Source organism: Patulibacter defluvii (assembly GCF_034096925.1).
GTDB lineage: Bacteria > Actinomycetota > Thermoleophilia > Solirubrobacterales > Solirubrobacteraceae > Patulibacter > Patulibacter defluvii.
The window spans coordinates 1-56,270 of record NZ_JAWZSQ010000006.1 but is presented as its reverse complement, the minus strand read 5'-3'; the positions used below and the strand labels follow the sequence as shown (position 1 = coordinate 56,270).

Annotated in this window: 51 protein-coding genes (1 of these 51 running past the window's edge); 25 read left to right on the top strand and 26 right to left on the bottom strand. The window is 75.4% G+C overall.

Translation table 11 applies throughout. The annotated features are described in order from the left end of the window. The 4 genes from SH587_RS08260 to SH587_RS08245 all read left to right on the top strand — a co-directional run. A protein-coding gene (locus tag SH587_RS08260; RefSeq protein ID WP_320670114.1) for a DUF3556 domain-containing protein crosses the window boundary here: on the top strand, positions 1–1,755 show its 3' portion. 90 nt of this gene lie to the left of the window's left edge; the window shows 1,755 of its 1,845 coding nt (coding positions 91–1,845); the start codon falls outside the window, past its left edge; the stop codon is at positions 1,753–1,755. Beyond that, positions 1,752–3,185: a phytoene desaturase family protein gene (locus SH587_RS08255; RefSeq protein WP_320670113.1), complete on the top strand. Its 1,434-nt coding sequence runs from the start codon at positions 1,752–1,754 to the stop codon at positions 3,183–3,185. The genes SH587_RS08260 and SH587_RS08255 overlap by 4 nt, the downstream gene beginning before the upstream one ends. A 261-nt stretch (positions 3,186–3,446) precedes the next feature. Next, a complete protein-coding gene (locus tag SH587_RS08250; protein ID WP_320670112.1) occupies positions 3,447–5,510 on the top strand; it encodes a winged helix-turn-helix domain-containing protein in 2,064 nt (687 codons plus the stop codon). An 85-nt stretch (positions 5,511–5,595) separates the two neighbouring features. Then, positions 5,596–6,366, top strand: coding sequence for a hypothetical protein (locus tag SH587_RS08245; protein WP_320670111.1), 771 nt, complete (start codon positions 5,596–5,598; stop codon positions 6,364–6,366). A 20-nt stretch (positions 6,367–6,386) separates the two neighbouring features. Here SH587_RS08245 and SH587_RS08240 read toward each other — a convergent pair whose 3' ends face one another. The 3 genes from SH587_RS08240 to SH587_RS08230 form a co-directional block, all read right to left on the bottom strand. After that, on the bottom strand, positions 6,387–6,920 hold the full coding sequence (locus SH587_RS08240; RefSeq protein ID WP_320670110.1) for a hypothetical protein: 534 nt from the start codon (positions 6,918–6,920) through the stop codon (positions 6,387–6,389). Positions 6,921–7,002: 82 nt separating this feature from the next. Continuing rightward, positions 7,003–7,935 (bottom strand): LysR family transcriptional regulator, encoded by a 933-nt coding sequence (locus SH587_RS08235; RefSeq protein WP_320670109.1) that lies wholly within the window; start codon positions 7,933–7,935, stop codon positions 7,003–7,005. A 45-nt stretch (positions 7,936–7,980) separates the two neighbouring features. Further along, a complete protein-coding gene (locus tag SH587_RS08230) occupies positions 7,981–8,904 on the bottom strand; it encodes a LysR family transcriptional regulator (protein WP_320670108.1) in 924 nt (307 codons plus the stop codon). 111 nt (positions 8,905–9,015) lie between these two features. Here SH587_RS08230 and SH587_RS08225 point away from each other — a divergent pair, with 111 nt between their 5' ends. Next, on the top strand, positions 9,016–10,425 hold the full coding sequence (locus SH587_RS08225; RefSeq protein ID WP_320670107.1) for an alpha/beta hydrolase: 1,410 nt from the start codon (positions 9,016–9,018) through the stop codon (positions 10,423–10,425). 9 nt (positions 10,426–10,434) lie between these two features. Continuing rightward, entirely contained in the window at positions 10,435–11,310 is an 876-nt protein-coding gene (locus SH587_RS08220) for a sulfurtransferase (RefSeq protein ID WP_320670106.1), read from the top strand. Positions 11,311–11,409: 99 nt separating this feature from the next. Here SH587_RS08220 and SH587_RS08215 read toward each other — a convergent pair whose 3' ends face one another. Next, entirely contained in the window at positions 11,410–12,294 is an 885-nt protein-coding gene (locus SH587_RS08215; protein WP_320670105.1) for a LysR family transcriptional regulator, read from the bottom strand. Between the two features lie 80 nt (positions 12,295–12,374). On the opposite strand from SH587_RS08215, the gene SH587_RS08210 reads away from it, so the two are divergent. The 3 genes from SH587_RS08210 (at position 12,375) to SH587_RS08200 (ending at position 16,940) form a co-directional block, all read left to right on the top strand. Beyond that, positions 12,375–14,294 carry an acetoacetate--CoA ligase gene (locus SH587_RS08210; protein WP_320670104.1) on the top strand — a complete coding sequence of 640 codons (1,920 nt, stop codon included), beginning with the start codon at positions 12,375–12,377 and terminating at the stop codon, positions 14,292–14,294. Between the two features lie 90 nt (positions 14,295–14,384). Then, a complete protein-coding gene (locus SH587_RS08205; protein WP_320670103.1) occupies positions 14,385–15,140 on the top strand; it encodes a L,D-transpeptidase in 756 nt (251 codons plus the stop codon). A 39-nt stretch (positions 15,141–15,179) separates the two neighbouring features. Then, a complete protein-coding gene (locus tag SH587_RS08200; RefSeq protein ID WP_320670102.1) occupies positions 15,180–16,940 on the top strand; it encodes a CocE/NonD family hydrolase in 1,761 nt (586 codons plus the stop codon). Between the two features lie 18 nt (positions 16,941–16,958). Here the strand turns inward: SH587_RS08200 and SH587_RS08195 are convergent, their stop codons facing one another. Together SH587_RS08195 and SH587_RS08190 are read right to left on the bottom strand one after the other, a co-directional pair. Continuing rightward, positions 16,959–17,363 carry a hypothetical protein gene (locus tag SH587_RS08195; RefSeq protein WP_320670101.1) on the bottom strand — a complete coding sequence of 135 codons (405 nt, stop codon included), beginning with the start codon at positions 17,361–17,363 and terminating at the stop codon, positions 16,959–16,961. Next, positions 17,360–18,328, bottom strand: a complete 969-nt coding sequence (locus tag SH587_RS08190) for a carbon-nitrogen hydrolase family protein (RefSeq protein WP_375341745.1) — start codon at positions 18,326–18,328, stop codon at positions 17,360–17,362. The genes SH587_RS08195 and SH587_RS08190 overlap by 4 nt, the downstream gene beginning before the upstream one ends. 55 nt (positions 18,329–18,383) lie before the next feature. Between SH587_RS08190 and SH587_RS08185 the strand changes: the two genes are divergently transcribed. Further along, on the top strand, positions 18,384–19,013 hold the full coding sequence (locus SH587_RS08185; RefSeq protein ID WP_320670099.1) for a TetR family transcriptional regulator: 630 nt from the start codon (positions 18,384–18,386) through the stop codon (positions 19,011–19,013). Between the two features lie 47 nt (positions 19,014–19,060). Here the strand turns inward: SH587_RS08185 and SH587_RS08180 are convergent, their stop codons facing one another. From SH587_RS08180 to SH587_RS08135, 10 genes are all read right to left on the bottom strand, one after another. Continuing rightward, positions 19,061–20,332, bottom strand: coding sequence for an ABC transporter substrate-binding protein (locus SH587_RS08180; RefSeq protein WP_320670098.1), 1,272 nt, complete (start codon positions 20,330–20,332; stop codon positions 19,061–19,063). A 34-nt stretch (positions 20,333–20,366) separates the two neighbouring features. Then, a complete protein-coding gene (locus SH587_RS08175; protein ID WP_320670097.1) occupies positions 20,367–21,416 on the bottom strand; it encodes a branched-chain amino acid ABC transporter permease in 1,050 nt (349 codons plus the stop codon). Beyond that, positions 21,413–22,294, bottom strand: a complete 882-nt coding sequence (locus SH587_RS08170; protein ID WP_320670096.1) for a branched-chain amino acid ABC transporter permease — start codon at positions 22,292–22,294, stop codon at positions 21,413–21,415. The genes SH587_RS08175 and SH587_RS08170 overlap by 4 nt, the downstream gene beginning before the upstream one ends. Beyond that, positions 22,291–23,004 carry an ABC transporter ATP-binding protein gene (locus tag SH587_RS08165; protein ID WP_320670095.1) on the bottom strand — a complete coding sequence of 238 codons (714 nt, stop codon included), beginning with the start codon at positions 23,002–23,004 and terminating at the stop codon, positions 22,291–22,293. Before SH587_RS08165 ends, SH587_RS08170 begins: the two co-directional genes overlap by 4 nt. Then, positions 23,001–23,786, bottom strand: coding sequence for an ABC transporter ATP-binding protein (locus SH587_RS08160; RefSeq protein ID WP_320670094.1), 786 nt, complete (start codon positions 23,784–23,786; stop codon positions 23,001–23,003). Before SH587_RS08160 ends, SH587_RS08165 begins: the two co-directional genes overlap by 4 nt. Before the next feature lie 453 nt (positions 23,787–24,239). Then, positions 24,240–24,947 carry a FadR/GntR family transcriptional regulator gene (locus SH587_RS08155; RefSeq protein WP_320670093.1) on the bottom strand — a complete coding sequence of 236 codons (708 nt, stop codon included), beginning with the start codon at positions 24,945–24,947 and terminating at the stop codon, positions 24,240–24,242. Positions 24,948–25,086: 139 nt separating this feature from the next. Next, a complete protein-coding gene (gene tcuA / locus SH587_RS08150) occupies positions 25,087–26,595 on the bottom strand; it encodes an FAD-dependent tricarballylate dehydrogenase TcuA (RefSeq protein WP_320670092.1) in 1,509 nt (502 codons plus the stop codon). Between the two features lie 116 nt (positions 26,596–26,711). Then, positions 26,712–28,175: an aldehyde dehydrogenase gene (locus tag SH587_RS08145; protein ID WP_375341744.1), complete on the bottom strand. Its 1,464-nt coding sequence runs from the start codon at positions 28,173–28,175 to the stop codon at positions 26,712–26,714. A gap of 115 nt (positions 28,176–28,290) precedes the next feature. After that, entirely contained in the window at positions 28,291–29,943 is a 1,653-nt protein-coding gene (locus SH587_RS08140; RefSeq protein WP_320670090.1) for a GMC family oxidoreductase, read from the bottom strand. 51 nt (positions 29,944–29,994) lie between these two features. After that, positions 29,995–30,546: a gluconate 2-dehydrogenase subunit 3 family protein gene (locus SH587_RS08135; RefSeq protein ID WP_320670089.1), complete on the bottom strand. Its 552-nt coding sequence runs from the start codon at positions 30,544–30,546 to the stop codon at positions 29,995–29,997. Between the two features lie 279 nt (positions 30,547–30,825). On the opposite strand from SH587_RS08135, the gene SH587_RS08130 reads away from it, so the two are divergent. The 3 genes from SH587_RS08130 to SH587_RS08120 are packed head-to-tail and all read left to right on the top strand — an operon-like array spanning position 30,826 to position 33,828. Continuing rightward, positions 30,826–31,305 carry a MaoC family dehydratase gene (locus SH587_RS08130; RefSeq protein ID WP_320670088.1) on the top strand — a complete coding sequence of 160 codons (480 nt, stop codon included), beginning with the start codon at positions 30,826–30,828 and terminating at the stop codon, positions 31,303–31,305. Beyond that, the gene (locus SH587_RS08125) at positions 31,305–33,011 is read left to right on the top strand and encodes a PHA/PHB synthase family protein (protein ID WP_320670087.1); all 1,707 of its coding nucleotides are present in this window, start codon (positions 31,305–31,307) and stop codon (positions 33,009–33,011) included. Before SH587_RS08130 ends, SH587_RS08125 begins: the two co-directional genes overlap by 1 nt. Continuing rightward, positions 32,995–33,828, top strand: coding sequence for an esterase/lipase family protein (locus SH587_RS08120; protein ID WP_320670086.1), 834 nt, complete (start codon positions 32,995–32,997; stop codon positions 33,826–33,828). The genes SH587_RS08125 and SH587_RS08120 overlap by 17 nt, the downstream gene beginning before the upstream one ends. On the opposite strand, the gene SH587_RS08115 is transcribed toward SH587_RS08120, so the two are convergent. Continuing rightward, the gene (locus SH587_RS08115) at positions 33,773–34,810 is read right to left on the bottom strand and encodes an NAD(P)H-dependent flavin oxidoreductase (protein ID WP_320670085.1); all 1,038 of its coding nucleotides are present in this window, start codon (positions 34,808–34,810) and stop codon (positions 33,773–33,775) included. The two genes, SH587_RS08120 and SH587_RS08115, sit on opposite strands and share 56 nt — an antisense overlap. 44 nt (positions 34,811–34,854) lie before the next feature. Next, positions 34,855–35,475 (bottom strand): GTP cyclohydrolase I, encoded by a 621-nt coding sequence (gene folE / locus SH587_RS08110; RefSeq protein WP_320670084.1) that lies wholly within the window; start codon positions 35,473–35,475, stop codon positions 34,855–34,857. A gap of 63 nt (positions 35,476–35,538) precedes the next feature. Here folE and SH587_RS08105 point away from each other — a divergent pair, with 63 nt between their 5' ends. Next, on the top strand, positions 35,539–36,228 hold the full coding sequence (locus SH587_RS08105) for a helix-turn-helix transcriptional regulator (RefSeq protein ID WP_320670083.1): 690 nt from the start codon (positions 35,539–35,541) through the stop codon (positions 36,226–36,228). 48 nt (positions 36,229–36,276) lie between these two features. Beyond that, positions 36,277–36,732, top strand: coding sequence for a GNAT family N-acetyltransferase (locus SH587_RS08100; RefSeq protein WP_320670082.1), 456 nt, complete (start codon positions 36,277–36,279; stop codon positions 36,730–36,732). Here SH587_RS08100 and SH587_RS08095 read toward each other — a convergent pair. After that, positions 36,705–38,129, bottom strand: coding sequence for an MFS transporter (locus SH587_RS08095; RefSeq protein ID WP_320670081.1), 1,425 nt, complete (start codon positions 38,127–38,129; stop codon positions 36,705–36,707). The two genes, SH587_RS08100 and SH587_RS08095, sit on opposite strands and share 28 nt — an antisense overlap. Positions 38,130–38,220: 91 nt before the next feature. Here SH587_RS08095 and SH587_RS08090 point away from each other — a divergent pair, with 91 nt between their 5' ends. The 3 genes from SH587_RS08090 to SH587_RS08080 all read left to right on the top strand — a co-directional run bounded on the left by SH587_RS08090 (position 38,221) and on the right by SH587_RS08080 (position 40,468). Beyond that, on the top strand, positions 38,221–38,733 hold the full coding sequence (locus tag SH587_RS08090) for a winged helix-turn-helix transcriptional regulator (protein WP_320670080.1): 513 nt from the start codon (positions 38,221–38,223) through the stop codon (positions 38,731–38,733). Between the two features lie 54 nt (positions 38,734–38,787). Next, entirely contained in the window at positions 38,788–39,444 is a 657-nt protein-coding gene (locus tag SH587_RS08085) for a TetR/AcrR family transcriptional regulator (protein WP_320670079.1), read from the top strand. A gap of 130 nt (positions 39,445–39,574) precedes the next feature. Beyond that, positions 39,575–40,468 carry a lipase family protein gene (locus SH587_RS08080; RefSeq protein ID WP_320670078.1) on the top strand — a complete coding sequence of 298 codons (894 nt, stop codon included), beginning with the start codon at positions 39,575–39,577 and terminating at the stop codon, positions 40,466–40,468. A gap of 44 nt (positions 40,469–40,512) precedes the next feature. Here SH587_RS08080 and cls read toward each other — a convergent pair whose 3' ends face one another. Continuing rightward, positions 40,513–41,976, bottom strand: a complete 1,464-nt coding sequence (cls, locus tag SH587_RS08075) for a cardiolipin synthase (RefSeq protein WP_320670077.1) — start codon at positions 41,974–41,976, stop codon at positions 40,513–40,515. Positions 41,977–41,985: 9 nt separating this feature from the next. Next, on the bottom strand, positions 41,986–42,675 hold the full coding sequence (locus SH587_RS08070) for a TetR/AcrR family transcriptional regulator (RefSeq protein WP_320670076.1): 690 nt from the start codon (positions 42,673–42,675) through the stop codon (positions 41,986–41,988). Positions 42,676–42,813: 138 nt separating this feature from the next. Here SH587_RS08070 and SH587_RS08065 point away from each other — a divergent pair, with 138 nt between their 5' ends. Then, positions 42,814–45,144 (top strand): CocE/NonD family hydrolase, encoded by a 2,331-nt coding sequence (locus tag SH587_RS08065; protein WP_320670075.1) that lies wholly within the window; start codon positions 42,814–42,816, stop codon positions 45,142–45,144. Between the two features lie 19 nt (positions 45,145–45,163). After that, positions 45,164–46,039: a DUF5718 family protein gene (locus SH587_RS08060; protein ID WP_320670074.1), complete on the top strand. Its 876-nt coding sequence runs from the start codon at positions 45,164–45,166 to the stop codon at positions 46,037–46,039. Here the strand turns inward: SH587_RS08060 and SH587_RS08055 are convergent. After that, positions 46,036–46,794: a TetR/AcrR family transcriptional regulator gene (locus SH587_RS08055; RefSeq protein ID WP_320670073.1), complete on the bottom strand. Its 759-nt coding sequence runs from the start codon at positions 46,792–46,794 to the stop codon at positions 46,036–46,038. The two genes, SH587_RS08060 and SH587_RS08055, sit on opposite strands and share 4 nt — an antisense overlap. A 48-nt stretch (positions 46,795–46,842) precedes the next feature. On the opposite strand from SH587_RS08055, the gene SH587_RS08050 reads away from it, so the two are divergent. Both SH587_RS08050 and SH587_RS08045 read left to right on the top strand, forming a co-directional pair. Then, positions 46,843–48,366, top strand: coding sequence for an NAD(P)/FAD-dependent oxidoreductase (locus SH587_RS08050; RefSeq protein WP_320670072.1), 1,524 nt, complete (start codon positions 46,843–46,845; stop codon positions 48,364–48,366). Beyond that, complete coding sequence (locus tag SH587_RS08045; RefSeq protein WP_320670071.1) at positions 48,363–49,406, top strand: carbon-nitrogen hydrolase family protein; 1,044 nt, start codon at positions 48,363–48,365, stop codon at positions 49,404–49,406. The genes SH587_RS08050 and SH587_RS08045 overlap by 4 nt, the downstream gene beginning before the upstream one ends. Positions 49,407–49,436: 30 nt before the next feature. On the opposite strand, the gene SH587_RS08040 is transcribed toward SH587_RS08045, so the two are convergent. Beyond that, a complete protein-coding gene (locus tag SH587_RS08040; RefSeq protein WP_320670070.1) occupies positions 49,437–50,675 on the bottom strand; it encodes a glycoside hydrolase family 3 N-terminal domain-containing protein in 1,239 nt (412 codons plus the stop codon). Between the two features lie 120 nt (positions 50,676–50,795). Here SH587_RS08040 and SH587_RS08035 point away from each other — a divergent pair, with 120 nt between their 5' ends. Further along, positions 50,796–52,106 carry a response regulator transcription factor gene (locus SH587_RS08035; protein ID WP_320670069.1) on the top strand — a complete coding sequence of 437 codons (1,311 nt, stop codon included), beginning with the start codon at positions 50,796–50,798 and terminating at the stop codon, positions 52,104–52,106. A 67-nt stretch (positions 52,107–52,173) separates the two neighbouring features. After that, positions 52,174–52,659: a hypothetical protein gene (locus tag SH587_RS08030; protein WP_320670068.1), complete on the top strand. Its 486-nt coding sequence runs from the start codon at positions 52,174–52,176 to the stop codon at positions 52,657–52,659. A 6-nt stretch (positions 52,660–52,665) separates the two neighbouring features. Here the strand turns inward: SH587_RS08030 and SH587_RS08025 are convergent, their stop codons facing one another. Next, positions 52,666–53,844, bottom strand: a complete 1,179-nt coding sequence (locus SH587_RS08025; RefSeq protein WP_320670067.1) for a saccharopine dehydrogenase family protein — start codon at positions 53,842–53,844, stop codon at positions 52,666–52,668. 75 nt (positions 53,845–53,919) lie between these two features. Here SH587_RS08025 and SH587_RS08020 point away from each other — a divergent pair, with 75 nt between their 5' ends. Continuing rightward, a complete protein-coding gene (locus tag SH587_RS08020; protein WP_320670066.1) occupies positions 53,920–54,468 on the top strand; it encodes a hypothetical protein in 549 nt (182 codons plus the stop codon). Here SH587_RS08020 and SH587_RS08015 read toward each other — a convergent pair. Beyond that, the gene (locus SH587_RS08015; RefSeq protein ID WP_320670065.1) at positions 54,465–55,829 is read right to left on the bottom strand and encodes a patatin-like phospholipase family protein; all 1,365 of its coding nucleotides are present in this window, start codon (positions 55,827–55,829) and stop codon (positions 54,465–54,467) included. The two genes, SH587_RS08020 and SH587_RS08015, sit on opposite strands and share 4 nt — an antisense overlap. A gap of 183 nt (positions 55,830–56,012) precedes the next feature. Further along, positions 56,013–56,270: hypothetical protein (locus SH587_RS08010; RefSeq protein ID WP_320670064.1), on the bottom strand; the 258-nt coding region annotated here is incomplete at its 5' end.

Genomic DNA, 56,270 nt, shown 5'->3' with positions numbered 1-56,270 from the left:
CACTGGGCGGAGTACGGCTTCGGCGCGCCGAAGATCACGATGTTCATCTACCTGTTCCGGATGATCTTCTTCACCGCCGGCTGCGGCGTGCTCGCGGCGACGCTGACCTCCGGCGTCGACCCGCTCGAGCCGTCGGTCTGGATCGGCGAGGCGGTCGTCTGGCAGAAGCTGATCATCTGGATGCTGCTGATCGAGTCGCTCGGCATGGGCGGTTCGTGGGGCCCGCTGTCGGGCCACTTCAAGCCCTTCACCGCCGGCTTCCGCCACTACTTCCGGGTCGGCACGATCCGGCTCCCGCCGTGGCCGACGAAGGTGCCCGGCACCGCCGGTCACACCCGCGAGCCGATCGACGTCGCGGTCTACACGCTGCTGATCATCAGCTACATCGTGGCGATCGCCCTGCCCGGCCAGGACGACGCCGGCCTGACCGCCGCCGTCGGCGTCGGCAACGAGGGGCTGGTGCCGATGGCGGCGCTGGTGCCGATGATCGTGCTGCTGTGCGTGATCGGCCTCCGCGACCGGACGGTCTTCCTGGCCGCCCGCTCGGAGCAGTACCTGCCGGCGCTGATCTTCTTCGCGTTCTTCCCGTTCGTCGACATGGTGATCGCGGCCAAGATCCTGATCGTGGCCGTCTGGGCCTGGGCCGGCTTCTCGAAGCTGACCAAGCACTTCCCGTACGTGATCCCGCCGATGGTGTCGAACACGCCGTGGCTGACCTCGCGCAAGATCAAGCGGATGCATTACGCGGACTTCCCGAACGACCTGCGGCCGTCGAAGAAGGCGCGGTTCGTGGCGGAGATCCCGGGCACCGCGTTCGAGATCGTGGTGCCGATCGTGCTGCTGCTGTCGACCAACGACACGATCACGACGATCGCCGCGATCATCATGCTCGGCTACTGCGTCTTCATCATCAGCTGCTTCCCGCTGGCGACGCCGATCGAGTGGAACGTCATGTTCATGTACCTGATCGGCTTCCTCTTCCTGAAGCACCAGGGCAGCGAGGGGTACGCGCTGTGGGACATGGACCCGGCGCTGCTGATCCTGACGCTCGGCGCGATGTGCGTGTTCCCCATCTGGGGCAACATGCGGCCGGACCAGATCTCGTTCCTGCCGGCCCTGCGCCAGTACGCGGGCAACTGGGCGTCGGCGATGTGGGCGCTGGCCCCGGGCGCGGAGCAGAAGCTCAACGACCACGTCAAGAAGGCGTCGCTGATGCAGCGCGATCAGCTCGAGGAGATGTACGGCTTCCACGAGGCGGAGGTCGTCCTCCACCAGCTGCTCGGCTGGCGCTCGCTGCACAGCCAGGGCCGCGGCCTCAACTCGGTGATGTGGAACACCCTCGGCAAGGACCTCGACCACTACACGCTGCGCGAGGCGGAGTTCTCCTGCAACGCGGTGATCGGCTGGAACTTCGGCGAGGGCCACCTCCACGACGACCGCCTGATCACCGCCCTCCAGGAGCGCTGCAACTTCGCGCCGGGCGAGTTCATCGTGGTCTGGGTCGAGTCGGAGCCCTACGGCAACGGCCGCCAGCAGTACCACGTGATCGACGCCGCGGTCGGCGTGATCGAGCGCGGCAGCTGGTCGGTCCAGGAGTGCGTCGACGCCCAGCCGTGGCTGCCCGACGGCCCGGTCTCGACCGAGGTCACCTGGCGCCGGGAGGGCTACCAGCGGGTCAGCTACCCGCCGGCGCAGGCCGAGGCCGCGCCGCAGCCGGCCTCCCCGGCCGCCCCGCAGCCCCAGGTCGCCACGTGACCAAGGCCGTCATCGTCGGCAGCGGGCCCAACGGGCTCGCTGCCGGCCTGACGCTCGCCGCCGAGGGGATCGAGGTCACGGTCCTCGAGGCGGCGAGTCGCCCGGGCGGCGGCACCCGCACCAGCGAGCTGACCCTGCCGGGCCTGCTCCACGACGAGTGCTCCGCCGCCCACCCGCTGGCGGTCGACAACCCCTTCAGCCGCCGCTTCGACCTGGCCGGCCACGGCCTCACCTGGCGCTGGGCGGAGATCGAGTACGCCCACCCGCTCGACGGCGGCGGCGGGGCGGTCGCCCACCGCTCGGTCGAGCGGACCGCCGAGGAGCTGGGCCGCGACGGCGCGGCCTGGCGGTCGGTCTTCGGCCCGCTCGACGAGCGCTTCGGCGCGATCGCCGAGGAGATCACGCAGCCGATGCTGCGGATCCCCGACCACCCGCTGGCGATGGCCCGCTTCGGGCTCTGGTCGGGCCTGCCGGCGGCGCTGGTCGCCCGCCGCTGGCGCGGGGCCGAGGCCCAGGCGCTCTGGGCCGGCGTCGCCGCCCACAGCTTCCGCCCCTTCACCAGCCCGGTCTCGTCGGCGATCGGCGTCGCGCTCGGGACCGCCGCCCACCACTTCGGCTGGCCGGTCGCCGAGGGCGGCTCGCGCGCGATCACCGACGCGATGGCGTCGCTGCTGCGCGAGCACGGGGGCACGATCGAGACCGGCGTCGAGGTGACCTCGCTGGCCGAGCTCGGCGACCCGGAGATCGTGATGCTCGACGTCGCGCCGACCGCCGCCGCGCGGATCGCCGGCGACCGGATCCCCGGGCGGGTCGCGCGGGCGCTGCGCCGCTACCGCCAGGCCCCCGGCACCTTCAAGGTCGAGTTCGCCGTCCAGGACGGGATCCCGTGGACCTACGAGCCGACCCGGCGGGCCGGCACCGTCCACGTCTGCGGCGACCTGCGCGAGATCGCCGCCGCCGAGCGGATGACCTGCCGCGGCCAGATGCCGGAGCGGCCGTTCGTGCTGCTCTGCCAGCAGTACCTGGCCGACCCGACGCGCTCGAACGGCGACGTCCACCCGATCTACGCCTACGCCCACGTGCCGTCCGGCTACACCGGCGACGCGAGCGGCCCGATCGAGGCCCAGATCGAGCGCTTCGCCCCCGGCTTCCGCGACCGGATCCTGGCCCGCCACGTGCGGACCACGACCGAGACCGCGGCCCACAACGCCAACCTGGTCGGCGGCGACATCGTCGGCGGCGCCAACGACGCGCTGCAGATGGTCTTCCGCCCGCGCCCCGCCCGCGACCCCTACGGGCTCGGCGCGCCGGGGCTGTTCCTCTGCTCGGCGTCGACGCCGCCCGGGGCGGGGGCCCACGGGATGTGCGGCCACAACGCCGCCAACGCGGCGCTGCGGCAGCTGCGACAGGGGACCGCCGGCGGCTGGTGAGCGCGACGCGGCGTTCACACCTTCCGGAAACCAACCGGAAAGGGCGGCGAGCACTATGCTGCCGCCGCCCGACGCCGAACCTGTCGCAAATCACTGTTCCAAATTCGCCAAACGCACACGGTCGACCAACTATCGGCTGACCGTGGCGCGCCGCCCGTCCTGCGGGCGAAGATCCGCCGCCCGGCCGCCCGGCCCGAGGCGATCGCCCGCCCGGCGCTCGACGCCGCGCTCGCCCGTGCCTCCACGCACCCGCTGACGCTGGTGGTGGCGCCGGCCGGCTACGGCAAGACGACGGCGGTCGCCCAGTGGGTCGAGGGCCAGCCGGCGCCGCACGCGTGGATCTCGCTCGACCGCCGCGACGACGACCCCAGCCGGCTCACCGCCCACCTGCTGGCGGCGACCGCGCGGGCGCTGCCGAACCCCTCGACTGTCCCCCGCGAGGCGCTCGACGCCGGCGCCGACCCGGCCGACGTGGTGGTCCCGCTGCTGGTCGGCGACCTCGAGCGGCGGCTCGACGGCGACGGCCTGGTGCTGGTCCTCGACGACGGCCACGCCGTCCGCTCCGCCGCCAGCCACGACCTGCTCGAGCAGCTGCTGGCCGCGCTCCCGGAGGGGGTCCGGACCGTGATCGTCGGCCGGCCGCCGCTGCCGATCTCGCTCGCCCGCCGGCGGGCCGCCGGGACGGTGGCGGAGATCGGCCCGGCCGCGCTGCGGTTCACGCTGCCCGAGGTCGAGGCGTTCGTCAACGGCGCGCTCGGGCTGAGCCAGAGCGACGAGCAGTTGCGACGGCTGACGCGGGCGACCGACGGCTGGCCGGCGGCGCTCTCGCTGGCGGTCGCCTCGCGGTCGGCCGACCCGGCGGCGCTGGTGCCGGCCGCGGCGACCACCGGCGAGATCGCCGAGTACCTGCTGCAGGAGGTGCTGACCTGCGCCGGCGAGCCGATGCGGCGGTTCCTGCGGCGGACGTCGATCCTGAGCCGGCTCGAGGACGACCTCTGCGTCGCCGTCGCCGACGATCCCGAGGCCGGCGAGCACCTGCGGACCGCCTGGCGCGCCAGCCTGCTGATCGCGCGCGACGACGACGACGCCGCGCTCCGCTACCACCACCTGCTGACCACCCTGCTGCAGGCCGAGCTGCGCCGCAGCGAGCCGCAGCTGATCCCCGAGCTGCACCGCCGCGCCGCCGCCTGGCACCGCCGCCGCGGCGACCACGAGCAGGCGGCCGAGCACGCGATCCGGGCCGGCGACCCGCAGCTGGCCGCCGCCATCCTCAGCGAGGCGTGGTTCCCGTGGCTGTTCGTCGACCGGCGGCCGCGGGCGGTGCTGGCGCTGCTCGACCGGCTGCCCGGCGACCCCGGCCCCTGGCGGACCTTCGTCGAGGCCCTGCGGCTGGCCTGCGAGGCGCTGGAGCTGGGGGTCGGACGGCCGGAGCGGCGGCGGCTGGCCGAGCTGTCGGCGCGCCCGCCCCGACCCGAACGGGCGTCGACGGCGGTCCTCGACGCGCTCCGCCGCTCCCCGCTCTTCGGCGACGTTCGCGGCGCCCTCGCCGCCTGCGCGGCCGATCCCGCGCTTCCGCCGCCCGACCGCCGCACCCGCCACGCGCTCGGCATCCAGCGGGCGCTGGTCGGCTGGTTCGCCGGCGACCGCACGGCGCTGGCGTGGCTGGAGCAGGAGCCGCCGCCCGACGGCGGCCTGACGATGCGGGTCTGGCGGCTGGCGCTGCTGACCCTGTTCGCGCTCGACGGCGACGACATCGACGCGGCCGTCCGCCACGGCCGGGCCGCGGTCGCCGAGGTCGACGCGGTCGGCGACGACGACCTGGCCTGCTCGATCCCGGCCTACCAGGCCTGCGCCGCGGCGCTCGGCCGGGCCGGCGACCTGGACGCCGCCGAGGCGATGCTGGCGCGGGCGTGGACGGTGACCGCGCGGCTGCCGACCGGCGTCGACCACCTGCTGACGCTGACGATCGCCGCCGGGCTGGCGCTCGGCCGCAACCAGCACGACCGCGCCCGGGCCCACGCCCAGGCGGCGCGGGCGATCGTCGACGACTGCGCCGACCTCGGCGCCCTCGCTCGCAAGCTGGAGCAGATCGAGCGCGCGATCGGCGACGCCTTCGCCCACCCCCTGACCGGCACGCCGCTGTCGCGGGCCGAGCAGCGGATCCTCGCGCTGCTGCCGGGGCCGGCGAGCGCGGCCGAGATCGCCGGCGACCTGCACCTGTCGCCGAACACCGTCCGGACCCACGTCCGGCGGATCTACCGCCGGCTGGGGGTCTCGTCGCGCGGGCAGGCGGTGGCGGCCGCGCGGGCCCGCGGGCTGTTGTGAGCCGGGGTGGCCACGACCGCTGAACGGTGTACACGAAATATCGCCACCCCACACCACCACGAATCACCCCCCGCCTGCCATCGTCATGACCCTCCCGGATCACCGAGCCGTCCGACCGCGAGGAGCCACCCCGATCGCCACCACCGAGCGCGCCGACGGCCCCCAGGGCTCACCGCGGGACGCCGACGCGGTCCTGGTCGCGACCGGGGTCGCCGCCGCCCGCCGCCACTCGGCCGACGTCAACCGCGCCGTCGAGCCGCTGCTGCGGGCCGCGATGGCGACCCTCGTCCGCCGCGGCATCGATCCCGCCGCCCCCGGCCGCCGTTGGCCGCGGCGGCGCGGCCGGCCGCCCGAGCGCCGCGGCTGGACCCTCGACCTGGCGCCGGTCGTCGACGCGGTGCTGGCGATCGACCGCGAGCACGAGCAGTGGTCCCTGCACGGCACCGGCGGCGGCCGTCCGCGCTGGCGGCCGCTCGGCCCCTCCCCCAGCCCGCTGCCCGGCTTCCGGATCGACGAGTCGGCCGGCTCGTTCGTCGAGCTCGACCTCGATGGCATCGGCCGGCCGGTGCTCGTCCGCTGCGCCCGCACGACCGGCTTCCTGGAGCAGCGGCTGCCGCTCGGCGCCCGCCAGCGCGAGCTGTGGCGGATCGGGACCGCGGTCGACTCGCCGGTGCGGGTGGTCGAGAGCGAGGCCCGCGGCTACGGGTCGGAGCTGGTGGTGCGGGAGATCCCGCTCGACGGCATCTCGCTCCACGAGGCGCTGGTGGCCGGGATCCGCGCCCAGCAGCCGCGGCCGGACCGGCGCCACCGACGGCGGCGCCCGGCCCCGCCGCCCCCGGGCGACCGCCGCCGCTGAGCCGCCGCGCGGCCCGCGGCTCACGGCAGCCGCGGCGGCGCCGTCAGGCGCCAGTGCCCGTCGACCAGGGCGACCGAGAACTCGACCTCGGCCCAGACCGCCGGCGCCGGGGTGCCGGGCACGACCCGGAAGCGCGACGGGCCCGCGGCCACCGCCTCGAAGCGGGCCGCCCGCAGCTGCTCCTGCGCCTGCGCCAGCCGGATGCCCCAGCGAGCCTCGGCGAAGCCCGTCGCCAGCACGCCGATCGCGTCCTCGCAGGTGGCCCGCGCGGCCAGCTCGCCGCGCCAGACCGCGGCGTCGACCAGCGTCCGCCGGGCCGCCGGCGCGAGCACGTGGCAGGCGGCCGCGCGCTGGTCGCCGATCACCGCCATCGCGTAGTGGCGGGCGACGCCGACCGCGTCGCGGCGGTCGTCGGTCGCCGCCGCGCGGTTGGCGAAGAGCGCCATCGGGATCGCCACGACGGCCGCGGCCGCCACCGTCAACGCCAGCATCCGTCGTAGTTGGGGCCCCGTGCGCCGCAGCTCTCCCATCATCATGTTCACCAAGGAATTCATCACCTTGGTCTTGGGTCGAACGCGCTGGGGTTCCTGGGAGCGTTCACGAAATGTGGGCGGGCGTTCAGCCCCGTCCACACATCTACATCTCGACCAACTGTCCAGCCGGCTTGCGGGTCGACAACCCATCGTGCACCCGGGTGGTCTCCGGGTCCCACGCGAAGGCCGCCTCGACGCCGGCGCCGAGCTCGCCGGCCAGCGGCCGCACGACCACGCCGTCGCGCGGGGCGCGGCCCTCGGCGACGATCGCCACCGCCTGCGCCACCTCGACCCGGAAGAGCGCGTCGGTCCGCCGCCGGTAGGGCTGGGCGTGGGCGGCGACGCGGCCCAACGCGGCCGGCGGCGCGACCGCCCACGAGGCCGGCGCGAGCAGCCGCGGCTCCTCCGCCAGCGCCCCCGGCTCGACCTCGTCGACGGTCGCCATCCAGTGCTCGACCGGGACCGCCACCTGGTAGGCGACCGTGCCCGCGGACCTCGATGCGAAGGGGCGATCGACCGTCTCGCCGACCACCACGCCGAGGTCGTACTCGCCGCTGCGGAGCCCCGTCATCACGCCCTCGCAGGTGCCGGCGTCGAGCGGGTCGAGGGTGTCCTCCGGAAACCACCGGACCAACCGCTCCCACTGCCGCCGGAGGACCGCGGAGGTCTCGTCGGCGTAGCCGATCCGGAGCGACGCGCGCTGGCCGGCGCCGGTCGCGCGGACCTCGCGCGAGAGCGCCTCGGCGCAGCCGATCAGCCGCCGCGCCGACGGCAGCAGCCGCTCGCCCTCGTCGGTCAGCGTGACCCCCCGCGGGCCGCGCCGGAAGAGCACGATCCCCCACTCCCGCTCGAGGGTTCGTAGTTGTTGGCTCAAGGCTGATTGAGACAGGTAGAGACGGCGCGCCGTCTGGCGCACGCTCCGCTCCTCTGCCAGCGCGACGAAGGATGAGACGCGCGTCACACTTACTCGTTGGCCACTCACAGCCCGCACCGCCGTTTCGCAAAGAGGATCGACAGTACATGCCAGAGGCCACATTTCCGGTTTCCGGGCAGGGTTCACCTGGGTGACCCGCCAGCGGCCTCAGCCGGCCGGCGGCGCGGCGGCCGGCACCAGCGCCAGCTGCTCGCCGGCGACGGCCACCGCCGCCTCGACGAAGCGGTGGACCAGCGGCGACCGCTCGCGGGCCCGGCGAGCGATCGCCAGCGGCGACGGCGGCAGGTCGGGGCTGACCACGGCCTGCAGCCCGAGCCGCTGGTAGAAGCGCGTCCAGCCGACCGGGGCGAGCGCGAACGCCCGCCCGGCGGCGACCAGCTCGAAGGCCGACTCCAGCGTCGTGACCGGGATCGAGCGGACCGGGTCGGCGCCGGCCGACCAGAAATCGTTCCAGGTCTCGTCGGGCCCGGCCGGACGGGCCGCGGTGTGAGCGGCCAGGTCGGCCATCGCCACCTCACCGCGCTCGGCCAGCGGGTGGCCGGCGCCGACGATCACCACCCGCGGCTCGACCAGCAGCGGGGTCAGGACCAGGTCCTCGTCCTGGAGCGGCGGGCGCAGGAAGGCGACGTCGGTGCTGCCCGACCGCAGGCCGGCGCTCGGGTCGTCGTAGAGGTGCGGCTCCAGCTCGACGCTGGCGTCCGGCTCGAGCGCGGCGAAGGCGGCCAGGATCGGCTCGGTCAGCTCCAGCGCGGCGCCGGCCATCGCCCCGACCCGCAGCACGCTGCGGTCGAGCCGCTCGCGGCGGTGGGCGGCGGCGACCGCCGAGTCCCAGGCGGCGACGATCGCCCGCGCCTGCTCGGCGAAGGCCGCACCGACGGCGGTCGGGCCGTAGGAGCGGGTGGTCCGCTCCATCAGCCGCACGTGCAGCTCCTCCTCCAGCTTGGCGACCGCGGCGCTGACCGCCTGCTGGGTCAGGTGCAGGTGCTCGGCGGCGGCGGTGAAGCCCCCGCGGTCGACGACGGCGAGGAAGACCCGCAGCCGCGAGGTGTGCACGTCGGAGACGTTCGACACGGCGTCACGCTAGCGGACGTCGAGGCCGCCGATTCACAAGCGTCCGCTTGTGAATCGACGACGAGCTTCTGTTTCCCCGGTTCGCGGAGCGGGCCTAGGGTGAGGGCCCTGATGCGCCGTCGCACGCTGCTCCTCGCGCCGCTGGTCGCGGCCCTCTCGCTGCCCCTCTCCGCCGCCTCGGCCGACGCGGTCCCGCGGCTGCGGGTCGACGGCGGCAGCAGCGCGCGGGCGACCGCCTGCGGCACGTCGACGACGGTCCGGCGGGTGGCGACCGGGGGCGCGCTGCGGGTGACGGTGCCGGCGGCCCGGACCGGCTGGTCGCGGGCCAAGCGGCGCGGCGCGGCGGTGGTGGTCGAGCGCTGCCGCGACGGCCGCTGGCGGCCCGACCGGTCGCTGCCGCTGGCCCGCGGCGGCCGGCCGCTGGAGCAGGCGCTGCCGACCACCGGCGCGGCCGCCGACGGCGACCTGCGGATCCGCAGCCGCGACCGCGACGGTCGCCTGGGCCGGCCGGCCTACGTGCGGGTCGGGGTCGGCGAGATCGTCGACCTGCCGATCAGCTTCCGGGTCGTCAACCGCAACCGGACGGCGATCCCCTGCCTGGCCGCGCCCGACGGCCGCGGCTACGTGGTCCACGCCAACCTGGTCGCGCCGCGGTCGGTGCTCGACGCCGGCGCCCCGGCGGTCACGCTCTACCTGCACGGGCTCGGCTACTCGGGCGAGCTGTTCTTCCGCTTCCGCGACGTCCCGGGCTACGACTACGGGATGCAGCAGGCCCAGGCGGGCCACGCGTCGGTGATCCTCGACCGGCTCGGCAACCCCGCTCACGACGAGCTCCGCGACGGCAACGCCACCTGCATCCCGGCCCAGGCCGACATGGCCGACCAAGTGATCCGGGCCCTGCGCGACGGCCGGGTCGACGGGCTGCCGGGCGCCCCGCGCTTCCGGCGGGTGCTGCTGGCCGGGCACTCGCTCGGCGGCTTCATCACCCAGATCACCCAGTACTCGTTCAACAGCGCCGACGCGATCGCGGTGATCGGCTACACCGACGTGCCCTCGGTGCTGGCGCTGGGGACGTTCGCCAACGCCGCGCTCGACTGCACGCTGGCGCCGCGCAAGGCCCACGGCGGGACCGGTGCCCCGAACTACGCGCCCTTCGGTCGGACCGCCGCCGACTTCGCGTCCGGGCACTTCCACGACATCGACCCGGCGGTCGCCCAGGCGGTGCTGGCGCGGCGCAACCTCGACGCCTGTGGCGACCTGATGTCGGCGCTGCAGTCGCTGGTCGTCGACCACCTCGGCACCCGGCTCGGGATCAGCTCGCCGGTGCTGGTGATCTCGGGCGCGAACGACGCGCTGTTCCCGCCCCCGACCAACGGGCTGCAGGCGCTGACCGGGTACCTGCGCTCGCCCGACGTCTCGCTGGTCGAGCTGCCCAGCACCGGCCACGCGGTCACGCTCGGGCGCACGCACGAGGCGTTCCGCGCGGCGATCGATCGCTGGCTGCGGGCTCACGGGGCGTAGCCTGGGGGCATGCCCCGCCTGCCGCTGCTCGTCGACCCAGTCGCCCTCCACGAGCAGCGGGAGGACGACCGTCTGCGGATCTTCGACGCCACGGTCACCCTCGACCGGCCGGCGGGCGGCGGGCCCTACGCGATCCGCGACGAGCGGGCGGCCTACGAGCGCGAGCACCTGCCGGGGGCGGCCTACGTCGACATCCCGCGCGAGCTGTCGGACCCGGACGGCCGCTACCCCTTCGCCTGGCCGTCGGCCGAGCGGTTCGCGGCGGCGGCCGGCGCGCTCGGGATCGGCGAGGGCACGCACGTGGTGGTCTACTCGGCCGGCGCGCCGATGTGGGCGACGCGGCTGTGGTTCCTGCTGCGCGGGTTCGGCTTCGACGACGTCAGCGTGCTCGACGGCGGGCTCGCCGCCTGGCGGGCGGCCGGGCTGCCGCTGGAGGCGGGAACGGTGACCCATCCTCCGGCCACGTTCGTCCCGCGGCCGCGGCCGGAGCTGCTGGCCGACCGCGCCGACGTCGAGGCGATCGCCGGCGGCGACGGCGCCACCTGCCTGCTGAACGCGCTGCCGCCGGCCGCCTTCCACGGCACCGCGCCCTCGTCCTACAGCCGCCCGGGACGGATCCCCCGCAGCACCAGCCTGCCGGTCGCCGAGCTGCTCGACCCGGAGAGCGGCCGCTTCCGCCCGACCGCCGAGCTGGAGCAGCGGCTGCGCGCGGCGGGCGCGCTCGGCCAGCAGCCGGTGGTGGCCTACTGCGGAGGCGGGATCTCGGCCACGGTCGACCTCTTCGCGCTGGCGCTGGTCGGCCGCGACGACGCCCGCCTCTACGACGGCTCGCTGACCGAGTGGAGCGCCGACCCGGCGCTGCCGCTCGAAGTCGACCCGGCCTGACCGCCGCCCCCGCGCTCGCGTGGCGGATCGGCCCCACGCGCCGGGGGTCAACCGCCACGCGAGGGGGGGTTCGGGGGTTCGGGGGGGGGGCGGGCGGGGTCAGCGGTGGCGGTCGAGGGCGATCCGGCGCATCGCGTGGGCGGCCGGCGAGGGGCGGCGGCCGTGGCGCTGGGCCACGTGGACCTCGTGCACGAAGGCCTGATCGGCTAGCGGGACGACCGCCACCGCCGGGCCGGGCGCGGTCGCGTCGCCGTGCGGCAGCACCGCGACCGCCAGGCCGCGGGCGACCAGCGCGCGGGCGCGGGCGCCGCCGCCGACCTCGAAGGCGACCGGCAGCACCAGGCCGGCCGCCGCCGCCCGCCGCTCCAGCAGCTCGCGGATCGTCGCCCTGCGCGGGAAGGCGACCAGCCGCTCGCCGGCCAGGTCGGCGAGCGCGACCGACCCCTGCTCGGCCAGCCGGTGGCCGGTCGGGACCGCGGCCACCAGTGGCTCGGCCGCCAATCGGGTCGTCTCCAGCTGGGCGCGGTCGCTCGCCGCGAGGGTGGTGACGAAGGCCAGGTCGAGCGCGTCGCCCCGCAGCTGCGCCGCCAGCTCGACGCTCAGCCCCTCGCGGACGTCCAGCTCGACCTCCGGGTGGGCGGCGTGGAAGGCGGCCAGCAGCCCCGGCAGGTCGAGCGGTCCCGGCGTCGGCGTGATCCCGACCGTCAACCGCCCCGCCCGGACCCCCGCCAGGTCGGCCAGCTCGGCGCGGGCGGCGTCGACCTCGGCCAGCACCGTGCGGGCGCGGGCCAGCAGTGCCTGGCCGGCCGCGGTCAGCGCCACCCGGTGGGTCGAGCGGTCGACCAGCGCCACCCCGACCGCGTCCTCCAGCCGCCGGATCTGCTGCGAGAGCGCCGGCTGGGCGATGTGCAGGCGGGCCGCGGCGCGGGTGAAGTGCAGCTCCTCGGCGAGCGTGGCGAAGTAGCGCAGCTGCCGAACCTCCATAAGCTCAGCCTATAACCAATGGCGCGAGTGGGTCTTGGACGACTGACCGTCGCGGGCGCGAGGATGGGACCCGAGCAGCCATGAGCACGATCCCGCCGGTCATCTGGACGCCCACCCCCGAGCAGGTCGAGCAGGCCGCGCTGACGCGGTTCGCCGCCGCCGTCGGCCGGCCGGGCGCCGACTACGGGGCCCTCTGGCGCTGGTCGGTCGACGACCTCGACGGCTTCTGGACCGCGATCTGGCGCCAGTTCGGCGTCGCCGGCGAGCCCGGTCCCGCGCTCGGCCGGCGGACGATGCCCGGCGCCGAGTGGTTCCCCCAGGCGACCGTCAACTACGCCGAGCACCTGCTGCGGGCCGACGGCCGCGGCGACGAGCAGATCGCCCTCCACCACGCCTCCGAGCTGGGCGAGCCCGGGACCTGGACCTGGGGCGCGCTGCGCGAGCGGACGGCCCGGATCCGCGCCGGCCTGGTCCGCCACGGCGTCGGCCGCGGCGACCGGGTGGCGGCCTACCTGCCGAACCTGCCCGACACGATCGCCGCGATGCTGGCCACCGCCGCGCTCGGGGCGATCTGGACCTGCGCCGCGCCCGAGTTCGGCAGCTCGGCGGTGATCGACCGCTTCGCCCAGGTCGAGCCGACGGTGCTGCTGGCCGTCGACGGCTACCGCTACGGCGGCAAGGACGTCGGCCGCGAGGACGAGGCCGCGGCGATCGCCGACGCGATCGGCGCCCGGCTGGTCCGCTTCGGCCACCTCGACGGGCAGGGCTGGGAGGCGGGCTTCCTGGGCCCCGCCGACAGCCCGCTGGCGTTCGAGCCGCTGCCCTTCGCCCACCCGCTGTGGATCCTCTACAGCTCGGGCACGACCGGGCTGCCGAAGCCGATCGTCCACGGCCACGGCGGGATCCTGCTGGAGCAGCTGAAGATCTGCCGGCTGCACACCGACCTCGGCCCCGACGACCGGATGCTGTGGTTCACCACCACCGGCTGGATGATGTGGAACCACCTGGTCGGGATGCTGCTGGGCGAGGGCCGGATCGTGCTCTACGACGGCTCGCCGGCCGGCGCCGCGCTGTGGGACCTCTGCGACCGCACCGGGGTGACCGTCTTCGGCACCAGCGCGGCCTTCGTCGACGCCGCCCGCAAGAGCGGCATCCGCCCCCGCGAGGGTCGCGAGCTGCGAATCCGGGCCGTCGGCTCGACCGGCTCGCCGCTGGCCCCCGAGGGCTTCGCCTGGCTGCGCGACGAGCTGGGCGACGACACTTGGATCTTCTCGATCAGCGGCGGCACCGACGTCTGCACCGCGTTCGTCGGCGGCATCCCGACGCTGCCGGTCCACCTGGGCGAGCTGCAGGGGCCGGCGCTCGGGGCCAAGGTCGAGGCCTGGGATCCGGACGGGCGGCCGCTGATCGGCGAGGTCGGCGAGCTGGTGGTGACCGAGCCGATGCCGTCGATGCCGGTCGCCTTCTGGGACGACGAGGACGGCTCGCGGCTGCGCGAGGCGTACTTCGACGTCTACCCCGGGATCTGGCGCCACGGCGACTGGATCGAGATCAGCGACCGCGGGACCTCGGTGATCCACGGCCGCAGCGACGCGACGATCAACCGCGGCGGGGTCCGGATGGGGACCGCCGAGATCTACCGCGCGGTGCTGACCGCCGACGAGGTGGTCGACGCGCTGGTGCTCGACGTGCCGCGGCCGGACGGCAGCCTCTGGATGCCGCTGTTCATGGTCCTGCGGCCGGGCGCGACGCTCGACGACGAGCTGCGCGCGGCGGTCCGGCGGCTGGTCCGCGAGCGCTGCTCGCCGCGCCACGTGCCGGACGCGGTGATCGCGATCGAGGCGGTCCCGCGGACGCTCTCGGGCAAGGCGCTGGAGCTGCCGATCAAGCGGATCCTGGCCGGCGCCGACCCGGATGCGGTGGTCAAGCGCGACGCGCTGGCCAACCCCGACGCGCTCGACGCGGTGGTGGCCGCCGCCCGCGCGGCGCTGCCCGCCTGATCGTCCCCGGGACCGGCGTCCAGCGGCCGCGCTGGACGAACGGGCCACGGCCCGCCGACGCGCTGGCGGGCGCCCGCTACGCTGCGCGCCATGCGGCGGTCGCTCCCCCTGCTGCTGGGCCTGGCGGCGGCGCTGCTGCTCGCCGCGGGGCTCGTCGGCCGCGGCACCACGCCGCGGCTGGAGGCGGCCGTGCCGACGATCGCCGAGCGGCCGTTCCTGCCCCGGACCGCCGCCCGCGAGCCGGCGCGGCGCTGGCGCCATCCGACCGCGGCGATCGTCCGCCCGACCGCGCTGCGGGCCGTGCCCGGCGGTCGCCGGCTGGCGCGGATCGGCCGCCGGACCGAGTTCGGCTCGCCGACGGTGCTGGCCGTCGTCGGCCGCCGCCCGGGCTGGCTGGCCGTCCAGAGCCCGGCGCTGCGCAACGGCGCCCGCGGGTGGATCCGGGCCGCCCACGCGACCCTCGGCGGCAGCGACTACGAGATCGTCGTCGACCGCTCGCGGCGGACGGCGCGGCTGCGGCGCGGCGACCGCACGGTCCTGCGCTTCCGGGTCGCGGTCGGGCGGCCCGGCAACGAGACCCCGCTCGGCCGCTTCGCCGTCACCGACGCGCTGCGGACCAGCGACCCCCGCTCGCCCTACGGCTGCTGCGCGCTGGCCCTCACCGGCCACCAGCCGAAGCTGGCGCCGGGCTGGTCCGGCGGCGACCGGCTGGCGATCCACGGCACCCCGTCGCCGGGGACGATCGGCCGCGCGGCGTCGCTCGGCTGCCTGCGGGCGGGACGCTCGCCGCTGCGGCGGCTGCTGCGGACGGTTCCGCTGGGGACCCCGGTCGTGATCCGCGCCTGAATTTGCGAACAACGCTGTTCGTGGACTACCCTGCTCGCCATGGGACGAGGGAGCACGGGTGGGGAGCCGCGGCCACGCCGCGGGAGGACGCGACGGGCGCTGACCGCGCTGGCGGTCGCCGCGACCGTCGGCGCGGTCGCCGCCGCGCCGGCCCGCGCCGGCACCGTCAGCCAGAACCAGCGCTTCACCGTCTCCGACGGCGTCTCGCTCCAGGCGACCGTCTCCGGCGAGGCGCCGCTGCAGGCGCGGCCGACGATCGTCGAGTTCAGCCCCTACGGGCGCGGCACCACGACCAGCGCCCCGGTCCCCGGCTTCAACAGCCTGCTGGTCCAGATCCGCGGCACCGGCGACAGCGACGGACGCTTCGACGCGCTCGGCCCGCGGACCCAGCGCGACGTCGCCGAGGCGCTGCAGTGGGCCTGCCAGCAGCCGTGGAGCGACGGCCGGCTGGGCATCAACGGCTTCTCCGCCAGCGCGATCACGATCTACAACTCGCTGCACCTGCCGCTGCCCTGCGTCAAGGCGGCGGTGCTGAAGTCCGGCACCCTCGAGCTCTATCGCGACCTGCTGGTGCCGGGCGGGATCAACAACCTGATCCCCGGCGCCGGCGTGCTGGCGATGATCGGCGCCCCGGCGCTGATCCAGGGCCCGGAGCGGCTGCTGCGCAACCCGCTCTCGACGGTCGACACGATCCTCGGCCTGGCCGAGAGCGGCTTCGGCGAGATCCTGCGGCCCGACCTCGACGGCTGGTGGCGCGAGCGCGGCTTCCGCGGCGACGTCAACCACCTGCCGATCCTGATGATCAACGGCTTCTTCGACGTCGAGTCGCGGGGGGCGTTCCAGGCCTACCAGGCGCTCCGCGACGACGGCGCCCACCTGGTGGTGGCCGGCGCCCACGACGGCGTCCCCAAGGGCAGCGACGGCGGTGCCGGTGACGCCCGCAAGTGGTTCGAGCACTACGTGGCCGGGGCCGACAACGGGATCGAGGACGAGCCGCGGGTGAAGCTGTGGATGGCCGACGGCGACCGCGAGAAGCTGCTCGACGGCCGCGCGGTCCGGACCGACGCCAGCGACTGGCCGGTCCCCGGCACCAGCTGGGCGTCGCTGGCGCTCGACGCCGCCCCGGCCGGCGGCGGCCACAGCAGCAACGACGGCTCGCTGACCACCGGGCCGCGCAAGCAGGAGGGCCGCCAGTCGTTCGTCGCGCTGCCGTCGCTGTTCACCGCCAGCGACCCGCCGAACGCGGGGATCGTCGGCGCGGCCGGGGTCAACGACCTGACCCGCCACCTGCCGTTCCTGACCGACATGACGCTGGCCGAGGGCTTCGGCCTCTCGTACACCACCCGTCCGCTGCGCGAGCCGGTGCTGTCGGCCGGTCCCGGCACGCTCGAGCTGCGGCTGTCGAGCAGCATGCCGACGACCGGGATCTGGGTGGTCGTCTCCGACGTCGGACCGGACGGCAAGGCCCACCCGGTCGCCTCGGGCCGACTCAACAGCGACTTCCCCGAGATCGACGAGGCGCGGTCGCTGAAGGACGAGCACGGCACGATCGTCCAGCCCTACGGCCGCTTCGACCGGCGGCGGCCCGCGGCCCCCGGCCAGGAGCGCGTCTACCGGGTCGAGCTGTGGCCGATCGGCAACCGCTTCAAGGCCGGCCACCGGATCCGCGTCCACGTGCTGGGGACGTCGATCGCGTCGATGCCGATGCTGCCGGCGGTCAACACGGTCGACGTGGCGGCGTCGCGGCTGCTGCTGCCGGTGCTGCCGGGCAGCGACCTGCGGCGGGCGCTCGGGGAGTAACGCCCGCCGGGCGGTCGATCAGTCGCGGCGGCCGCGCCGGCGGCCGCCGATCGCCATCCCGCAGAAGCCGACGGTGGTGGCGACGAACGAGCCGGTGACCGCGGCCATGAACGCCGGGTGACGGTCGAGGTCGGGCCGGAAGGCGAGCGGCAGGAAGGCCATCGCGTTGGTCCAGGCGCCGATCCGCAGCGCCCGCTCGGCCAACGGCGGCGGGTCGGGCACCGCCTGCCCGACTGCGACGCTGGCCGTGCCGAGCGCGGCCAGGTCGAGGTGCCACTGGCGGATCCGGGCCGGGCTCTGGATGCCGAGCTTGCGGGCCGTCTCCGGCTGGGTGCGGCAGAGCGTGTAGACCCAGCCGGAGAGCGCGCTGGCGGCGAGCTCGGTCAGCCCCGAGCGGACCAGCGGGGCGAGCGGGGCGCTCACGACGCCGCTCCGGCCAGCGCCGCGCGGTCGAGCCGCCGGCGGTGCTCGCGCCAGTAGCGGGACCGTCCCCAGGGGTTCTGGTACGCCCAGGCCGCCGCGGCGACCGCGCCCCGCGGCTGGAGCCAGAAGCCCTCGGGCAGCGGCCGCGGCTCGCGGCGGCCGGGGACGACGTCGGCGATCGCGACCCCGGGGCCCTCGTCGCGGCGGCGCAGGGCCAGCGGCCGGCCGTCGGTGTCGTAGATCCCGGCGCCGCCGGCGTAGTGGCCGTGGTAGACCGCGCCGACCAACGGCCAGGGGCAGTTCAGCGCTCCGGCGTGGGCGGCATGGACGACCGGCGCGCCGACGTAGGGCGCGAAGCGGGCCGGGGCGTCGACCGCCCGCCGGTGGTTGGCCCGCTCGAGCCGACCGGAGAGCCCCCGCGGCGGCCACAGCGGGATGCTCCACCAGCCCGACCCGCCGACGACCAGGTCGACCCGGCCGGCCAGCCGCGCGGCGGTCTGGGTCCGCATCAGCTCCCAGCAGAGGGCGACGCCGGCGGTCAGCCCGTCGGCCTCGATCCGGCCGGGGTCGCCGCCGCCGACGTAGAGCGCGTTCTCCCACATCGTCGGCAGGTCCTTGTCGTGGCGGCCGCGCAGCTCGCCGTCGGGCCCGGCCAGCAGGAACGCGTTGCGCACGTGGCCGTCGCGGTCGCGGACCAGGGTCGAGCCGCCGAGGTGGACCCCGTGGCGGGCGGCCCGCTCGCGCAGCAGCGCGGTCGGGGCGCCGTCGGCGAGCGGCGCGGCGTCGCGCAGCTCGGGCCGGTTGGCGACCCCGGTCGAGAAGAACTCGGGCAGCACGATCCAGCTCGCACCGGCCGCCGCCGCCTCGTCGACCAGCGCCGCGGCCATCTCCAGGTTGGCGTCGACGTTGCCGACCTCGGCCTCCATCTGGATCGCCGCGGCCCGGATCGTCGTCCCGTCGCTCATCGCGCCCCGCTCCTTGTAGTAGTCCTCGAAACTGAGGCCTACTATAATCATGGCCGTGAGCGAGTCGACTCCGAACCGCGGGCAGCGCCGTAAGGCCCGCACCGCGCGGGCGATCCTGGCCGCCGCCAGCGAGCTGTTCTTCGCCCACGGGATGGCCCGCACCACGATCGACGAGATCGCCGCCCGCGCCGACGTCTCGGTCGGCTCGGTCTACTTCCACTTCCGCTCGAAGGAGGGCGTCTACCTGGCCCTCGTCGAGGAGGCGCTCGACGTCAACGCCCGCTACATGGCCGACGTGCCCGGATCGCCGTCGCCGCTCCAGCGGGTGCTCGACGCGGGCGACGCCTACCTCCGCTTCCACCTGGAGCGGCCGGACGCCTTCCGGCTGGTGGCGCTGCGGATCCTGGAGCCGAGCGTCGACGCCGGCCTGCGCGAGGTCGAGGAGCGGATCGCCGACCGCGTCGAACGGCTGGTCGGGGCGGTCGGGGCCGACCTCCAGCTGGCGATCGACGCGGGCGAGATCCGGCCGCTCTCGGCCGCCGACGGGATGCGCTTCCTGTGGGGCGCCTGGAACGGCGTGATCGCCCTCAGCCTGCGCCAGGACCGGCTGCGGCTGAGCGACGACGAGGTCCGCGCCGCGCTCGCCGAGGGCCGCGACATCGTCCGCCGCGGGCTGGCGCCGTAGGCCGCGGGCGAGCCGGCGCCGAGCCGGTCCGCCCGCGACCGCCGCGGCTACTTCTCGTGGACCTTCGGGGTCTTGCCCTCGAGGTCGACCGGCTCGTCCTCGACCACCCAGCGCTTGCCGTCGAACTGCTCCAGGTAGAGCGACTCGATCGGGAACGCGTCGTCGGGACCGGTGTTGACCTCGATCCCCGGCAGCACCATGCTCAGCTGCAGGCCCCGCAGGTTCCGGACGCTGTCCATGAACGACCGGCGGGTCGGCTGCGCCTGCTCCAGCGCCCGCACCACGACCTCGCCCTGGACGTAGCCCTGGACGCTGATCATGTCGTCGGCGCTCAGGTTCTGGCCGTACTTCCGCAGCACCCCGCGGTACTTCGGGACCTCCGGATCGTCCTTCCACTTGGGGTCGTTCGGGTCCTTCAGCCAGGCTACGCTGTAGACGCCCTTGGCCTTGTCGAGGCCGGCCGGCTTCAGCGTCGCCTCGATCGAGTTCGACTGCGACGGCAGGTAGTGGCGCGGCGTCCAGCCCAGCTCGTGGGTGCGCTTGATCGCCTGGGCGGCGAACTTCGGCGGCGCGAGGTCGAAGAAGACCTTCGAGCCGGTCCGCTGGAGCGCCGCGATCTGCGGGTTGACCGTCGGATCGGACTCCTGGAAGCTCTCGCTCTTCGCCAGCCGGACCGGGCCGTCGCCGAGCGCGGCCTGCAGCCCCGACAGGTGGTTCTTGCCGCCGGCGTCGTTGGGGAAGATCGCCACCGCGTCGCCGCTGATGCCGTGCTTCCGGAGGTCGCCGGCGAAGACGCCGGACTCGCTGGCGATCGTCGGCATGAAGCCGATCGACCACGGGTGCTTGGCCGCGTCGACGCCGAAGTTCGTGCTCTGGGTGACCACGAACGCCTGCGGCACCTCGCGCTTGTTCAGGTAGTCCATCATCGCGACGCTGGGGTCGGTGCCGAGTGTGCCGACGAGGCCGAAGACCTCGTCCTGCTCGACCAGCCGGCGGGCGTTGGCGGTCGCGCGCGCCGGGTCGAAGCCGTCGTCGTAGGCGGTGAACTCGATCTTCCGACGCTTGCCGTCGGCCATCTTCACCCCGCCCTCGTCCTCGTTGACGTGCTTGAAGTACGCCTCCATGCTGCGGGTGAGGGTGGCGTACGCCGCCACCGGGCCCGAGTAGGACGCGCTCGATCCGAGCTTGATGGTGGTGTCGGTGACGCCGGGCGATCCCCCGCTCGATCCGCCGCCGTCCTCCGACCGCGATCCGCAGGCGCTCAGGCCGGCGGTCGCGACGACGGCCAGCAGGCCGCCGGTGACGCTTCTCCAGGACACTGGTGCTCTCTCCTCGTTCGGTTTCGCCGCGCGCCTAGGAGCGCGCGGCCTCCACGACGGGGTCCTCCCCGGACCCGTCGCTCCCACGACTGCGGGCGCCGGCGCCGCGAACCGCGCGGCGGGCCGACGCCCGATCGGCGACGCTGCGCCCGAGCCCGACCAGGCCCAGCGGCATCGCCAGCATCGCCACGATCAGGAAGACCCCGTAGGCCATCCCGCTCAGCGCCTGGTCGACCTCGCCGGCGGCGATCGGCAGCAGCTGGATGAAGACCGCCCCCAGCAGCGGTCCCAGCAGCGTGCCCATCCCGCCCGCCACCACGGCGACCAGCAGGTTGATGCCGAGGAAGATCCCGAACGCGTTCGGCGAGACGTAGCCGACGACCATCGCGTACATCGCCCCGGCCAGGCCGGCCAGCATCGCGCTGATCGCGAACGCCAGCTGCTTGTGGCGGGCGACGTCGATCCCCTGGGCGGCGGCGACGGTCTCGTTCTCCCGGATCGCGACCAGCGAGCGGCCGAGCTCGCCGCGGGCCAGCCGCCGCGCCAGCAGCGCGGTGCCGACCAGCATCAGCAGGCAGAGCAGGTAGACGTACTGGTCGGGGGCGGCGCTCAGCCACGAGGGCGCCTCGGGCTGGGTGACGTTGCGGCCGGTGACGCCGCCGGTCAGGCCCTCCATCCGCTTCAGGACCGGCAGCACGCCGACCCCGAGCGCCAGCGTCAGCATCGCCAGGTACAGGCCCCGCAGCCGCAGCGCCGGGGTGCCGACCGCGTAGCCGGCGACCAGCGTCGCGACCGCGGCGATCGCCAGCACCACGGCCAGCGGCAGGCCCTGGTCCTCGACCCCCCAGATCAGCAGGTAGGCGCCGGCGGCGAAGAACGCCCCGTGGCCGAGCGAGATCTGGCCCAGGTAGCCGGTGACCAGGTTGAGGCCGTAGGCGGCGATCGCCCAGACGAAGATCATCGACAGCTGGTAGTTCCAGTACGTCGAGCTGTAGAAGGGCACGACCAGCGCGACGACGAGCGCCGCGGCGAGGCCGGCCAGGGTCAGCGCCGTGCGACGCTCGAGGACGAACGGACGCGTCATACGCGGGTCACCGCCTTGGTGCCGAAGAGCCCGTTCGGCCGAACGAGCAGGATGCCGACGATCAGGGTCAGCGGGACGAGGATCTTCAGGTCGCTGCCGATCGCCCCGACGTAGTTGCCGGCCAGGTTCTCGGTCACGCCGACGATCAGGCCGCCGACGACCGCCCCGCCGGGACTGTCGATCCCACCGAGGACCGCGGCGGCGAACGAGTAGATGAGGACGCCGAACATGAAGTTCGGCTCCAGGAAGACCTGTGGCGCGATCAGCAGCCCGGCGATCGCGCCGAGGACCGCGGCGAAGCCCCAGCCGACGACGAGGATCCGGCGGACGTCGACCCCGGTCAGGCTCGCGTTCTCGCCCGACTCGGCGACGGCCCGCATCGCCAGCCCCAGCTTCGTGAACTGGAAGAGGCCGTAGAGCACGACCACCTCGATCACGAGCACGGCGACGATCCCGACGCTGGTGCCGGAGAGCCGGACCCCGCCGACGTCCCAGGTGGCGTCGGGCAGGACGCTGGGGACGGTCTTGATCAGCCCGCCCCAGACCCAGACCGCGACCGCGTTGAGGGTCAGGAAGAGCCCGATCGTGAGGATCACGACGGCCAGCTCCGAGGTCCCCTCCAGCGGCCGGATCAGGACCCGTTCGACGGCGGCGCCGGTGAAGAGCGCGGCGGCCAGCGTGACCAGCACGGTGACGGCCAGCGGCACGCCCCAGGCGGTCAGCTGCCAGGCGACGTAGGTGGAGAACATCGCCATCTCGCCCTGGGCGAAGTTGACGATGTTGGTGGCGCGGTAGATCAGCACCAGCGCGAGCGCCAGCGAGGCGTAGATCGCCCCGTTCGCGAGCCCGTCGACGAGCGTCTGCGCGAACTCGGTCATGCGTGGCCTCCGAGGTAGATCCGGGCCAGCCGGTCGTCGGTCCGCAGCGCGCTCGGCGAACCGGAGAAGACGATGCTGCCGGCGTCCATCACCAGCGCGTGGTCGGCCAGGTCGAGCCCGAGGCCGGCGTTCTGCTCGACCATCAGCATCGCCGTCTCGCTGTCGGCCTTCAGCTCGCCGAGGGCGGCGAAGATCCCCTGGACGACGAGCGGCGCCAGCCCCTGCGAGGGCTCGTCGAGCAGCAGCACCTTCGGCCGCGACATCAGCGCCCGGCCGATCGCCAGCATCTGCTGCTCGCCGCCGCTGAGGGTGCCGGCCTTCTGCCGCCGGCGCTCGCCGAGCCGCGGGAAGAAGCCGTACCAGCGCTCGACGTCGGCGGCGACCTCGCCGTCGCGGCGGCGGTAGGCGCCCAGCCGCAGGTTCTCCTCGACCGTCAGCGTGGCCAGCGTGCCGCGGTCCTGGGGCACGTGGGCGACGCCCTGCGCGACGATCCGGTGGACCGACCAGCCGCGGACGTCGGTGCCGTCGACCGCGACCCGGCCGTCGCAGGGCAGCAGGCCACTGATCGCCCGCAGGGTCGTCGTCTTGCCGGCGCCGTTGGCGCCCAGCAGCAGCGTGACCGCGCCCGGGGCGACGTCGAAGCCGACGTCGTGGAGGACCCGCACCCGGCCGTAGCCGGCGTCGAGCCCGCGAATCTCGAGCGCGTTCATGCCGGCGCTCCCAGGTAGGCCTCGATCACGCGCGGGTCGGCGCTGACCTCGTCGACGCTGCCCTCGGCGATCACGCGGCCGGCGTCGAGCACGTAGGAGCGGTCGGCGACCGCCCGCACCAGGCCCATGTTGTGCTCGACCACCAGCACGCTGAGGTCGTGGCGGCGGCGGATCTCGAGGATCAGCTGCGCCAGCCCCTCGACCTCGGCGTGGTTGAGGCCGCAGGCGGGCTCGTCGAGCAGCAGCAGCTTCGGCCGCGAGACCAGCGCCCGCGCCAGCTCGACCCGCTTCAGCGAGCCGAACGGCAGCTCGTCGGGGCGGGCGCCGGCGACGGTCGCCAGGCCCAGCCGGTCGAGCGCCTCGAGCGCCGTCGTCCGCACCTGGCGCTCGCGGCGGCGGGTCCGGCCGACCTGGACCAGGGTCCGCCAGAAGCCCAGGTGGCCCTGGGCGCAGGCGCCGAGCATCACGTTCTCCAGCACGCTCAGCGACGGGATCAGGGCGATGTTCTGGAAGGTCCGGGCGACCCCGTGGGCCACGATCCGGTGGGCGGAGGCGCGCTCGATCGCGCGGCCGCCGAAGCGGACCCGGCCCTCGTCCGGCCGGACCAGGCCCGAGACGCAGTTGAAGAGCGTCGTCTTGCCGGCGCCGTTGGGCCCGATCAGCGCGCAGACCGTGCCGTCCTCGACCGCGATCGAGACGTCGTCGAGCGCCGTCACCCCGCCGAACCGCAACGTCACCCCGGAGACCTGCAGCAGGCTGCCGGCGTCGGCCGCGCCGCTCATCGTTCCGGTCCCGTCCGCGTGCCGGGGCCGACCCCGCGCCCGGCCCCAGCCGCGCGCCCGGCCTCGACATCGCCCCCGACCCCGGTCGACCTCAGACGGCTGACGTCTGATGTCTCACCGAGGACGCACGCCTGCTCGTGCCACCGTTCCATGCCACTCCCTCTCCGTCGTCCTCCGAAACGACCGACATCCATAGGACGTCAGATGTTCTGATGGTATGGCGGTGCGCGCGCCGCCGTCAAGTCGAGTCGCGACGGGCGGTCCGCAGGCCCTGGGGGAGCGAGCTGGCGCGACGCCGCTCGCGGCGCGCCGGCGGCCCCGTGGGGGCGAACGTCGCGCGCCGACCCCGCGCCCCGCCGGCGTGCGACGTTCGCCACCGCCGGCGACGGTCGACGTCGCGCGCCGGCGGGCGGCCGCGCGGCGTGTGACGTTGGCCCCCCGGGGACGGCGGGCCTAGTCGACCGGCTTGCCGCGACGGCGCTTGCCGAGGACGCCGGTCAGGCGCTCGGCGGCGTGCTTCAGCAGCTCCTCCATCGCGGCCACGGCGGCGTCGGCGTCACGCTGCTCGATCGCGTCGTAGAGCCGCTCGTGCAGCGACTGGCCCTCCTCGCGGATGCCGGGCAGGCGCGCGGACTGGCTGAGCGCCTCGCGGAGGGCGTCGAAGAAGGTGCCGTAGAGCTCGGCCAGGACCTCGTTGCGGGTCGCGCGCGAGATCGTCAGATGGAACTCGAGGTCGGCGCGCAGGAACTCGTCGAGGTCGGCGACGTGCTCCTCGCGGGCCCGGAGGCTGGCCTTCAGCTTGCGCAGGTCGGCGGCGGTCCGGCGCTCGGCGGCCAGCCGAACCGTCTCCAGCTCGAGCGCCCGCCGGACCTCGTAGACCTCCTGCACGCGGGCGCGCTGGAGCCGCTTGACCAGCGGCTCGGCCGGCGGCGTCCGCTCGAGCACGAAGGTGCCGTTGCCGGGGCGGACCTCCAGCAGGCCCTCGTGGCCGAGGATCCGGACCGCCTCGCGGACGGTCGAGCGGCCGACGCCGAAGATCTCCTGCAGCTCGGGCTCCGCCGGCAGCTTGCTCCCGACCGGATAGGTGCCCGACGCGATGTGCTCGAGGAGCCGCTCGCGAACCTGCTCGACGAGCGGCCGCCGCGGGATCGTGTCCTTCACGGATTGCTTCCTTGGGCGAGTGACTGGCGCGGGAGCGACAGACACGTGCGAGCGTCTGGTCGCGCCGCGAGTATAGCCATCTGACGAGCAGACGACAGCCGACCCTCCGCGCCGGACCGGCGCGGAGGGTCGAGGGTCCTCAGGAGGCCGCCGGCGCCGCGGCCGAGGCCGCGTCGACCCCCGCCGCCGCCGCGTGCCAGCCGGCCGCCCGGCCGGTCAGCGCGCCGCAGAGCAGGCCGCTGCCCGCCGGGTACTGGTAGTAGAAGAAGCCGCCGGTGGTCTCGCCCGCGGCGTAGAGGCCGGGGATCGGCCGCTCCGACATGTCGAGCACCTGGGCGTCGCGGTTGACCTTCAGTCCGCCGAAGGTGAAGGTGATCCCCGTCACCACCTCGTAGGCCACGAACGGCGGCTGGTCGACGGTCACCGCCCAGTTGCTCTTCGGCGGGTGGATCCCGCTGGTCGCGCGGCCGTCGAGCCGCGAGGGATCGAAGTCGGGGCCGTCGGCCGGCACCGCCGCGTTGTACTCCGCGACCGTCTCCGCCAGCCGGGTCGGGTCGATCCCCAGCCGCCGGGCCAGCTCGTCGAGCGACTCGGCGACGACCGCCGCCTTCGGGTCGTAGCGCTGGTCGACCAGGTCGGAGGTCTTGGCGTCGAAGAGCTGGAAGGCGCGGCCGTAGGGCTGCTCCGAGACCGCCTTGCCCATCGAGACGTACATCTTGGTGTTCCAGTCGGCGCCCTCGTCGATGAACCGCTCGCCGTCGAGGTTGACCGAGATGCTCTGGCTGAAGGAGAGCTTGTTGGTCTCGTCGCTGCTCTCCAGCGTGCCCATCTCCGGCGAGTCGGGATCGATCGGCGAGCAGTGCGCGCCGGCCCAGTGGCCGTAGGGCAGGGCGCCGACGCGGAGCGCCGCGTCCAGCATCTCGCCGGTGTTGTAGCGGACCGCGCGGACCTTGACGACGTTCCAGGCCGGCCCCAGGTAGCGGGAGCGCATCTCGGGGTTGGCCTCGAAGCCGCCCGAGGCGAGCACCACCCGGCCGGGCTCGACGTAGAGCCGGCCCTCGGGGTCGCGGACGCGGACGCCGACGATCTCGCCGACCTCGTCCTGGACCAGGTCCTGGGCGGCGTGCTCGTAGCGGACCTCGACGCCCAGCCGCGCGGCCTCCTCCAGCTCCATCCGCACCAGGCCGGGGCCGCCGCCGGCCGCCTCCAGCAGGATCCCGTCGGCGAAGCCGGTCTCGCGCGCGGTCGGGATGTAGGTCAGCGTCTGCCAGCGGACGCCGTGCTGGGCCAGCCAGTCGATGACGTCGTAGCTCTCGTGGGCGATCCAGTCGGTCAGGTCGAGGTCGGCCTTGCCCTGCGACTTCTGCATCAGGTCGTCGTAGAACCGCTCGGCCGGGTAGGGCAGGATCCGCAGGCCCTGCCACTCGTCCTCGGGCATGTCGGCGAGGAACCGGCGGACCTCGTCCTTCTCCGAGAACCCGAACCGGATCAGGCCCGCGGTGTAGCGGCTGTTGCCGCCGTTCAGCGGCTCCGGCGCCTTCTCCAGCAGGACGACCCGCGCCCCCCGCTCCGCGGCGGCGATCGCCGCCGACAGCCCGGCGTTGCCGCCGCCGACGACGACCACGCGGCCGTTGCTCTTCGGTGTCACCAGTCCTTCTCCCTCTCGATTCCAATAATCATACGTCTGACGTCTGCTGTTTTAGCAAGGCGGTCCGCCCGTCGCAAGCGCGGCGACGGGCGGACCGCGATGCCGGCCCTCGCGGGCTAGCCGAGCTTGAACGGGTCCCGGGTCCCGCCCGACAGCTCGACCCAGACCGCCTTCGTCTGGGTGAAGGCGGCCAGGCTCTCCAGGCCGTTGACGCGGCCGCTGCCGCTCATCCCGTAGCCGCCGAACGGCACCGAGTAGGAGAGCGTGCGGTAGGCGTTGACCCAGACCGTGCCGGCCCGCAGCGCGTGCGCCACCCGGTGGGCCCGCCGCAGGTCGTTGGTCCAGACGGCGCCGGCGAGGCCGAACGCGGAGTCGTTGGCCTCGCGGATCGCCTGCTCCTCGTCGTCGAAGGCGAGCACCGACAGCACCGGGCCGAAGACCTCCTCCTGGGCGATCCGCATGTCGTTGCGGACGCCGGTGAAGATCGTCGGCTCGTAGAAGCAGCCGCGGGCGACCTCCTCGCCCTCCGGACGGCGGCCGCCACAGGCCAGCGTCGCCCCCTCCTCGAGCGCGATCGCGACGTACTGCTCGATCCGGTCCCGCTGCTGGACGAAGGCCACCGGGCCCATCTCCGTCTCCGCCCGCCGCGGGTCGCCGAGCCGGATCGTCCGCGCCCGCTCGACCAGCCGGGCGACCAGCTCGTCGTGGACGTCGCGGTGGACGAAGAGCCGCGAGCCGGCCACGCAGGTCTGCCCGCTGGCGGCGAAGATCCCGGCGATCGCGCCGTTGACGACCGCGTCGAGGTCGGCGTCGGGGAAGACGATGCTCGGCGACTTGCCGCCCAGCTCCAGGGTCAGCTCGGCCAGGTGCTCGGCCGCCGCCTGCATCACCTTGATCCCGGTCGCCGTCGAGCCGGTGAACGAGACCTTGTCGACGCCGGGGTGGGAGACGAGCGCCTGGCCCGTCTCGGGACCGACGCCGCAGATCACGTTGACCACGCCGGGCGGGAAGCCGGCCCGCTCGAACAGCCGCGCCAGCTCCAGGGTCGAGGCCGGCGTCTGCTCGGCCGCCTTGATCACGCAGGTGCAGCCGGCCGCCAGCGCCGGCGCCAGGTTGAGGGTCAGGATCAGCAGCGGCGAGTTCCAGGGGGTGATCGTCGCCACCACCCCCAGCGGCTCCGGCCGGGTGTAGACGAGGAAGTTCGGCTTGTCGGTCGGGATCGTCGCGCCCTGGAGCTTGTCGGCGGCGCCCGCGAAGTAGTGGAACCACTCCGGCAGCGCGGCCAGCTGCCCGGCCGTCTCGCGCAGCAGCTTGCCGTTGTCGGTCGTCTCGATCGCCGCCAGGTGGTCGCCGTTCTCGGCGATCAGGTCGGCCAGCCGCCGCAGGCAGCGGCCGCGCTCGGTGGCGGTCATCCGCCCCCACGGGCCGTGGTCGAAGGCCTCGCGGGCGGCGGCGACCGCGCGATCGACGTCGGCCGGCGCGGCGTCGGGTGCGGTCGCCCAGACCTCGCCGGTGTAGGGATCGATGCTCTCGAAGGTCGTCCCGTCGAGGGCGTCGACCCAGTCGCCGCCGATCAGCATCTGGTACGGGTGGACGGCGACGGGCGCCTGGACTGCGGGGGCGTTCACGGTTCTCCTCGGATCACGGTCGTCGACGACGGCGGCGGGCCACGGGGACCCGCCGCCGCGGCCGGGCTCAGGCCAGGCTCGTCGCCCGGTCGGAGACGATCGAGCGGCCCTCGCTCGTCAGGTAGTCGGCCAGCCGCACGGCCAGCGCGCCGATCGTCGGGGTCGGGTTGACCGCGGCGCTGGTCACGAACGACGAGCCGTCGCAGATGAACAGGTTCGGGACCTCCCACGTCTGGTGCCACTTGTTGGTGACCGACGTCTCGGGGTCGTCGCCCATCCGCGCGGTGCCCATCAGGTGGTACCCGGGCGGCTGGTCGTAGACGCCGGAGTCGAAGATCCGGGTCGCGCCGGCGGCCTCCATCACCTGGCGGCCGCGGTCGATCGAGTCCTGGGCCAGCAGCCGGTCCTGCGGGTGCGCGCGCCAGTGGACCTTCGGCGCCGGCAGCCCGCTGGAGTCGACGACGGTGTCGTCGAGCGTGACCACGTTGGTCTCCAGCGGCAGGTCCTCGCAGAGCCCGACCAGCCAGGCGTGGCGGCCCATCCGCCAGGCGAACTCGTCGTGGTGGTCGGCGCCCCACGGCACCGGGTCGAGGGTCGAGTAGCCGACCGACGCCCAGCCGGCCCCGGTCTGGCGGACCATCAGGTGCATGAAGCCGTTGACGTACCCGCGCGAGGGGTCGGTCTCGTAGAACTCCTGGCTGTGGAGCGGCGCGCCGCGGGCGCCCTTGTAGCTCTCCAGCTGCTCGTCGAAGAAGCCCTCGATCAGGGTCGTCTGGTGGAGCATGAAGTTGCGCCCCAGCTGGCCGTTGGCGTTGGCCAGGCCGTCGGGGTGGCCGGCCTGCTCCGACAGCAGCATCAGCCGCGTGGTGCCGATCGCGTTGCCGGCGACGATCACGATCCGGGCGTCCTGGCGGTGACGCTGGCCGGTCGTCAGGTCGATGTACTCGGCCCCGACCGCCTTGCCGTTCTTGACCACGATCCGCTCGACCCGGCAGTCGGGGCGGATGTCGGCCCCGTTGGCGATCGCCTGCGGCACGTAGGAGAGCGCGCTGTTGCCGATCGAGCCGCGCGGGCAGCCGAGCACGCAGGCACCGCAGTGGTTGCAGCCGAGGCGGCCGTCGTGATCCTCGGTCAGGATCGCGTTGTCCATGTACCACCAGTGCCAGCCGAGCTTCTCGAAGCCCTGGGCGAGCTTGCGACCGGCCTTGCCGATCGGCACGTGCGGCAGCGCGTGGGCGTTGGCACGCGGCGGGTAGGCCGGGTCGCCGGGCCAGCCGGCGACGCCCATCTCGTTCTGGTTGATGTCGTAGTAGGGCGCCAGGTCCTCGTAGCTGATCGGCCAGTCGGGGGCCAGCCCGTGCTCGGTGCCCTTGCGGAAGTCGCACGGCCGGAAGCGCGGGAAGTGCGCCGACCAGTGGTTGAGGCTGCCGCCGATCGCGTTCATCACGCGGATGCTGGTGTCGTCGTCGCCGACGACCGGGTAGTCCTCGGGCCACTGGCGGACGTTCGGATGGATGTTCCAGCTGCGCAGCCGGTGCCACTCCCACTCCTCGGAGAAGTGGGGCATCTCCATCGGGTGGATCTTCTTGCCCTGCTCCAGGCAGACCACCTTGATGCCCTTGTCGCTCAGGCGCTTGACGAGCGCGCCGCCCGCCATCCCGCACCCGATCACGAGGGCGTCGACCTCCGGCGTCGGCGTCCGCCGCACGTCCATCGTCATTCTCTCTCTCCCTGCTGCTCGTTCGGTCGTTGCTGAGTCGCTGCGCGCGGCTCAGGTGAAGGTCGTCGCCGAGTTGCCCTGGCGGGCGCTGGCTCCGGCCCGGACCCGGGCCTCGGCCTCCTCGTGGCCGGCCAGCCCGCCGAGGTCGAGCGGCCGCATCTGCTCGGTCGGCGTGTAGCCGCCGAGGCCGTGGGGCACCGGGTCCTCGTCGCGGCTGAGCTCGTAGCCGCGTGGCTGCGGCGGGCTGATGTAGTCGGTGCCGAGCACCTCGTTGAGCGCCTCCACCACCGACGGGCGGCTGTAGTACCCGAAGTAGACGAACTCGAGCAGCGCCCGGAAGAGCCGCGGCTGCTGCTGCTCGAGCGCGGTCAGCGCGGCGACCCGCTGGGCGCCGTCGGCCTCGGCCATCGCGACCCCGGCGTGGTCGGCGAGGGCGTCGAGCGCGACCCGCGCGCGGGCGGCGTCGGGCGCGGCGCCGAGCACCCGCTGGAAGAACAGCTCGATCCCGGTCTCGCTCGGGCGCGGCCAGCCGTTGCGTCCGGGGATCATCTCGTCGGCCAGTCCGACGAGCCCGTCGTAGTCGTGTGGTGCAAGCTCCGTCACGTGCGTCTCCTTGTCAACAGACGTCTGATGGTTCGACCATACGATGACCGAGGCTCCCTTGTCAACCGGGACGATCGGACGTCCGGGTGGCGGATTGCCGTTCGTTGGCCCCTCGTCGCCGCCGGAACGCCGCCGCCCGCGGGCCCCGACCGATCGGGGGGACGGTGGAGACGCCCGTGTGCCCGGCGCATGCGCGGATGCGGGATCGGTGTGGCCGCGTCCGATTGCATCCCGTCGGACCGTGGTCATCCTCCGTCTGACCCGACCGAAGAGGCAGCCATGTCGAGCACACCCCACCGTGCCGCCCTCAGCGTCCAGCAGCTCTCCGAGCGCGTCGGCGAGGAGCTGGGCGTCAGCTCGTGGCGCGAGGTGTCCCAGGCCACCGTCGACGCCTTCGCCGAGGTCACCGGCGACCACCAGTGGATCCACACCGATCCCGAGCGGGCCGCCAGCGGCCCCTTCGGCGGCACGATCGCGCACGGCTACCTGACGCTCGCGCTGGCCCCGGTGCTGTTCGACGAGATCCTCGCCCTCGACCACTTCCCGATGTCGATGAACTACGGCCTCGACCGGCTGCGGTTCGTCGCCCCGCTGGCCGTCGGCAGCCGGATCCGGCTGCGGGCCCGGCTCGACGCCGTCGACCCGATCCCCGGCGGCGCCACGCTCAAGCTGACGCTGACCTTCGAGGCCGACGGCAGCGACAAGCCGGTCTGCGTCGCCCAGCCGCTCTACCGCGTCCTCGAGCAGCTGCCGGGCTGATGGCCACCACCGAACCGCACGCCGACGCGCGCCGACGCGGGGGCCGCGCCGCCCTCGACGTGCTGCTGACCGAGACCACGTCGTTCGGCGGCGCCTCGCGCTTCGTGCAGCCGGCCGCCGCCGCCCGCACCGTCGCCGGCCTCGCCCGCCAGCCCGGCCGCGCCGCCCGCCGGGCCGCGGGCCTCGGCGGCGAGCTGAGCCGGATCGCGCGCGGCCGTTCGCAGCTGGCGCCGGCCAAGGGCGACCGCCGCTTCGGCGACCGCGCCTGGCAGGAGAACTGGATGCTGCGGCGGCTGCTGCAGTCCTACCTGGCCGTCGGCGACGCGCTCGACGGGCTGATCAGCGACGCCGACCTCGACTGGCGGGCCGAGCGCCAGGCGCGGTTCATGGCCAGCAACCTGATGGACGCGTTCGCGCCGACCAACTTCCCGCTCACCAACCCGGCGGTGCTGAAGGAGACGATCGACCGCGGCGGCGCCAACCTGGTGATCGGCGGCCGGCGGCTGCTGCGCGACGTCTCGCGCTCGCCGCGGCTGCCGGCGACGGTCGACACCAGCCGCTTCGAGGTCGGCGGCAACCTGGCCCTGACCCCCGGCTCGATCGTCCTCCACACCGAGGTCTTCGAGCTGATCCAGTACGCCCCGACGACCGAGACCGTCCACGAGCGGCCGCTGCTGATCGTCCCGCCGACGATCAACAAGTACTACGTGCTCGACATGGCGCCCGGCCGCAGCATCGTCGAGCACCTGGTGGCCCAGGGCCAGCAGGTCTTCATGATCTCGTGGCGCAACCCCGACGCCGACCACGCCCACTTCGACTTCGACACCTACGCCGCCGCGGTGCTGGAGGCGCGCCAGGCGGTCGCCTCGATCAGCGAGCAGCAGTCGGTCCACGTCGCCGCCGCCTGCTCGGGCGGGATCCTCAGCGCCGGGGCCGTCGGCCACCTGGCCGCCAGCGGCCGGCTCGGCGACGTCGCCAGCCTGACGCTGATGGTCTGCGCGCTCGACAACCGCCAGGCCGGGACCACCGCCGCCTTCACCAGCCGCCAGGTCGCCGCCGCCGCGATGGCCGAGTCGGCCCGCAAGGGCTACCTCGACGGCCGCTCGCTGGCCGGGGTCTTCGCCTGGCTGCGGCCGAACGACATGATCTGGGGCTACGTGGTCAACAACTACCTGCTCGGCAAGGCCCCGCCGGCCTTCGACATCCTCTACTGGAACCAGGACACGGTCCGACTGGCCGCCGGCCTCCACCGCGACTTCATCCAGCTGGCGCTGGAGAACGACCTGGTCACCGCCGGCGCGCGGACGGTCCTCGGGACCCCGGTCTCGCTGGCCGACGTCGAGCTCGACAGCTACGTGGTGGCCGGCAGCAACGACCACATCGTGCCGTGGGAGAACGCCTACCGCAGCACCCAGGTGCTCGGCGGGCGGCCGCGGTTCGTGCTCTCCACCAGCGGCCACATCCAGGCCCTGATCAACCCGCCGTCGCCGGACAGCCGGTCGAGCTACCGGGTCTCCGAAGAGCACCCGCCCGAGCCCGAGCAGTGGCAGGAGCAGGCGGCCAAGAAGCGCGGCAGCTGGTGGCCGGACTACGTCGCCTGGCTGGCCGAGCGCTCGGGCGACCAGCGGCCGGCGCCGACCGCGCTCGGCAACGACGACTACCGCGCGACGGCCAAGGCCCCGGGGATCTATGTCCACGCCAACTGACGGTCCCGACGCCTGGTGGGGGCACCACCTGGCCGAGCTGCGCTGGACGCTGGAGAGCTGGACGCTGGCGCTGGACCCGATCTATCTGCGACTGCAGGGCGTGCCGCGCGGCGACGGCCGGCCGGTGGTGCTAGTGCCCGGCTTCGGGGCCGGCGACTACACGATGAACGCGATGCGGATCTGGCTGCGGCGGCTGGGCTACCGGCCGAGCGTGGCCGGCTTCGTGACCAACACCGACTGCTCGGCGCGCGGCTACGAGCGGGTGGTGCGGGCCGTCGAGCGGGCCCACCGCCGGCACGGCCGGCGGGTGGCGGTGATCGGCCACAGCCGCGGCGGCCACTACGTCCGCGGGCTGGCCGCGGCCCGTCCCGACGTGGTCTCGCACGGGATCTCGCTCGGCTCCGACCTGCAGGGGATGCTCGGCATCAGCGTGCCGACGATGCGGGCGGTCGCCGCCACCCGCACGCTGCTGCGGCTGACCGGCCGGGCGCCGCAGCGGAGCTGCTTCACCCACGCCTGCGACTGCGGGTTCGGCCGCAGCTTCCGGCAGCCGCTCGACCCGGCGGTGCGGATGAGCAGCATCTACTCGCGCGGCGACGGCGTCGTCCGCTGGCAGGGGGCGGTGATCCCCGACGCCGAGTGCATCGAGGTCACCGGCAGCCACATCGGGCTGATCTACAACCGCGAGGTCTACCGCCAGATCGGCCGGCTGCTGGCCGTCCCCGAGCTGCCGCTGCCGGACGGCGACCTGCGGGTGCGGGTCAACGGCGCGGCGGGTCGACGGCGGGCGCCCGACTCGCCGCCGGCGCCGGCGTGAGCGCCCGCACCACCTGCGCCGCCGGCACGATCGCGTCGATCCGGCCGACCCCCTGGCCGGCGTAGAGCGGCGTTCGCTCGACCAGCGCATCGGGGCCGCCGCCGGCCAGCGCCGGGCCCGGCGTCAGCAGCGGCACGGCGGGCCGCTGCAGCCGCGGCGCCAGCTCCATCGCCGCCAGCGGCAGCAGCCGCCCGACCGGGCCGGTGGCCAGGCCCAGCGCCCGCACCGCCGCCGGACCGCGGTCGTCGCGGCGGCACCAGCGGTCGGTGGCGGCGTTGACCAGCACCCGGTGGCGCATCGGCCAGCCGACGCCGAAGAGCAGCGTGTCGATCGTCCGCTCGCCGGCGACCAGCGCCCGCTTGTAGGCCGGGTGGGCGCGCGACTCGTCGGTGGCCAGGAAGCGGGTGCCGACGACCACCGCGTCGGCGCCCTCGGCCAGCGCCGCGGCCACGTCGTCGCCGTCGACGACCCCGCCGGCGGCCAGCACCGGGGTCGCGTCGGGCAGCGCCGCGCGGACGGCGGCGACCGCGGCGGCGCGCGGCGCGGTGGCGTAGGTGTGGCCGCCCGCCTCGAGCCCCTGGACGATCACCCCGGCGACCCCGTCGCCGAGCGCCCGCCGGGCCTCGACCGCGGTGCCGACCTGCTGGAGGACCACGATCCCGGCCGCCCGCAGCGCGGCGACCACCCGCGGCGCGAAGCCGCCGTGGAGGACCACCAGCGCGGCGCCGCCCTCGACGCAGGCCCGCACGTGGGCGCGACGCAGGAACGGCACCAGCAGGTTGGCCGCCACCGGCCGGGCGCCGGCCAGCCCGCGGGCGGCGCGCAGCTCGGCGGCGAAGGCCCGCGGCGGCATGATCCCGACCGTCCCCAGCGCCCCGGCGGCCGAGACGGCCGCGGCCAGCGGCGCGGTCGAGAGGCCGCCGCCCATCCCCGCCTGGACCAGCGGGTGCTCGAGGCCGATCCGCTCGCGCCAGCCGCTCATGGTCCGACCCTACGCCGGCGGCGCGGCGCGACGGTGGGCGCTCGTCACCGCAGGGCGCCGCCGGTCTGGGCCCGGAACTCGGCCCGCAGCTCGGGATCGTCGCGGAGCGCGCCGCGGAGGTCGGCGGTGGCGGTGCTCGACCCGCGGGCGCGGGCGCCGCGGACGGTCATGCAGAGGTGCTCGGCCTGCAGCACCACCCCGACCCCGCGCGGATCCAGCTCCTGCTCGATCCAGCCGGCGACCTGCGCGGTCAGCCGCTCCTGGGTCTGGAGCCCGCGGGCGAACCAGTCGACGACCCGCGCCAGCTTGCTGAGGCCGACGATCCGCGCGCCCGGCAGGTAGGCGACGTGGGCGACGCCGTGGAAGGGCAGCAGGTGGTGCATGCAGAGCGACTGGAAGGGGATCTCGCGCGCGACCACCAGCCCGTCGTAGCCCTCCTCGTTGGGGAAGGTGGTGGCGACGAACGGCTTCGGGGTCAGCAGCTCGGCGAAGGCCGCGGCCACCCGCCGCGGGGTCTCGCGGACGCCGTCGCCGGCGGGGTCGACGCCGAGCGCGGCCAGCAGGTCGACGACCGCACGCTCGGCGGCCGCCTGGTCGACCGGTGGTGGACCGGCGGCCGACCAGGCCGACGCCGTGGGGGTGCTGCCTGCGGGACCGGGATGCATCGCCGATCGACGGTAGGCCGCCGTCCGGTGGATGTCAAGAATCATTGGCGTTAGAATCGCCCCGTGTCCGATCCCGGCCTCGACGCGATCGCCGCCCTCGGTGGCCTGGCCGACCCGATCCGCCGCCGGCTCTACGACGCGGTCGCCGCCGCGCCGGAGCCGATCGGCCGCGGCGAGGCGGCCGCCGCGGCGGGGATCTCGCGCACGCTCGCCGCCTACCACCTGGACCGCCTGGCCAAGGACGGGCTGCTGGTCGTCTCCTACGCGCGCCGCAGCGGCCGCAGCGGTCCCGGAGCCGGCCGGCCGGCGAAGCTCTACGCCCGGGCCGCGACCGAGTTCGCCGCCACCGTCCCGCCGCGCGACTACGGCCTGGCCGCGCTGCTGCTGGCCGAGGCCGCCGCCGGCGACGACAGCGGCGCCACCGAGCGCTCCCTGACCACCGCCGCCACCCGGCTCGGGCGCGAGCTGGCCGCGGCCGACCCGCCGCCGGCCTCGATCGCCGACGCGCTCCGCGGCCGCGGCTACGAGCCCTACGACGACGACGGCACCGTGCGGCTGCGCAACTGCCCCTTCCACGCCGCCGCCCGCCGCCATCCGGCGATCGTCTGCGGGATGAACCTGGCCCTGATCGAGGGCCTGGCCGACGGCCTCGGCTGCGGCGCCCGCCCGCGGCTCGATCCCGGGCCCGACCGCTGCTGCGTGGCGCTCGACCGCGAGCCGGACGGCCCGCCGGCCGACGCGCCGCGGCGCTAGACGATCCGTCGCCGCCCGTCGCCCGGCGACGGCCGCGAGACTGCGTCCATGAGCCACCCGATCCGTCCGCTGGCCGACCGCGACCGCTCCGCCTGGGACCGGCTCTGGGCCGGCTACCTGGCCTTCTACCGCCAGTCGCTGCCGGCGGCGACCAGCGACGAGACGTTCCGCCGGCTGCTGGCGGGCGAGCAGGGGATGTTCGCCTTCGTCGCCGTCGACGAGGACGATCGGCCGATCGGGCTGGTCCACGCGCTGCTGCACGCGTCGACCTGGGCGCCGGGCGGCGTTTGCTACCTGCAGGACCTGTTCGTCGACCCCGACGCCCGCGGCGGCGACGTCGCCCGGCGGCTGATCGAGGCGGTCGCGGACGAGGCCGGGCACCGCGGCGCGGTCCGGGTCTACTGGCGCACCCAGCAGTACAACGGCCGCGCCCGCAGCCTCTACGACCGGGTCGCGCGGCTCTCCTCGATGGTCACCTACGAGCGCGACCTGCCGGCCGACTGAGGCCGGGCGAGCGCAGCGAGCGCCGCGGCCAGCAGGCAGAGCCCGGCCGCCACCGCGGCCGCCAGGTTCCAGCCGTCGGCCATCCCCGCCCCGTGGCCGCCGCCGGCGTCGACCAGCGCGACCACCATCGCCACCCCCGCCGCGCCGCCGAAGTAGCGGGCGGTGTTGTTGGCCCCGGCCCCCATCGCCGCGCGGTCGGCGGGCACCGACTCGACCGCCACCCGCCCGAGCGCGGCGTTGCCGATCCCGCTGCCGACGCCGGCCACCACCAGGCCGGGCAGCAGCCGCGTCCAGGGATCGCCGGCGGCGACCCCGGTCAGCGCCGCCAGCCCGACGGCGCAGATCAGGAAGGCGAGGATCAGCCGGTGGCGCCCGTCGAGCCGCACCGGCAGCCGCCGCGAGCCCCACGCCACCACCGCGCTGGTCGCCGACCAGCAGGCGAGCACCGCCGCGCTGCCGATCCCCGACCAGCCGAGCCCGGCCTGGCCGAAGGTCGGCAGGAAGCTCATCAGCGCGATCAGCGCCAGCCCGATGAAGAGCGCGCCGCTGGTGGCGACCACGAACAGCGGCCGGCGGAAGAGGCCGAGATCGAGCAGCGGCGGCCGGCGGCGGCGCTCGACGGTGGCGAAGACAACCAGCAGCAGCACGCCGGCCGCCAGCAGCGCGAGCGTCGCACCGTCGGTCCAGCCCGAGCGACCGCGGATCACGCCGGCCGAGAGCAGGCCCATCCCGGCCGCCAGCGTCGCCACGCCCGGCAGGTCGATCGGCGACGGCCGCGCCGCCCGCGACTCGGCCACCGTCAGCGCTGCGGCGGCCAGCGCCAGCCCGCCGAGCGCCTCCAGCCCGTGGACCGCCCGCCAGCCGCCGACCAGCTCCAGCCCCGAGCCGACCAGCGGCCCGATCGCGATCCCGGCGCCGACCATCGCGCCCCAGATCCCGGTCGCGCGGGTGCGGGCGGCGGGCGCGGGGAAGGCGTGGCCGATCAGGCCGAGGCTGGCCGCGACCACGCCGGCCCCGCCGACGCCCTGGAGCACGCGGGCGACGACCAGCACCGGCATCGACCAGGCGACGGTGGCCAGCAGCGACGCGCCGGCGAGGAACAGCGCCCCCAGCACCAGCGCCCGCCGGCGCCCGAAGTCGTCGGCCAACGCGCCGGCCACCAGCAGCGCGGCGGCCAGCCCCAGACTCATGCCGCTGAGCGCCCAGGTGCGGCCGTCGACCCCGCCGCCGAGGCCCGCGGAGGCCGGGGCGACGGTGGTGGTGATCGACGTGAACGCGATCAGGACCAGCAGCGTGCCGGCGGCGCCGACGGCCAGCGTCCGCGCGGGCGAGCTGACCGCGACCGCGCTCGCGGCCCGGCCGGGCGCCTGCTCGATCCCGCTGGTCGTCGCCTCCACGCTCGCGTCCTCGGTTCGCTGAACGAACTGCGCGCGGACGCTAGCAGAAGATCGGTTCGGTCACCGAACCATCAGCTACGATCGAGGGAGGATGCTGCCCAACCGCTACGAGACCCAAGCCTGCGCCGCCGCCCGGGCGCTGGAGATCGTCGGCGAGCGCTGGACGCTGCTGATCGTCCGCGACGCCTTCTTCGGCGTCCGCCGCTTCAGCGACTTCGCCGTCCACCTGGACGTGCCGCGGGCCGTCCTCAGCGAGCGGCTGCGGTCGCTGGTGCAGGACGGGGTCCTGGCCCGCGAGCCCGACCCCGAGCACCCCAGCCGCCACCACTACCGGCTGACCGCGGCCGGCCGCGACCTTTGGCCGGTGCTGCACGCGCTCGTCACCTGGGGCGGCACCCACCGAGTCGACGGCCCGACCAGCCGCCGCTTCACCCACGCCGCCTGCGGCAGCGAGCTGGGCCCGCACGCCCGCTGCCCCGCCTGCGACCTGACGCCCGAGCCGGAGGAGGTGCTGACCGCCGCCCGCCCCGGCGTCCGCCCGCTGCGCGACGACCCGGTGACCCAGGCGCTGCAGCCCCCGCGGCGGCTGCTGACCCCGCTCTAGGCGACCGGCGGGCGACCGGCGGCGGGCGCCGGACGAGGTGGCAGAGTCTGCGCGATGGCCACCCGCCGACAACGGATGCCCGGGCCCGAGCGGCGCGAGCAGCTGCTCGACCTGGCCCTCGCCGTGGTCGCCGGCGACGGGGCCCACGCGCTGACGATCGACCGCGTCGCCCGCGAGGCCGGGGTCGCGCGGACCGTCGTCTACGCCCACTTCGGCTCGCTCGACGAGCTGATCGACGCCCTCATCAGCCGCAGCGAGCAGCGCGCGGTCGAGCGGGTGGCGGCGCTGGTGCCGGCGGCGATCGGCGGCTCGCTCTCGGGCGCCGACGTCGACCGGCTGCTGCTCGACGGGCTCGAGGGCCTGTTCGCCGAGCTCGGCCGCGACCCGGCGATGTGGCGGGTGATCTTCATGGCGCCCGAGGGCCTGCCGCCGCGGTTCGCCGCCCGCCTCGGCGCCGGCCGCGACCTGGTCGCCGCGCTGCTGCGGCCGGTGGTCGCCCGCGGGCTCGAGCGGCGCGGGCTGACCGCGCTCGATCCCGAGATCACCACCCGGCTGCTGCAGGCGGTCGTCCGCGAGAGCGTGCGGCTGCACCTGCACGACCCGGCCGCCTACCCCAGCGCGCGGCTGCTCGACCAGCTGCGGATCTACCTGACCGCGCTCCGCCCGCCGGCCAGCGACGTACAGACGCGTACGAACGACCACGCCACCTAGCCCTCCCGCAGGATCAGGCTTGACGGCACGGCCTGCCGACCGGTACATACACGACTGTACATAGCTCGTCCGGGAGGCCGAGGCGTGGCCTCCCGGCCCGCGTCCCGCACGTCCCAGGAGGAGCAGCACCATGTCCGTGTTCCCACGGCTGCGCCGGGCCCTCGCGCTCGGCACCGCCCTCGCCTGCCTCGGCCTGACCGTCCCCGCGGTCGCCAGCGCCGACCCGCCGACGCTCGAGCCCGCGCGCGGCGACTGGATGACCGCCGTCAACGCCCAGCAGTGCGCCCGCCCCGGCGTCCAGCACGTGATCTACCTGCCCGGCTTCATCGCCTTCGGCAACGACGACACCGAGACGATCTCGCGCACCAACGCGATCGTCGGCTGGACGATCAACAGCAGCCAGCGGCCCTGCGTGTGGGTCTACCGCTACTCGCACCCGCTGGTCGGCGGCAGCGTCGGGATCGGCGCGCTGGCCGAGTCGGCCGCCGGGCTCGGGCGGCTGATGAACGAGCGTGGGATCCCCGACAAGGTCGACCTGATCGGCTACTCCGAGGGCGGCCAGGTGGCCAACTACGCCGTCCTCCACGGGCTGGCGCCGCGCGTCCGCCACCAGGTCGGGCTGGCCGGGCTGGTGCGGCCGATCGTCGACATCCACGACTACCCGTTCCCGCCGCCGTTCCAGAACGTGCCGGTCGGGACCGGGCGGATCAACCTCTTCTACGCCGGGGTGATGCCGGCCGGCGGCTTCTACTTCTCCGACCTCGTCAGCCAGGACTACTGGCGGCAGGCGCTGCCGGGCACGACCAACGGCGAGGACGGCCGCGACAACGATCCGGGGGTCTGCTACTACGATCAGGTCGGCAGCCGCGACCAGTTCTTCGGCGAGGGCGGCCGCGGCGAGGGCGCCATGCACAAGGGCGCCCGCGGCTGGGCGCCGCTCTACATCGCCGGCGTCGACCACGGGATCGTCAACCACGTGCCGTCGATCCAGCGCGCGCTGAGCTTCCTCGACACGCCCTGCTGATCGCGGCGGCCGGGGCGGGCGCCCACCCGCTCGCCCCGGTCGCGCTACTGCAGCGCCGAGGTCAGCCGGGCCAGGTTGTCGACGATCTGGCTCGGCCACGGCCGGCCGCGGTGCTCGTCGAGGGTCAGCTCGCGGCTGACGCTGCGGTAGTGGTCCTCGACCGCCCGCAGCCGGTCGGCGAACTCGCGGCCGGAGACCATCAGCGACAGCTCCATGTTGAGGCCGAAGGAGCGCATGTCCATGTTGCTGGAGCCGATCACCGAGACGTCGTCGTCGATCGTCAGGTGCTTGGCGTGGAGGATGTACGGCGCCGGGTAGCGGTGGATCCGGACCCCCGACCGCAGCAACGCCTCGTAGTAGGAGCGCTGGGCGTGGAAGACCAGCGGCTGGTCGCCGATCTCCGACACGAACAGCTCGACGTCGAGCCCCCGCTCGGCCGCGGTCGTGACGGCGTGCATCAGCGACTCGTCGGGCACGAAGTAGGGGCTGGTGATCGAGACCCGGCGCTGGGCGTTGTAGATCAGCGAGTTGAAGAGCTTGAGGTTGTTGTCGTCGTCGAACCCCGGGCCGCTCGGCACCACCTGGCACTCGAGCGTCGTCGCCGCCTCGGCCGGATCGGCGTCGTCGATCTCGATCTCCAGCTGCTCGCCGCCCTCGCTGTGCCAGTCGGTCACGAAGACCGCGTCGACGCTGGCCACGATCGGGCCCTCCAGCCGCACCATCAGCTCCTGCCACTGGAGCCCGCGGCGGCGGTTGCCGCGCTTGTTGTAGCTGCGGTCGATCAGGTTCTGCGAGCCGACGAAGGCGACGTCGCCGTCGACCACCAGCAGCTTGCGGTGGTTGCGCAGGTCGGGCCGCTGGTAGCGCCCGCGGAGCGGCTGGACGGGCAGCATCGGCCGCCAGTCGGCGCCGGTCGCCCGCAGCCGCCGCAGCGTCCGCCGGTGGTGCGGCGTGCGCAGCGAGCCGACGTGGTCGTAGAGCAGCCGGACCGTGACCCCGCGGGCGACGGCGGCCTCGAGCGCGGCGAAGAACGGCTCGGTCGTCGCGTCGGCGGCGACGATGTAGAACTCGACGTGGATCGTCTCGCGGGCGGCCTCGACCGCGCCGGTCATCGCCGCCAGCGAGCCGCCGTAGTCCTCGATCAGCTCGGCCCGGTTGCCGGTCACCAGCGGCATCGCGCCGAGGTTGCGGTTGAGCCGCACCACCGAGGCCAGCCACGGCGGTCCGGGATCGCCGTCGGGCACTGCGTCCATCCCCGCCGTCCGCTCCAGGATCAGCCGGTTGGCCTCGCGCTGGCGCCGCCGCCGGTGGGCGGGCAGCTTCGGGTTGCCGATCAGCAGGAAGGCGATCACCCCGATGTAGGGGATCAGGAAGATCGCCATCAGCCACGCCATCGCCGACTCGGGCCGGCGGTTCACGGGCACGATCACGACCGCCGCGATCCGCACGCCGAGCCCGATCAGGTCGAGCGCGAGCGTGCCGTGCAGGAGAAGGCTGAACGGATCCACGCGGCAACGCTATCCGTCGCCGGAGCCGGCCTCCCCGTCGACCGCCAGCGCGGACAGCGCGTCGAGCAGCAGCGCGATCCCCTGCTCGTAGGCGTCGTCCGGCGCGGGGAACAGGTGCGGCGCGGCCGCCACGACGTGCGGGAAGCGGTCGGCCGGCAGCAGCGCCACCGCCCGCCGGGCCGCCGCCCGCGCGTCCTCGTCCAGCTCGTCGGCGCCGACCGTGGCCAGGAACAGCCCCGAGCCGGCGATGAAGCTCTCCAGCACCGCGTAGGCCAGGCCCAGCCGCTCGACCGGGACGCCGGCCTCGCGCAGCAGCCGCAGCACGTCCTCGGTGATCCGGACCAGGCTCGGCGTCTGCTCGTCCTGGCGCACCAGCGCAGCGGCGAAGTCGGGGTGGCCGACGTAGATCTCGCGGACGGTCAGCGCGACCTGGCGGATGCCGTCGCGCCACGGCGTGCCCGGCGCCACCCGCGGGATCCGCCCGAAGGCCCGGTCGGCCAGCTCGACCACCAGCTCCTGCTTGTTGCGGAAGTGGCGGTAGATCGCAGTCGGATCCGCCCCCAGCTCGACGCCGACCCGCCGCATCGTCAACGCCGCCAGGCCGTCGGCGGCGAGGATCCGCTCGGCCGCGCGCAGGATCGCCTCGCGGTCGAGCCGGGGGCCCGCGGAGCGGGAGGGGGAGCGGGCGCCGGGGGCCATCGGCGAGCAACCGTACGGGGCGTCCGCAGCGCCGTCAACGAACCCGGCCGTCGCCGGCGGATCGCCCCTCCCCCACGACTGCCAACGCTGTTGACTACAGCGTTGACAGCAGGCCGTGGGCGGCGTACGGTGCGCCCGATGCCGGGTCGGGGGACGGAGCGAACGGGGTCGCCGCGGACGGCGGCCCGACGGCGGCGGGCACTGGCGCGGCTGGCCGCCCTGGCCGCGGCGACGGCGGCGCTGCTGCCCGCCGCGGCGGCCGCCGACGGCCCCCGCCGCCTGACCGGCTACCTGCCGACCGCCGACGGCACCCAGCTGCACTACAGCGTGCTGCTGCCCGCCGACGACGGTCCCCACCCGGCCGTCATGACCTACAGCGGCTACGACTCCGGCAGCCTCGGCGGCTCCGCCGACCAGGCCGGCAACGGCACCTTCTCCGCCAGCCAGGACCAGGAGCTGGTCGCGCGCGGCTACGCGGTCGTCGGGGTCAACATGCGCGGCACCGCCTGCTCCGAGGGCAGCTTCGACCTCTTCAGCGGCCAGTGGGGCCGCGACGGCGCCGACGCCGTCGAGTGGGTCGCCCGCCAGCCGTGGTCGAACGGCCGGGTCGGGATGGCCAACTGGTCGTGGGCCGGGCTCTCGCAGCTGTTCACCGCCCAGGAGCGGCCGCCGCACCTGCGCGCGATCGCCCCCGGGATGGTCGTCGCCGACCCGCTCCGCGACGTCGGCGGGCCCGGTGGCGTGCCGAACGTGCAGTTCCCCGCCGACTGGTGGCTGTTCATCCAGACCCGCTGGCTGGCGGCCAGCCAGACCGCGCTGCTGGAGGGCGACGTCCGCTGCCTGCTGAACGTCGTCCGCAACATCGCCGCCGGCCAGGACGTCTCGCCGCCGGCGCTGCTCGGTCGCCACCAGTTCGACGACGACCCGTTCTTCCTCGGCCGCCGGATCGACGCCCGCCGGATCCGGATCCCGGTGCTCTCGATGGAGGCCTGGCAGGACGAGGCGACCGGCCCCCGCGGCGGCCACTACCAGCGCGACCTCGACCCCGCCCGGACCTGGTTCGTCGGCACCAACGGCCGCCACGACGTCTACTTCAGCCGCCGCTTCCGGGCCACCCTCTTCGCCTTCCTCGACCGCTTCGTGAAGGGCGAGGCCAACGGCTTCGAGCGGCGGCCGCGGGTCCAGCTGTGGCGCGACGCGACCGCCGGCGGCGGCGAGGGCGGCTTCGAGGACCAGATGGAGGCCTTCGCCCCGACCTCGGTGATCGAACGGCCGAGCCTGCCGCTGGCCGTCACCCCGCTGCGGCTGGCGCTGCGCGGCGGCGGCCGCCTGACCGAGGCGCCCGCGACCGCCGGCGAGTCGCCCGACGGCTACCGCGGCGGGATCGCCGGGCCGGCCGTCAACGACCTCCGCGAGAGCGGCGAGTGGGCCGGTCGCCCACCCGACCGCGACGGCGCCCGCAGCTACACCACCGGCCGCCTGCCCCAGGAGCTGACCGTCGCCGGGCCGGCCAGCGTCGACCTCTGGGTCAGCTCCGCGGCCACCGACACGGACCTCCAGGTGACGCTGACCGAGGTCCGCCCCGACGGCCAGGAGGCGTACCTCCAGCGCGGCTGGCTGCGGGCCTCGGCGCGGGCGATCGACCCGGCCCGGTCGTCGCCGCTGCTGCCCTTCCACCGCCAGGTCGGCGGCGACCAGCGGCCGCTCGTGCCCGGCGTCCCCGTCCTCGCCCGGGTCGAGCTGCAGAAGCTCGTCCACACGTTCCGCGCCGGGTCGAGCATCCGGATCTGGATCGACGGGCCGAGCACCACCGGCGAGTTCGGCTTCGCCCCCGCGACCGCGACCCCGGAGAACCGGCTCTGGCACGACCCGGCCCGGCCCTCGCGGCTGGTCCTCGGGGTGCTAGACGGCCCGGTGCCCGGCGGGCCGCGGCCGGCCTGCGACCGCGTCCTCTTCGAGCCCTGCCGGACGAACCCGGTGGCGGTCCCGGCCGGGGTCGGCCCGCGCCCGCCGCAGACCGCGGCCGCCCCCGCGGCGGCCTGCCTGCCGGCCCGGATCCGGGTCCGCGGCGACCGGATCGGGCGGGTCCGGATCGGGGCGCCGGCCGCCGGGCTGGCGCGGCTGGCGGTGGCGCCGACAGCGCTCGGCCGCCACCGCCGCTGGTGCGTCGAGGGCGGCGGCGCGGTCGTCGCCCTGCTCGACCGTCGCGGGCGGGTGTGGCTGGTGGCCAGCAGCGCCCCCGGCCACCGCGCCGGCGGGGTCGGTCCGCGGACCGCGGACCGGCGGCTGCGCGACGCGCGGACCGTCGCCCCCGGCGTGCGGCGGGTCGGACGACTGGCGTTCGCGGTCGCCGGCGGCCGCGTGCGGACGGTGGCCGTCGCCGCCCCGGCACTGGCCCGCAACGGCTCCGCGCTGCGGCGGGCGCTGGCGACGGCGCGGCGGGCCCTGGCCCGGCCAGCCGCTCCGTGACCCGGTTAACCTCCCGCCGGTGATCGACCTGCCGCTCGACGAGCTCCGCCACGGCTTCGGCTTCGGGGTCGCCGGGAACTTCGCCGGCCACCTCGAACAGGCCGGCGAGGCCGCCGACTTCGTCCACGTCGAGGCCGCCGCCGAGGCCCCGAAGGGGATCTTCCCCTGGTACGTGCCGGCCGCCGCCGAGGGCGCGGTGCCGGCCTTCCTGCACGCCTTCCCGCTGGCCCACGACGCGATCGCCAAGCCGCCGTCGAGCGAGCCGGTGAACCTGCAGATCGAGCCCGAGGTCGGGCTGCTGGCCGCCGTCCGCTACGGCGACGACGGCGCGGTGACGGCGCTCCAGCCGCAGGCGATCGCCGCCTTCAACGACTGCTCGATCCGCCGCCCGGGCGCGCGCAAGATCAGCGAGAAGAAGAACTGGGGCGCGGACTCGAAGGGCGTCGCCGCCCGCGGCTTCGCGATCGACGACCTGGCCCCCGACGGCCCGACGGCGAGCTTCCGGCTGGCCAGCTTCCTGCGCCGCGACGGCCGCAGCGACGGCTACGGGATCGACAGCCCGCTGCCCGAGTACAGCTACTACGGCGCCCGCCTGCTGGACTGGATCGTCGAGCGGCTGGCCCACCAGGAGGGCGCCGACGGCACCCCGCTGGAGCCGGTCGGGGCCTACCTGCGGGCGGCGCGGCCGGAGCGGGTGCTGATCGGGATCGGCGCCACCCGCTACACCCCGTTCGGCGAGTCGACCTTCCTCCGCGACGGCGACGACGCGATCGTGATCGTCTACGACGGCGCGGTCCACGCCCCCGAGCAGGTGGCCGAAGCGGTCGCCGGCGGCCGCGAGGACGAGCTGACCGCGGCCTCGGTGCTGCGCCAGCGCGTGCGCGACGCCAACTAGCCCGCCGGCGCGGCCGGCGGCGAGTCGACCCGCACCAGCCGCGCCCGCGCGTCGCCGGCCTCGTCGCGGGCCGAGGGCGCCACCAGCCCCTCCAGCACCAGCCGCCGGCCGGTGGCGATGCAGGCGTCGATCTCGTCGTCGCTGAGGGCCAGACGGTCGGGCCGCATGCTCAGGCCGACGACGCCGTTCCAGGCGCCCCAGAGGAACCGTGACAGCTGGTGGGCGTCGAGCGGACGCGCCTCGCCGGCGTCGATCGCGGCCTGGACCTGCTGGCGGAAGCGGTCGACCAGCTCCTCCATCCGGTCGGTGATCCGGGCCCGCAGCTCGTCGTCCTCGACCGGCGCGCTCTCGATCCCGGCGAAGGCCAGGAAGCGGAACGCGCCCGGGTGCTCCAGGTGGAAGCGGAGGTAGGCGTCGCCGGCGGCCAGCACCTGCTCGAGCGGGGTCCGGTCGTCGCGGTAGGCCTGCTCCATGTAGAGCGCGAACAGCTCGACCGAGCGCTCGGCGAGCGCGTGGTACAGGCCGTCCTTGTTGCCGAAGTGGCTGTAGATCGAGCCGACGGCGACGTCGGCCGCGGCGGCGATCTCCTCGACCTTCGTCCCCCGGTAGCCGTCGACGCGGAAGGCCCGCTCGGCCGCGTCGAGGATCGCCGCGCGGGTCCGCGCGGCGCGGCGCTCGCCCCGGGCCGGCCGCCGCGGGACCTCCTGATCGGGGCTCCCGACGACCGCGGACGACTCAATTGGAATGGAGTTCATCGATGAATCTACTTGCAACTATAGCTCCGGCGCGGCTATCGTCGCGCCATGGGAGAGCATGATGTCGTGATCGTCGGCGCGCGGCTGGCGGGCACCACGGCGGCCGCCGAGCTGGCCCGCAGCGGACGTGACGTGGTCGTCCTCGACCGCGCGCGGTTCCCCTCGGACACCCTCTCGACCCACGTCCTCTTCGGCGGCGGGATCGACGAGCTGCGCCACATGGGCGCCTACGACAAGGTCGCGGCGCTCGACCCGTCGTACATGCGCCACCTGGCGATCCACTTCGGCGACGAGGTCTCGGTCCACGAGCGCTGGGGCGCCTGCGGCGAGGCCGACTTCGTCTGGTGCATCCCGCGACCGCTGCAGGACGCGATCCTGGTCGAGACGGCGCGCGAGCACGGGGCCGACGTCCGCGAGGGCTGCGAGATGCTCGACGTCCTCTGGCGCGGCGGCCGCGCGGCCGGGGTCCGCTACCGCGACCGCGACGGCGAGGTCCGCGAGCTGCGGGCGAAGCTGGTGATCGGGGCCGACGGCCGCCGCTCGACCGTCGCCGCCCGGGTCGGGGCCTGGCAGCCGTACCGGGCCTCGAAGAACGGCCGCGGGCTGGTCTTCCGCTACATCGACGACCCGCACGTCGACACGCCGCTGAACGAGACGCTCTCGCAGTGGCGCGACGGGACCTCGTTCTGCATGGTCTTCCCGAGCGCCCCGCGGCCGCGGACGATCGCGCTGGTGATGGGGCCGGCGGCCGACGTCTCGCGGGCCCGCAAGGACCCGGAGGGCGTCTGGGACGAGTTCCTCCGCCGCCACCCCGGGTTCGCCGAGCGGATCGCCGGCGCGACCAACGTCGGCAAGCTCCGCTCGACCGCCGACGTGCCGGCCTTCTTCCGGCCCAGCAGCGGGCCGGGCTGGGCGCTGGCCGGCGACGCCGGGCACTTCAAGGACCCCGTGATCGGCAACGGCCAGCGCGACGCGATGTGGATGGGCCGCTCGCTCGGCGAGGCCGCCGCGCCGGTGCTCGACGACCCGGCGGCGCTCGACGCCGCGCTGCGGCGCTGGGAGCAGGCTCGCGACGACGAGTGCCTGTCGGCGTACCACTTCGCCAACGGCGAGACCCGGATCCAGCCCCAGTCGCGGGTGCTGGTCGAGCTGGCGCACCGCTCCGACGGCAGCGGCGAGCACGACCTCGGCGACATCTTCCAGCGGGTCCGCAGCCAGCAGGAGGTGCTGCCCGTCTCGCGGCTGCTGCGCGGCGCGGTCGGCGCGATCCGCCGCCGCCCGCGCGACGCGGCGGCGATCCTGCGCGACGCGCTGCCCGACCTGCGGACCGACCTGGCGGTGCGGGCCGAGATCCGTGCCCACCGCTTCCGCTCGACGCGGACGATCGTCGGCTCCGAGCACCCCGGCTGGGAGTGGCCGGCGCCGCCCGCCCGCCGCCCGGCCGAGCCGGCCGAGCCCGCGGCGACCGACCCGGTCCCGGCCGAGCAGCCCGCCGCCCCCGCCCGCCGCCGCGGCGCCCGCCCGCGCCGGGCCGCCGCCCCCGCCACCACCGAGACCGAGGTCCCCGCATGAGCCCCCGCCCGCCGATCCGCGTCGCCGCCGTCCAGCCGCAGCTGGAGCTGGGCGCGGTCGAGGCCAACCTGCTGCGGATCGAGGACCTGATCCGCGACGCCCACCGCGAGCACGACCCGCGGGTGATCGTGGTGCCCGAGGCGATGACCTCGCCCAACGTCTACCACCACAAGCTGCGCGGGGTGGCGCGTCCGGTCGACGGCGCCCCCTTCCAGCTGCTGACCCGGCTGGCGCGCGAGCTGGACTGCGTGATCGCCGGCGGCTTCCTGGCCCGCCGCGGCGGCGACACCCACGGGACCTACGTGCTGGCCGAGCCCGGCGGCCGCGCCCACCTGCACGACAAGGACATCCCGACCGCCTGGGAGAACCACTACTACACCGGCGGCGACGACCAGGGACGGACCCACTGCGCCGCGCTCGGCCTCGACGTCGGGCTCTGCTCCGGCTGGGAGTGGATGCGGTTCCGGACCTCGGCCCGGCTGCGCGGGGTCGACCTGATCCTGGGCGGGATGTGCTGGCCGTCGTTCCCGCTCAACTGGGGCGGCCCCTTCCGCCGCTGGGTGGCGCGCGAGCACGCGATCTGGCGCCAGGGCTCGCGCGAGCTGCCGCGGCAGGTGGCGCGGCTGGTCGGCGCGCCGGTGGTCCACGCCGCCCACGTCGGCCCGGTCGAATCGCAGACCCCGCTGGCGCCGTCGATCGCCTGGCGGACGGAGATGATCGGCGAGACCCAGATCTGCGACGCCGACGGCACGATCCGCGCGCGGCTGACGCTCGAGGACGGCGAGGGCCACATCGCGGCCGACGTCGTGCCCGGCTCGGTGGCGCCGCTGGACCCGATCGAGAAGCGGTTCTGGATCCCGCTCGTGACCCCGGCGACCCACGCCGCCTGGTACGGGATGAACGCCCACGGCCGGCTGAGCTACCGCTGGCGCAAGGCCCGCGGCCAGCACGAGTGGCAGTCGTGGCCGGCGGGCGACCTGCCGGACGAGCTGGGACCGGTCGCCGACGAGCAGGCGCAGCACTTCGCGACCACCGGCTGAGCCTGGATGAGGCGCGGCGCCGACGGCCGGTCAGCGGCAGCGGCGGGCCAGCCGCTGCCGCAGGTCGAGCACCCGGGCCGTCGCCGCCCGCGCCTCGTCGCGCGCCAGCCCGCCGTCGTCGAGCGCCTTCCGCAGCGCCCGCGCGGCGACCAGCGCGCCGTCGGTGCGGGTGCCGTAGAGCAGCAGGTCGATCCCGGCGCGGGCGGCGGTCACCGCCAGCTGCTCGGGCGAGCGGACGGCGGAGAAGGCCCCCGCCTGGAGGTCGTCGCTGATCGTCACGCCGCGGAAGCCGAGCCGCCCGCGCAGCTCGTCGCGGACCAGCTTCGGCGCGAGCACCGCCGGCGCCGGGCCGTAGGCGGGGTAGATCGCGTTGGCCAGCATCACCAGCTCGACCCCGCCGTCGATCAGCCGCCGGAAGGGCGCCAGGTCGCGGGCGCGAAGGGCGGACGCCTCGGCCTCGATCCGGGCCCGGCCCTCGTCGGTGTTGCGGCGGGCGCGGCCGAGGCCGGGGAAGTGCTTGGCGGTCGAGGCGATCCCGCCGCCGCGGGCGCCGGCGAGGAAGGCCGCGGCCAGCGTCGAGACGGTCTCGGGGTCGTCGCCGTAGGTCCGGTCCTGGGCGGCGATGAAGCCGTCGCCGCCGAGGTCGGCGACCGGCGCCAGGTTGACGTTGATCCCGGCCGCGCAGAGCGCCCGGGCGCTGTCGCGGCCGGCGCGGCGGACGACGGTCGGTCCGCCGGCGCCCTGCTCGCTGGCCGAGGCCCGCGGCGGCGCGTCGACCAGCCGCCGGACCTGGCCGCCCTCCTGGTCGGTCAGCACCAGCAGCGGCGTCCGCCGCAGCGCCTCGGGTCGCGGCAGCGCCTGCAGCCGCCGGGTCAGGGCCCGTGCCTGCCGCAGCCGGCGGGCGTTCTCGGCGAACAGGATCACCCCGCCGACGTGGCCGTCGGCGATCGCCTTCCGCAGCGCCGGCGGGACCGTGGCCCCGGTCTGGCGGAAGGGGGCGATCACCCGCTGCCCGGCCAACTCGTCGTCGTCGAGCTCGGCCGCCAGCCGTTCGGCGGCCGTGCCCTTCGCCGCCGCCGATCGCGACCCGTTCGGCCCGTCGTCCCCGCCGCCGGAGCCGATCAGCACCACCAGCAGCACGAGCACCGCGACGGCGGCGAGCGCGGCCAGCAGCCACTGGCGACGCCGGCGGGCGGCGCGCTGGCGCTCGGCGCGGGCGGTCCGGCGCTCGCGGTCGCGGTCGCTCGCGGCTGTCGGCGGCGCGGGCACGGCCCCAGGCTGGCACAGCCGCCCGACGGCCGTCGACCCACGACCTTCGTATGGGGCCGAGCCGACCGGGCTATCCTCGGAGGACCGGCGTCGACCCGCGCCGGTGGAGGAGCAGTCCCGATGGCCACCGCCACCCGTCCGTCCGCAGCGCCCGCGAGCGCGCCGGCGATCGTCGACGACGCCGTCCGCTCGATCGTGGCCGAGCTCGACGCCGAGGCCGCGTTCGGCGGGCTCGCCGACGCCCGCGGCCAGGTCCCGCTGCTGCACAGCTGCGGGGTCGAGCCGGAGCGGTTCGCCGCGCTCGTCCTCCGCACCGGCCGCGGGCTCGGCGGGCGCGTGCTCGGCGAGTCGCGCGCCTTCGCGCTCTCCGACTACCAGCGGGCCCGCTCGATCACCCGCGAGTACATGGCCGCGATCACCGACGAGGGCCTGCGCGGGATGGCCTGCGTGCCGATCCCGGGCGAGGACGGCGTCGGCGGGCTGCTCTACGTCGCCTCGCGCGAGCGCGGCGCCCCCGGCGACCGACTGGTGCGGGCCGTCGAGCGGGTCGCCGTCGTGGCCGCCGCCCGGATCCGCGAGCGCGGCGCCCACGAGCAGGAGCAGCGCCGGATCCTCGACCACCAGCGGCGGACGATGGCCGGGGCGGTCCAGGACGCGGTCTCCCGCCAGCTGCTCTTCATCGGCCAGGCCGCCCGCCACGCCGAGATCAGCGGCGACCCGACCCTCGCCCTGCGCGGGATCCGGCGCGCGGCCGACGCCGCCCAGCGCGGCCTGCGCGACCTCTGGGCGCCGGCCGCCGACCGCGCCACCGGCAGCCTGCGGGTGCTGCTGGTCGACGGCCACCCGCTGATCCGCCGCGGGCTGCGGGCGACGGTCGAGGACGCCCTCGGCGCGGCCGTGATCGACGAGGCCGCCACGATCGACGAGGCGCTCGAGCTGGCCCGCCGGGCGGCGCCCGACCTGGTGCTGCTCGACCCCGGTGCCCCCGGCGACCTGCCGGCGGCGTTCGCCTGCGCCGAGCTGCGGGCGCTGCGGCCGACGACCCGGATCGCGCTGCTGACCAGCGAGCTGCCGGCGGCCGAGCTGCGGGCTTGCCTCGACGCCGGGGCCTGCTCCTGCCTGCGTCCCGACGGCGATCCCCAGCGGCTGGCCGACGGCTTGCGGCGGACGCTCGACGGCGAGCCGGTCCGCGACGCCCTGCCGGCCGTCGCCGACGCCCCCGCCGCGGCCGCCGCCGGTCCCCACCTGACCCCGCGCGAGCGGCAGGTGCTGACGCTGCTGGCCGAGGGCTGCTCGAACCGCCAGATCGCCGAGCGGCTGGTGCTGAGCGAGCCGACGGTCAAGGGCCACGTCGGCCGGCTGCTGGCCAAGCTCGGGGCCCGCTCGCGGCTGCAGGTGGTCGTGCGCGCCGCCGAGCTGGGCCTGCGCTAGACCGTCGATCCGTCCAGGCCGCGGCCAACCCGTGCGCGGCCGGCCGCCCGCGGCCGATGCGGGAAGCGTGCAGCTGCGTCCGATCCACGCGATCACCGCCCTCGCCGTCGGCGCGGCGCTGGTCGTCGGCGGCGGCCCCGCGGGGATCGCCGACCACGCCACCGACGCCTGGAACGCCGTCCACGACAAGATCGACGGCCCGGTGCCGAAGACGGTCGCGGTGCCGGCGCCGGTCAGCCTCGGCGACCACCAGCTGACGGCCACCTCGGTGGCGCTGATGGCCGACGCCGAGCGCCGGATCACCGGCGCCTGCACCCAGGTCCAGCAGCTGCGCAACGACGTCGCGGCCCGCGACCGGGTGCTGTCGACCCTCGACCAGCCGATGAGCGTGCTGGCGACGCTCTACGACGACGATCCCCGCGGCCGCAGCGGCGACGACGAGCTGCGCCAGTCGCTGCTCGACGCCGCCGACACGATCGACCTCAGCTGCGACGACGGCGATCGCGCCCAGATGCTGCAGCGGGCCGTGGCCCGCGGCGACCGCGACCGCTGAGGGCGGTCAGGCCCCCTCGACCACCCGGAAGGCGATCCCCGCGGCCTGCAGCCGCGCCAGCAGCGCGTCGCCCATCGCCTGGGCGGTGGTCACCTGGCCGGCGGTCGGCGGCAGCTCGTCGAGCGCCAGGCAGAGCCCCGACTCGGCGAGCATCTTGGCCGTCTCGTCGTAGCCCGGATCGCCGCCGGAGACCTCGGTCACCACCCGCTGGCCGCCGCCGGTGCCGACGAAGCGGACCCGGAACCAGCTCTTGGCGCGGACCTCGGGGCTCGGCCCCTCGCCCTGGGCCTTGGCCTTCAGCAGCAGCTTGCGGGTCGGCGGCAGCTGCGCGAGGGCGAAGAGCGTCGGGACGCCGGCGGCCAGCGTCGCCACCGTCCGCGCCTTGCGGGCGATCAGGTAGTGGCCGTAGACGAAGTCGGGGCCGTAGCGCTCCAGCGCCCGCGCCGAGCGGCGGACGATCTGGGGATCGACGGTCGGCAGCGGCACGACCCAGCCGCCGAGCGCCTCGTCGCGGCGGATCCGGTTGCTCGCCGGACGCACCCGGCGGTCGCTCGGCCGCGGCTCGATCTGGCGCCGCCGCTTGGCCGCGGCGGCCATCTGGCGGGCGCGGGCGAAGCCGTTGACCGCCGAGTGGAAGGTGCCGCCCGACGGCTGGCCGCCGGCCCGCACGTAGCCCTCGACGTGCAGCGGCACGCCCTCCGGCAGCTGGAGGACGGTGAAGTAGGCCCCGAGGTCGTGCGGGATCGAGTCGAACCCGCAGCAGTGGACGATCCGGGCCCCGGTCGCCAGCGCCTGCTCGTGGTAGGCGTTGTACATCCGGTCGACGAACTCCGGCTCGCCGGTCAGGTCCAGGTAGTCGGTGCCGGCCGCCGCGCAGGCCGCCACCAGCGGCTCGCCGTGCAGCGCGTAGGGGCCGACGGTGGTGACCACGACCTTGGTCGCCTCGGCCACCCGCGCCAGCGAGGCGGGATCGGCCGCGTCGGCCTCCAGCAGCTCCAGCTCCGCGGTCCGCGGGTCGAGCGCCGCCAGCCGCTCGCGGACCGCCTCCAGCTTCGCCCGGTTGCGGCCGACCAGCGCCCACCGCAGCCCGTCGGGCGCGTGCCGGGCCAGGTACTCCGCGGTCAGGCCGCCGGTGAACCCGGTGGCGCCGAAGAGGACGAGGTCGAAGCGGCGGTCGTCGGCCATGGCGTGCAGTCTGCCAGCCGCCGGAGAACCCGCCGTCTTGAGCTGGCGCACAGCCGGCCGTGCGAGGATCGATCCATGAGCGACGACGGTCAGGACCGCAAGGGGTTCGAGGCGACGCTGCGCGCGATCGCGGAGGAGCTGGGCCAGACGGTCGAGCGGGTCTCCCAGGGCGACCTCGACGGGGTGGCGCGGGCGGCCGGGCTCGATCCCGACCAGGCCCGCCGCTGGACCGACGACGCCGGCCGCTGGCTGCGCGAGCAGGCGGACCAGTTCGCCGCCGGCGAGCGCTTCGGCGCGGCCGATCGCGGCGCCCGCGACGAGCCCTCCCCCGCCGCCGCCGCGCCGTCCGGCGCCGACGACCCGCTGCGGGCCGCCGGTCCCCACCCGCTCGACCTGCCGAGCGAGGAGCAGGGCCGGGCGCTGGCGGCGCTCGACTCCGGCCGCTGGACGGTCGAGCCGGGCACCAGCGCCCTCGCCGCCCGCGGCGACGGTCCCGGGCCGAGCGACGCCCTCGGGCTGGTCCGCGAGCTGCGGGTCCGCGACTGGCTCGACGGGCAGGGCGAGGTCACCCTCGCCGGCCGCCAGGCGCTGAAGCGCTGGCTGGCCGCGGCCGAGCGCGGCTAGGCGGCGGCGCTGCTGCGGGCGCGGCGCTTCGGCGTGGCGCCCTCGGCCGCCGCGGCGGCGTCGGCCTCGTCCGGGCGCACGTTCGCCATCCGGCCGAGGTCGAAGTCGAAGTCGTGGCCGGCCTCCGAGCACCAGAAGTCGGGGTGCCGCGCCAGCCACGCCTCGGCGTCCCGCTTGCCGGCCTCGATCAGCAGGTCGAAGTAGAGGTCGTCGAAGAGCAGGAACGACAGCAGCTCGCCGCGCGAGCGGGTGCGGCCGCCGCCCAGCAGCCGCGAGATCAGCGGGAAGTCGGGCTTGGTGATCCCGCGCCAGCCGGCGTAGCGGCGGTCGAAGACCTCCTCGGCCAGCTCGCCCAGCTCGCCGCGGCGGCGGGGCGAGACCAGCGCGTACTCGATCCGCCGGTAGGCGGGCCGGCCGCGGCCGGACCGCAGCTGCTTCGAGACCCGGGCGGCCCGGCTGCGGGGGGTCGCCAGCATCTCGTTGAGCGTGACCAGGTTGTGGAGGTCGTCGTTGACCTGGTCGACCAGCAGGCCGTCGACGATGTTGCTGACGACGTCGGCGATCCGCGGCACCCGCGGCGGACCCTCGCGGCCGGCGCGGTGGCCGAGCGGCTCGAAGCCGACGACGATCACCCGGTCGGCGCCGAGGTTGAGCGCCGGCGAGAGCGGGGTGTTCAGGCGCGTGGCGCCGTCGACGTAGAAGTCGGCCGCCTCGGCCGGGCGGTCGACCCGGACCGGCGCGAACAGCAGCGGGATCGCCGCCGAGGCGCGCACGTGCTGGCTGTCGATCCGGTCGACGCGGACGTAGCGGAGGTCGTCGCTGGGTCGCGAGGCGGGCATCTCCGCCTGGCCCTGGACGAAGGCCATCGGGCCGCTGCGCGCGAGCGAGGTGGCGACCAGGCAGACCGCGTCGTAGGCGCCCTCGCGGCCGTTGCGGTCGAGCGCCTCCCAGTCGACGATCTTGTCGAGCGTCCGCCGCAGCGGGTGCGGGTCCATCAGGCCGGCCAGGCGCACGCCCGGGACCTCGAGCACGTCGCCGACGAACCGCGCCAGCGTCCGCGGCAGCCCGGGGCCGACCACGCGCCGGATCACGTCGTTCTTGCGCAGGCCCCGCCAGTGCCGCAGGCCCTGCTCCACCTGCTCGGCCGCCGGCAGGTGGGCGACCGACCCCAGGTAGGCGGCGTTGATCGCCCCGACCGAGGTCCCGCAGAAGATCGTCGGCTTCTCGCCCCGCCGCTCCAGCTCCGGCAGCAGCACGGCGAGCGCGCCGACCTCGTAGGCACCGCGGGCACCGCCACCCGGCAGCACCAGGGCCACACGGCGCTGCTCGTTCCCGCGCGCTGGACGGCCGGCGGAGCTCATCAGGGCAGCAAGTATGCCGACTGGCGACCCGCGCGCGGGTCACCAGCGGACGAACTGTCAACTGCGGGTCGATACGAGGGGCACGTGGACCGAGCAGGTCGCGGCGGCGAAGCGCGAGCCCGACGCCGGTCCTGCTGAGCGAACACCGTCGCGAGATGCGACGCGTCCACGTGCGCCTCGTGGCTAGAAGTCGAAGTCCTTGGGGGGCTTCTGCTCGAACCAGAGCCGGTCGTGGTCCGGCGTCTCCTGCAGGAAGTCCGGGGTGTCGGAGAGCACGTCGCCCTGGGTCGTGTCGCCCTGGGTGGCCGGCGCGCCGTCGTCGATCCGGGTCCGCGGCAGCGGCGCCACGGCCGGCGGCGGGGCCTGACCGGCGGCCGGCGGCGGGCCGGCGGGCGGGGCCGCGGGCGGCGACGGAGGCGTGGTCGCGGCCGGCGGCGCCGG

Excerpts from the sequence above, each read along its gene's own strand:
- SH587_RS08080 (WP_320670078.1), top strand. The coding sequence starts at position 39,575 with ATGTCCGTGTTCCCACGGCTGCGCCGGGCCCTCGCGCTCGGCACCGCC.
- SH587_RS08055 (WP_320670073.1), bottom strand. The coding sequence starts at position 46,794 with ATGAACTCCATTCCAATTGAGTCGTCCGCGGTCGTCGGGAGCCCCGAT.
- SH587_RS08200 (WP_320670102.1), top strand. The coding sequence starts at position 15,180 with ATGGGACGAGGGAGCACGGGTGGGGAGCCGCGGCCACGCCGCGGGAGG.
- SH587_RS08025 (WP_320670067.1), bottom strand. The coding sequence starts at position 53,844 with ATGGCCGACGACCGCCGCTTCGACCTCGTCCTCTTCGGCGCCACCGGG.
- SH587_RS08120 (WP_320670086.1), top strand. The coding sequence starts at position 32,995 with ATGTCCACGCCAACTGACGGTCCCGACGCCTGGTGGGGGCACCACCTG.
- folE (WP_320670084.1), bottom strand. The coding sequence starts at position 35,475 with ATGCATCCCGGTCCCGCAGGCAGCACCCCCACGGCGTCGGCCTGGTCG.
- SH587_RS08085 (WP_320670079.1), top strand. The coding sequence starts at position 38,788 with ATGGCCACCCGCCGACAACGGATGCCCGGGCCCGAGCGGCGCGAGCAG.
- SH587_RS08240 (WP_320670110.1), bottom strand. The coding sequence starts at position 6,920 with ATGAATTCCTTGGTGAACATGATGATGGGAGAGCTGCGGCGCACGGGG.
- SH587_RS08160 (WP_320670094.1), bottom strand. The coding sequence starts at position 23,786 with ATGAGCGGCGCGGCCGACGCCGGCAGCCTGCTGCAGGTCTCCGGGGTG.
- SH587_RS08245 (WP_320670111.1), top strand. The coding sequence starts at position 5,596 with ATGACCCTCCCGGATCACCGAGCCGTCCGACCGCGAGGAGCCACCCCG.
- SH587_RS08090 (WP_320670080.1), top strand. The coding sequence starts at position 38,221 with ATGCTGCCCAACCGCTACGAGACCCAAGCCTGCGCCGCCGCCCGGGCG.
- SH587_RS08070 (WP_320670076.1), bottom strand. The coding sequence starts at position 42,675 with ATGGCCCCCGGCGCCCGCTCCCCCTCCCGCTCCGCGGGCCCCCGGCTC.
- SH587_RS08065 (WP_320670075.1), top strand. The coding sequence starts at position 42,814 with ATGCCGGGTCGGGGGACGGAGCGAACGGGGTCGCCGCGGACGGCGGCC.
- SH587_RS08175 (WP_320670097.1), bottom strand. The coding sequence starts at position 21,416 with ATGACGCGTCCGTTCGTCCTCGAGCGTCGCACGGCGCTGACCCTGGCC.
- SH587_RS08125 (WP_320670087.1), top strand. The coding sequence starts at position 31,305 with ATGGCCACCACCGAACCGCACGCCGACGCGCGCCGACGCGGGGGCCGC.
- SH587_RS08130 (WP_320670088.1), top strand. The coding sequence starts at position 30,826 with ATGTCGAGCACACCCCACCGTGCCGCCCTCAGCGTCCAGCAGCTCTCC.
- SH587_RS08140 (WP_320670090.1), bottom strand. The coding sequence starts at position 29,943 with ATGACGATGGACGTGCGGCGGACGCCGACGCCGGAGGTCGACGCCCTC.
- SH587_RS08115 (WP_320670085.1), bottom strand. The coding sequence starts at position 34,810 with ATGAGCGGCTGGCGCGAGCGGATCGGCCTCGAGCACCCGCTGGTCCAG.
- SH587_RS08215 (WP_320670105.1), bottom strand. The coding sequence starts at position 12,294 with ATGGAGGTTCGGCAGCTGCGCTACTTCGCCACGCTCGCCGAGGAGCTG.
- SH587_RS08170 (WP_320670096.1), bottom strand. The coding sequence starts at position 22,294 with ATGACCGAGTTCGCGCAGACGCTCGTCGACGGGCTCGCGAACGGGGCG.
- SH587_RS08145 (WP_375341744.1), bottom strand. The coding sequence starts at position 28,175 with ATGCTGATCGGCGGCGACTGGGTCGACGCCCTCGACGGGACGACCTTC.
- SH587_RS08220 (WP_320670106.1), top strand. The coding sequence starts at position 10,435 with ATGCCCCGCCTGCCGCTGCTCGTCGACCCAGTCGCCCTCCACGAGCAG.
- SH587_RS08210 (WP_320670104.1), top strand. The coding sequence starts at position 12,375 with ATGAGCACGATCCCGCCGGTCATCTGGACGCCCACCCCCGAGCAGGTC.
- SH587_RS08225 (WP_320670107.1), top strand. The coding sequence starts at position 9,016 with ATGCGCCGTCGCACGCTGCTCCTCGCGCCGCTGGTCGCGGCCCTCTCG.
- SH587_RS08020 (WP_320670066.1), top strand. The coding sequence starts at position 53,920 with ATGAGCGACGACGGTCAGGACCGCAAGGGGTTCGAGGCGACGCTGCGC.
- SH587_RS08205 (WP_320670103.1), top strand. The coding sequence starts at position 14,385 with ATGCGGCGGTCGCTCCCCCTGCTGCTGGGCCTGGCGGCGGCGCTGCTG.
- SH587_RS08190 (WP_375341745.1), bottom strand. The coding sequence starts at position 18,328 with ATGAGCGACGGGACGACGATCCGGGCCGCGGCGATCCAGATGGAGGCC.
- SH587_RS08235 (WP_320670109.1), bottom strand. The coding sequence starts at position 7,935 with ATGTGGCCTCTGGCATGTACTGTCGATCCTCTTTGCGAAACGGCGGTG.
- SH587_RS08050 (WP_320670072.1), top strand. The coding sequence starts at position 46,843 with ATGGGAGAGCATGATGTCGTGATCGTCGGCGCGCGGCTGGCGGGCACC.
- SH587_RS08045 (WP_320670071.1), top strand. The coding sequence starts at position 48,363 with ATGAGCCCCCGCCCGCCGATCCGCGTCGCCGCCGTCCAGCCGCAGCTG.
- SH587_RS08035 (WP_320670069.1), top strand. The coding sequence starts at position 50,796 with ATGGCCACCGCCACCCGTCCGTCCGCAGCGCCCGCGAGCGCGCCGGCG.
- SH587_RS08100 (WP_320670082.1), top strand. The coding sequence starts at position 36,277 with ATGAGCCACCCGATCCGTCCGCTGGCCGACCGCGACCGCTCCGCCTGG.
- SH587_RS08015 (WP_320670065.1), bottom strand. The coding sequence starts at position 55,829 with ATGAGCTCCGCCGGCCGTCCAGCGCGCGGGAACGAGCAGCGCCGTGTG.
- SH587_RS08165 (WP_320670095.1), bottom strand. The coding sequence starts at position 23,004 with ATGAACGCGCTCGAGATTCGCGGGCTCGACGCCGGCTACGGCCGGGTG.